We start from the raw sequence: 53,766 nt of genomic DNA on the forward strand, positions 1-53,766 counted from the left end.
AACACCGCGCGCGGCGGCGGCATCTCCCGCAAGATCACCACTGCGGCGGATCGCAAGAAGCTGAAGGATATCGCCAATTCGCTGGAGGTGCCGCAGGGCGCGGGCCTCATCATCCGCACGGCGGGGGCGAAACGCACCAAGACCGAGATCAAGCGCGACTATGAATACCTGCAACGGCAATGGGAACAGGTCCGCGACCTGACGCTGAAATCCATCGCGCCCGCGGCGATCTACCAGGAAGGCGACCTGATCCACCGCTCGATCCGCGACCTCTACAACCGCGACATCGACGAGGTTCTGGTCGAAGGCGAGGCGGGCTACCGCCATGCCAAGAACTTCATGAAGATGATCATGCCGTCCCACGCCAAGAACGTGAAGCAGTATACCGACCAGATGCCGCTCTTCGCGCGCCACCAGGTTGAGGGCTACCTGGCCGACATGTTCAACCCCACGGTGCAGCTGAAATCGGGCGGTTACATCGTCATCGGCGTCACTGAGGCGCTGATCGCCATCGACGTGAACTCCGGTCGTTCCACCAAGGAAGGCTCGATCGAGGATACCGCGACGAAGACCAATCTGGAGGCGTCGGATGAGATCGCCCGCCAGTTGCGCCTGCGCGACCTCGCCGGTCTGATCGTGATCGACTACATCGACATGGACGAGCGGCGCAACAATGCCGCCGTCGAGAAACGCCTGAAGGACAAGCTGAAATCGGACCGCGCCCGGATCCAGGTCGGTCGCATCTCGGGCTTCGGCCTGCTGGAGATGAGCCGCCAGCGCCTGCGCCCCGGCATGCTGGAGGCAACGACGCAGCCCTGCCACGCCTGCCACGGCACCGGCATCGTGCGCTCGGATGACAGCCTGGCGCTGTCGATCCTGCGCCAGCTGGAAGAGGAAGGCACGCGCCGCCGCTCGCGCGAGGTTCTGTTGACGGTGCCGATCGGTATCCTGAACTTCATCATGAACACCAAGCGCGAATACCTCGCCGCGATCGAGGCGCGCTATGGCCTGTCGATCCGGGTCGAGGGTGATCCGATGCTGGTCTCGCCCGATTACAAGATCGAGAAGTTCAAGACCGCCACCCGGCGTGTGCAGGCCGAGGCCCCCGTGATCTCGATGGACAGCGCGCTGATGGAGGAGGTCGCAGACGAGGCCTCCGACGAGGACAGCGCTCCGGTCGTGGACTCGCCTGCCGAGATTGCCGCCAATGCCGGCGACGAGGCCCCCAAGAAAAAGCGCCGCCGCAGACGGGGCGGACGCGGGCGCCGGAAATCCGACACCGGCAATGGCGAGAACGGCAATACCGAGAATGGCTATGGGGATAACGGCACCGCGGAGGCGGCGACATCCGATGACGCGGCGAAGCCCGACGCCGAAGTGATAGAGGCCCCTGCGGCCGAGGCAGAGGCGCCCGCCGATGCACCGGTGGCGGAAACGCCTGCCGAGGAAGAGGCCCCGAAGCCCAAGCGCAAGCGCGCCAGCCGGGCCAAGAAGAAACCGGTCGAGGAAGCCCCCGCCGAGGAGGCGCAGCCCGAGGAGGCCCCCGCCGAGACCGCGGTCGAAGAGGCTCCGCAGCCTGTGCCCGAGGAGGCCGCCCCGGTCGAGGAGGCGCAAGGCGCCGAGGAGACCCCGGAGCAGCCCGAACCGGAGCCCGAGCGCACGCCCGAGCCCGCCATGGCCGAAGAGACCCCGGCGGACGATCCCGACCGCCCGAAGAAGCGCGGCTGGTGGTCGCTCGGCTGACATCGCCACAAGACACGAAAAAAGGCGCCCCCGGCCAGATGGTCGGGGGCGTTTTTATTTGGGCGGCTCGTCGCCCTGCCGGACCAGAACCAGGGCGTCCTCGGCATTGGGCAAAGCGCGGATCAGGCGCATTGACGCCGAGCGGTTGGGCTGGTTCAACTCGCCCGGAACCAAGGAGAAAACGATGCGCGTTTCAACCAGATCGCAGGTCGATCCCTTCATCGTGATGGACGTGATGGAGGCCGCCCGTGCCGCCGAAGAGGCAGGCCGCCACATCATCCACATGGAGGTCGGCCAGCCCGGCACCGGCGCGCCCGGGGCCGCCCGCGACCGGTTGGCCGCCGAGATGGAGGCAGGACCGCTTGGCTACACGGTGGCGCTTGGCCGCCCCGACCTGCGTGCAGGCATCGCGGCGCTCTATGCCGAATGGTACGGGATCGAGCTCGACCCGGCCCGCGTGGTGGTGACGGCAGGGGCCTCCGGCGCGTTCATCCTGGCCTTCTCGGCGCTCTTCGATGCAGGCGACAAGGTGGGGTTGGGCGAGCCCTGCTATCCCAGCTACCGCCAGATCCTGCGCGCCATGTCGCTCGCGCCGGTGGGGTTCCAGACCTATGAAACCTCCCGGTTCCAACCCACGCCCGACGATTTGACCGACGACATGGCCGGGCTGATCGTGGCCTCACCGGCCAATCCTTCCGGCACCATGCTGGACAAGGCGGCGATGGGCGCGTTGGTAGATGCGTCAACGTCGCGCGGTATCTCGTTGATATCGGACGAGATTTACCACGGGCTGCAATATCGCGACCGGGCCGTGTCGGCGCTGGAATGTTCCGATGACCTCTATGTGGTCAACTCCTTCTCCAAGTATTTCTCGATGACCGGCTGGCGGCTCGGCTGGCTGGTCGTGCCCGAGGACCACATCCGCACGGTGGAGCGGCTGGCGCAGAACCTCTTCATCTGCCCGCCCCATGCCGCGCAGGTCGCGGCGCTTGGCGCGCTCAGCCCCGAGGGCCGCACCGAGCTGGACCGCCACCGCGAGATCTACGCGGCCAACCGGGCGCTGATGCTGGCGGGGCTTGCCAAGGCGGGTTTCGATCACGTCGCGCCCGCCGACGGGGCGTTCTACGTCTATGCCGATGCCTCCGCGCACACAGATGACAGCCTCGCCTTCGCTGCCGAGATCCTGGACAAGGCCGGCGTCGCGGTCACGCCGGGGCTGGATTTCGATCCCGTCCGGGGCGCGCATTGGCTGCGCTTTTCCTATGCCCGCGCCAGTGCCGAGATCGAGGAGGGGCTGGCGCGGCTGCAAGACTTCATGTCGGCGCGCGCCGCCAGCTGAAGAGCCGCGCCAGCGAGGTCGTCGCGGTGCGCTGCGGCTTGGTGAAGATCGCGGGCGAGGCGCGGCCCCGGGCGGCATCCAGCAGGGCGCGGGTGTGATCTGCGCCGAAATCGCACAGCCAGTAGGACAGGGCGGTCGGCAGGTCGAAATGATCATGGATCTCCTGCATCCGGTAGCTTGTGCCGGTCCCGTCAGGCTCGAACCATTCCTCGACCCGGCCCGTGCTGGTGCGCCCCTCGATCTCCATCTGGTATTCGACGAGCTTGTAAACGGCCTCGTCCCGCACGATCCTGGCCTTGTAACGATGGGTGTTTTCGCTGAGCCGGAACCCGTCGGGATCGGGTTCGACCGCCGTGAAGGAGACCGGAAACCACCCCGTCCAGTCGACCGGGCCGCAGCGGCGCACGCCGTTGTCGAGGTTGGGAGAGACGGAGAGGGCCCGACGCAGCGCCTCGGGCGGGAGCGTCGACCGGAAGCTGTCTTGCTGTCTGCGCTGGCCCATCTTGACCTTCGACCCCAGTTTGCAGAACACAAGCACGAGAACACAGAACAGCGCGTACCAGATGGCCATTGCACTGAGGAGGGCCGCAAGGGGTGACATCGGCTGCGTGACCTTGCTTGCCTCCGCGAGGTCGTCGAGGAAAAGCGGGCTCGGCACGATCAGGATCGCCAGCGCCAGTGAGCCGAGAAGCGCGTCGATCCAGCCAGCCGGAAAGATCACCGCATTCAGCACCAGAACCGCCCCCCAGACCCAGAGCAGCGCCAGCAGGGCCTGCGGATCGGCGAAGGGGTTTCTTGCGGGATCGACCAGTTGCGCGCCCGCGGCGCCAAGTCCGACAAGCGCCAGCGAGGTCAGGATCAACCGGCGGCGGATATGGATCCGGTAGGGAATATCGCGAAACAGGAAACGCAGCATAGGGCAACTCGGGGTGATGGAAATCTCCGGGTGCAGCCTGCGGGCCAAATCGGGCGCGCATCGGGCGGGGGGCGGGCATGCCCGTGAAAATTGCCGACGATGCGGGGCTGCAAAGCCTTGGGATTGGCGGGACGCTCTGCTATGACAGCGGCAATGAAATTCTCGGCGGAAGACCGATGATGCGGGCAGTTGCGACGCTATTCCTGACACTTCTTCTCGGCCTGCCCGCCCTGGCGCAGGATTTTCGTGCCGTGGCGCGGGTCGAGGCCGCACAAAGCCACCTGATCGACCAGGGCGATGGCGCGGAACTGGTGCTGGCGCTGACGCAAGCTGTCCCCTACCGCGTCTTCACGCTGGAGGGGCCGGACCGCGTGGTGCTGGATTTCCGCGAGGTCGCCTGGGGCGATCTGGCCGATGGGCTCGATGCGTCCGAGGCCGTCACCGGCGTGGCCACGGGCGGCGCCGGGGCAGGGTGGTCGCGGATGGTCCTGACCCTGGCCGCGCCCATGGCCGTCACCCGCGCGGGCATGGTCACCAACGCGCAGGACGGCACTGCCATCGTCCGGCTGCAACTCGATCCGACCGACCGCGCGGGCTTTGTCGCCGCCGCCGGACCGCCCGCGGGGCTCAACCTGCCCGAGGCGGTTCTGTCTGCCCCCGCGCCGTCGACGGCGGGCGATCTGATCATGGTCGCGCTCGACCCCGGCCATGGCGGTGTCGACCCCGGCGCGCAGCGCGATGGCGGGGACGAGGCCGAACTGATGCTGATCTTCGCGCTGGAACTGCGCGAGGTGCTGCTGCGATCGGGCCGGTTCGACGTGGTGCTGACGCGCGAAGGCGACTGGTTCGTGTCGCTGCCCGAGCGCGTCACCATCGCGCGCCGCGCCGGGGCCGACATCTTCCTGTCGCTGCATGCCGACGCGCTGGCCGAAGGGCGCGCCAGCGGGGCCACCGTCTATACCCTCTCCGACACCGCCAGCGACGAGGCCTCCGCCGCGCTGGCCGAGGCGCATGACCGCGCCGACCTGCTGGCGGGCGTCGACCTGGCGGGCAATGACGACGAGGTCGCGGGCGTCCTCATCGACCTGGCCCGGACGGAGACCGCGCCGAGATCGGCCGCGCTTGCCGACCAGATCGTGGCGGGTCTCGGCACAGCCGGGGCGCCCCTACACAGCCATCCGCGGCTGGAGGCCGGGTTCTCTGTCCTGAAGGCCGCCGACATTCCGTCGGTGCTGCTGGAGCTTGGCTTCCTCTCGGATTCGGATGACCTGGACAACCTGCGCGACGCCGCATGGCGGGCGCGGATCCAGGCGGGGTTGCGCGACGCGATGCTGGCCTGGGCCGAGGCGGATGCGGTGCAATCGACCCTGCTGCGGCAATAAGGGGCCATTACTTATGGGGTAAAATAATACCGCAATCGCAACGCATTGAAAACCAACGAATTTTGCAAAACAACCCCACTTGACCCGCCGCCGAAATCCAGTAAAAGACGCCCAGACGACAGGGGGCCCCGCCCTCTGTTTGCTTTTTCTGACATCCGGCGCGCTCCGCCCCGGAAACCCGAGGAAACGACAATGAAAACCTTTTCTGCCACGCCGGCGGATATCGACAAGGACTGGATCGTGATTGACGCCGAGGGCGTCGTTCTGGGCCGTCTGGCCTCGGTCATCGCCATGCGGCTGCGCGGCAAGCACAAGCCGTCCTTCACCCCGCATATGGACATGGGCGACAATGTCATCGTCATCAACGCCGACAAGGTGCAGGTGACCGGCAACAAGCGCAACAAGCCCAATTACTGGCACACCGGCTATCCGGGCGGCATCAAGTCCCGCACCACCGGCCAGATCCTGGAAGGCGCGCATCCCGAACGCGTGCTGATGCAGGCCGTCAAGCGCATGCTGCCCGGCGGGCCGCTCAGCCGTCAGCAGATGACCAACCTGCGCATCTATGCAGGCGCCGAGCATCCGCATGAGGCGCAATCGCCCACCGTTCTGGATGTCGCATCCATGAACCCGAAAAACACCCGGAGCGCATGATATGGCCGAAACCGTTACCTCTCTCGATGAGCTGAAGGCCGTGGCCGGCGGCGACGATGCCGCACCCGCGACCCTCGACATGGCCGAGCCGCGCGAACCCGTGCGCGACGCCCTGGGCCGGTCTTATGCCACCGGCAAGCGGAAGGATGCGGTCGCCCGCGTCTGGATCAAGCCGGGTTCCGGCAAGGTCACCGTCAATGGCAAGGAAATGAACGCCTATTTCGCGCGCCCCGTGCTGCAGATGATCCTGCGCCAGCCTTTCACCGTGGCAGGCCGCGAGGATGAGTTCGACGTGATGGCCACCGTCAAGGGCGGCGGTCTGTCCGGCCAGGCCGGGGCCGTCAAGCATGGCATCTCGGTCGCGCTGCAGCGCTACGAGCCGTCCCTGCGCGGCGCGCTGAAAGCGGCAGGCTTCCTGACCCGCGACAGCCGCGTCGTGGAACGCAAGAAGTTCGGCCGCGCCAAGGCCCGCAAGAGCTTCCAGTTCTCCAAGCGCTGAAGTTCGGCGACAGGAATTTGCAGGAGGGCCGTCCCATCAGGGCGGCCCTTTTCGCATCCTGTGCGCAGTCACCCGCGGTTAAGGTTAACGCCCCCCCGCCTCATCTTCTTCGTCCAAATACCTGAAACCGGACAGCAGAACCGGGTGCCGCCCTCACCGGTCCGGCGCGATCAGCCCCAAGCCGCGCAGATAAATCCCGATCCCCGCCTCCAGCAGGTCCTCGGGCGGGAAGGGCGCATTGCCACCCGGCTTGCCGCGCGCGAATAGCTCCACCACGCCGTGGCTCATCGCCCAGATATGGGCCGAGAACATCCGCGCGGGCGGGCGTTTTTCCGGCGGGATATGCTCCGACAGCGCATCCGCCGCGCGTTCCAGGATGGCGCGTGAACGCTCTGACGCGGCGGCCAGTTCCGGGTTGGCATTGGGCGAGATGCCGCTTTCGAACATCGCCATGTAATGGCCGGGGTATTTGCGGGCAAAGGCCAGGTAGGCGCGGCCCGTGGCCTCGAAGGCCGCCAGCGCCGTGGGTCCGCCGGTCTCAAGCGCGTATTCCATCAGGTCGGCGAAGATCTCGTGCCCCTGTCGCGCGCCTTCCGCGATCAGGTCTTCGCGGCCCTCGAAATGGCGATAGACGGCGGCAGGCGTCACGCCCGCCGTCTTGGCGGCCTCGGAGAGGGTAAAGCCGGTCGGGCCCTTCTGTTCGATCAGAACGAGGGCGGCATCGACCAGCGCCTGGCGCAGGTTGCCGTGATGATAGCCGCGCTTACCCATCGGCCCAGATCTCGGGGCCGCCGGAAATCGCGGGATCGGGGCGGGCGACCAGGTCGTGATCCTTGCCCGTATAGTCCAGCCCCGACAGGATCTGCCGGATCACCGCCAGCCGCGCCCGGCGCTTGTCGTCGGACCGGATCACGACCCAGGGCGCGACGCCGGTATGGCTGCGGGTCAGCGTCTCACGGATTGCGGCGCTGTAGGCGTCCCATTTCTTCAACCCCTCGACGTCGATCCAGCTGAGCTTCCACTGTTTCAGAAGATCGCCCTCGCGGTCCAGGAAGCGGCGCAATTGCTCGGCCCGTCCGACATTGAGCCAGATCTTGACCAGGTGGATGCCGTCATCGACCAGCATATCCTCGAATTCGGGCAGTTGACGGAAAAAGCTTTCGCGCTGCGCTTCGGTGCAGAAGCCGAAGACATGCTCGACCACGCCGCGATTGTACCACGACCGGTCGAAGAGCCGCATCTCACTGCCCGCGGGCAGGTGCTGGACGTAACGCTGGAAATACCATTCCCGCGTCTCGCGGTCAGTGGGTTTCGACAGGGCCACCACGCCCGCCGCGCGGGGGTTGAGGTGCTCGCGCACCCGCTTGATGCAGCCGCCCTTGCCGGCGGCATCGCGGCCCTCGAAGACAACCGCGACCCGCGCGCCGCTTTCGCGGACCCAGGCCAGGCATTTCACCAGCTCGATCTGAAGCGCCTCCAGATCGTCCTCATAGGCTTTCTTGTCCATCCGGTCGTCATAGGGGTAGGACGGGTCAAGAACGCTGTCCTTTTTCGCGGTCTCGATGGCCTCACGCACAGGATCCGGCGCGTCGTTCTTGAAGAAATCGGAAATCGCGCCGTCGAAGGGCAGGGCCATGGCGTTCCTCGTCGGATTATTGCTGCTCTTGGCCTCAATATGGGCCGGGGCGGCGGTCAGCGCAATCCGGCGCGGGCGGCGGCGCGGTCGATGGCGTCGATCACGGTGTCGAAATGGGTGTGATGCGGCATGTGCGAGGGGGTCTCCAGCGTGGTCAGATTGGCCCCCGGTACCGCCTCGCTCAGCGGGATGGCGTGGATCCGGTAGGCCACGGTCGTATCCTCGCGGCCATGCACGATCTCGACCGGCACCGAGATGTCGCCGTATCGCGGGGCCTGCACCGTGACCCAGTCCAGCAAGCCGCGCCGTTGCAGCGCATTGGCCCGCAGCGGCCCGCGGCGCACGATCATGCGGGGGCCGAGGTGGTCGGCATAGCCCTCGGGCATCGGCAGGGGCGCGTAGACATCGGCTATCGCGCCCTCGATCTGCGCCTCGGTGATCCAGGCGGTGATGAGCGGGATCACAAACGTCCGCCCCGGCCAACTGGCGAGCACCGTGTAGTAGAGCCCAAGGCCGGTATCCCACGGATAGGCGACGCCCGAGACCGTGACCAGCGCCGAGAGGCTGTCGGGATTTTCCACCGCCCAGGCCAGCGCCACAGCCCCGCCCAGGCTCTGCCCCAGGACGATGGGCCGCTCGGCCCCCAATTGGCGCGCGGCCGCCACCAGCACCGCCGCCTGTTCCGACAGGCTGGCTCCCTCCGGCGAAATCGGGTCGGAATAGCCCAGGCCCGGCCTGTCGAAGGCGATGACGCGGTAGCGTTCGGACAGCGGGCCGACCATGTCATAGGTGAAATCGCGCAGATTGCCCGAGGAGCCGTGGATCAGCACAAGATCCGGCCCCTCGCCCTGCACCAGCGCATGGACCCGTTGGCCATCCACCTCGATGAACTGCCCCGAAGGGGGATAGGCGCGTTCCGCCGCCGCCTCGTTCCGGGCCGCGCGCCACAGGGTCAGCGCGGCAAACCCCGCCAGAAGAAGGACAAGAACAGCCAGGATCCGCATCAGCCGCGCAGGTCCGTGCGGTCCTGCCCGATGCGGGCAATGTCATAGGGCGTGGTCTCGTAGATCTCGGAGATCCAGTTGCCATAGAGCAGGTGCGCGTGGCTGCGCCAGCGGTTCTGCGGCTGTTTCGCGGGGTCGTCGCCGGGGTAGTAATTGACCGGCACCGTCACCGGCGTACCCTCGGCGACATCGCGGTCATATTCCTGTTTCAGGGTGAAGCTGTCATATTCGAAATGGTTGAAGACATAGAGCGCGCGATGGCCGGGATCCTCGACCAGTGCGGGGCCGACCTCGTCTGAATCGAGCAGGATCTTGAGACCCTCGGCGGCCTTGATCTCGGCCTTGCGCATCTCGGTCCAACGGCTGACGGGGATGGTGCAATCGTCGGAAAATCCCCTGAGATAAGGGCTTTCCGGGGCGAGGTTCATGTGCCGGTAGCAGCCGAACGCCTTCGCCTCCAGCAGGTGTTTCCTGACGCCGTGGAAATGGTTGATCATCGCCATGCCACCCCAGCAGACGCCGAAGGTGGAATGCACATGGGTCTGGGTCCAGTCGAAGACGCGAGTGAGTTCGTCCCAATAGGTCACGTCATTGAACGCCATATGCTCGATCGGCGCGCCGGTGATGATGAGGCCGTCCAGCTTCTCGCCCGAGGCCGCGACCTCCTCGAAGGGGCGGTAGAATGCCTCCATATGCTCGGCGGCGGTGTTGCGGGTGCGGTGTTCGCTCATGCGGATGAGGCTCAGCTCGATCTGCAAGGGCGTGGCCCCGATCAGCCGCGCGAACTGGTTCTCGGTCTGGATCTTCTTGGGCATGAGGTTGAGCAGCCCGATCCGCAGGGGCCGGATATCCTGCCGTGCGGCCGCATCCTCATCCATGACCTGCACCCCCTCGCGGCCGAGGACCGAATAGGCGGGCAGGTTGGAGGGCAGTTTGATGGGCATGTCAGGATCCGGGGGTCAGTTGGGGCGGGTGGCAAGGGCATTGGCGACAAGGGCGATGACGTCGCCGCAATCGCGGACTTTCGCGACATCATCCGCCTGCACCGTCACGCCCCAGTTCCGCGCCATCGCCGCGTAGAGCGGCGCACGGTGGCGGAGCGCCCGGCCATAGGCGTAGCGGACAAAGGCATCAGGATCAACGTCGCCGCCCAATGTATTGGTTTCGTTCTTGAATTCATCCCAGATGCGGCGCATGAACCGGGGCTGGTAATACATCGGCTTGGGCGATTTGTCGAAGCGGCGGATCAGCTCCTCGGTGTGATCCCCGCTGCCCTCGATCCAGACCATCAGGGTGTTCGCGCCAAGCGTGCGCAGCACCTCGTCGGCGGGGTTCTCGGGGTCGACCACTTCGCAGATCGAGCCGCCGGTATCGCAGACGAAATGCTGATAGCCATAGAGGTCATGCGCGCGGGCGATGAATTGCGGCGTGTCCAGCAGCGCGTTGATCTCGGCCCGACGGTGCAGGTCCTGGCGGCGCATGTATTCGCTGAAGGGCAGCCCGCCCTTGGCCGGATCGCCCGGCTTGCCCAGGTAGCTCGACAGCGGCGCGAGATTGTTGAAGGTGATGTTGGAGCCGATATAGATCGAATCCGAGCGCAGCAGCGTCGCCAGGAACGGCACCGTCATCGCCTGCCGCTTGAGGTTGTCGGTGATGTGCTCGCCCATATAGGCGGTGCCGATGCGGTAATCGACCGAGTAGTGGAACCAGTCGCCATGCGCGCGCAGGAGATTCGCCAGATGGGTCTTGCCCAGGCCCGACATGCCGAAGAACAGCACCCGCTTGTCGGGCGCGGCGGTCCAGTCGCGGGCGGTCTCGTAGATCAGGCCCATATCAGGCGGTATCCCTCGGTTTAACGGGGCCTTTCGTAGCGCGGGGCGCGGGGGGCGTCCATGCCCGAAATGAAAAAGGCCCCGCGCATGTCTCGCACGGGGCCCGATCCGGATTTCGGTGGGGGGGCGTCAGAAGTTGAAGCCGACCCGCAGGCCGAGGGCCACGGCATCGTTGTCGGAGAAGTCCGAGGTCGCGCCGGCGCCCAGTTGCGTGTTCGCGTCGCCGATCATGATGTAGCGCACACCGCCGGCGATGGACATGTTGCCCTGGGTGTATTCCGCGCCCAGGCTGACCGAGGTGTAGCCATCGGTCGGGCCGAGGTTGCCCGAGAAGCCATCCTGTTCGGCCTCGTAGCCGAGCGAGCCGGAGACCGACCAGTTCTCGTTGATGCGGTAGCCGACGCCGAGGGCGAAGGTCCAGACGTCATCGTCGTAATCGACCAGATTGCCCGACGGGGTCGGGTAGGCATTCGGCGTGATCGCGAAGCCGTCCCAGGCTGTCCAGCGGATCGAGCCGAAGAGCAGCGTGTTCTCGGCGATGCCCGACTGTGCCTCCAGCAGGATCGATTCCGGCAGCGTCACCTCGAACGAGGTCGGACCGGTCGGGACCAGTGCGGGGGGAACACCGGGGCCAGCGACACCCTCGACACCGGCCAGACCCAGATCAACCTCGCTGAAATAGGTCAGCGCGACGCGCAGGGCGATATCCGGACGCTCATAGGCGGCGCCGAACATATAGCCCATGTCATAGTCGTTTTCCGCGTTCAGCACGTAGGAGAAGGCCGGCGTGGTGACGAAGACGTCGCCTTCGACATGCACGGCGCGGATGCCGCCATAGACCGAGATGTTGTTGGCCATCTCATAGCGCAGCAAGGCGGTGATCTGGTTCGAGCTGAGCTCGGCGTAGGAGCCCGCGAACGGGTAGGGCGTGCCCGCCGGATAGGCGACATCGGCCCCGACGGGGTTGTCCAGCACCAGCGCGAACGAAAGCTGGTCGGTGATGTCCTGGCGGTAGCCGAGCGTCAGCGTGTTGAAGGTCGGGCTGATGTCGCCCGAGGCAATTGCCGGAACGCCGGTGACGTTGCCGGACACATCCGGCGAGACGCTGCCATAGCTCAATTCGACATAGGTGCCTTCCTCGAACAGGATTCCGGTGGTGAACCCGGTCCGCTCGATCCCGCCTGCCTGTGTCATTGCCGTGCTTGCCAGAAGGGCCGCACCGGCCATCGTCAGTCTTTTCATTACTAGTCCCTCCAAAGGGCTGGATGTTGCCCGATATCCCTGATTTCACTTACGCAAAACTGCGGTGGAAAGGTCAATTCTTCCCTAGCGTCAGGCCGTGCGGGGGCGGTTTTTCGGCCCGTTTGCAGCCGGAAATGTGACCGAATTGCTACAACTTCTGCGCGCGAGGTTAAGCGGCGGGACGGGGCCGGGTCTCGTGCTGGATGTTCACGTAATTGGCCCCGAAGATCAGGACCGCCCCGATCAGGACCGCCAGGCTGATCGGCTCGGCATAGAGCATCATTCCGACAATGGCGATGACCGGCAGGCGGGCGAAGTCGATCGGCATGACGATGGTTGCGGGCGCCAGCGTCAGCGCCGTGGTGATGCAGAAATGCGCCGTCAGCCCGCCGATGCCCACGACCACGATCCAGGGCAGGTTGGCAAGCGAGGGCCACGCGATATCGCCGTCGATGCCGGCGCAGATCAGCCCGAAGACCAGCTGCATCGTGGTGAGGTAGAAGAGGATGCAGATGACACTGGCGCTGCGGGTCAGTTGCTTGGTCAGGATGCCGGTCATGGCAAAGGCCATGGCGGCCCCGGCGGCGGCGAAGGTGCCGATCGAGATCGGCGCGCCGCCCGGCTGCGCGACCAGCAGGATGCCGCTGAAGCCCACTGCCACGACGGCCAGCTTGCGCAGGCTCAGGCGTTCATCCAGGAAGATCGGGGCCAGCAGGATGACCCAGAGAGGCGAGGTGAACTCCAACGCGAAGACCTGCGCCAGCGGGATCATCGAGATGGCGTAGAACCACAGGTTCTGCCCGGTAAAATGAGCGATGTTGCGGATCAGGTGGCGACCGAACCGGTCGGTTGTGATCTGGCCCGCGCGGCCCGTCGCCAACGCCACGCCCGCCACGATCACGACACCGATCAGCGACCGGTAGGTCATCAGCTCGAACGTATCGAGATCGGTCGACAGCTCGCGCCCCGCCACCGCCATGGCCGAGAACGAGACGATCGACCCGATCATCCACAGGGCGGCGCGGCCGGGTTGGCTCTGATCTGGGGCGGACATGGGCGGGGTCTCGGGGCAATGGGACGCGGGCGGAGGATCAGGCATCAGCAGTGGCACCGTGCCGCAACATTGGCAAGGGGCGCTGCCCCAGGCGCCTTGCGGCGCCTCCCCCGAGGTCTTTGGAGCAAAATGAAAGGGGCGGTGGCGCGTTAACCTTAACGCCGCTTGTGCTGTTGCCGGGTCGGGCGGGCAGTCACTCCCACTCGATCGTGCCCGGCGGTTTCGAGGTGATGTCATAGGTCACCCGGTTGATGCCCTTGACCTCGTTGATGATCCGGGTCGCGGTCTCGCCCAGGAAATCGTGGGAAAACGGGTAGTAATCGGCGGTCATGCCATCGACCGAGGTGACCGCGCGCAGGGCGCAGGCGAAATCATAGGTGCGCCCGTCGCCCATCACGCCCACGGTGCGCACCGGCAGGATGGCGCAGAAGGCCTGCCAGATTTCATCGTAAAGCCCGTGCTTGCGGATCTGGTCGATATAGACGGCATCGGCCTTGCGCAGGATCTCCAGCTTCTCGCGCGTGATCTCGCCGGGGCAGCGGATGGCGAGGCCGGGGCCGGGGAAGGGGTGGCGGCCGATGAAGCTGTCGGGCAGGCCAAGCTCGCGACCGAGCGCGCGGACCTCGTCCTTGAAAAGCTCGCGCAGGGGTTCGACCAGCTTCAGGCCCATCTTTTCGGGCAGGCCACCGACATTGTGGTGCGATTTGATCGTCACCGAGGGCCCGCCCGAGAAGCTGACCGATTCGATCACGTCGGGGTAGAGCGTGCCCTGCGCCAGGAACTCGGCCCCCTCGATCTGGCTTGCGTATTTCTGGAACACGTCGATGAAGAGCCGCCCGATGATCTTGCGCTTGGTTTCGGGGTCGCTCTGCCCGTCCAGCTCGCCCAGGAACAGCTCCTGCTCCTCGGCGTGGATGACTGCCAGGTTCATGTGGTCGCGGAACATGGTCACGACCTCCTGCGCCTCGTTCAGGCGGAGGAGCCCGTGATCGACGAAAACGCAGGTCAGCTGATCGCCGATCGCCTCATGCAGAAGCGCCGCGGCGACGGAGCTGTCGACACCGCCCGAGAGGGCGCAGATGACCTTCTTGTCGCCGACCTGGTCCTTGATGCGGGCGATGGCCTCCTCGCGGTAGGCGTCCATCGTCCAGTCGCCCTTGAAACCCGCCAGTTGCACGAAATTCTGGTAGAGCGTCTTGCCGTTCGGGGTGTGATGCACCTCGGGGTGGAACTGCACCGCGTAGAAATGGCGCGCGCGGTCGGCGGTGATCGCGAAAGGGGCGCCGGGCGAGGTGCCCAGAACCTCGAATTTCGGTGCAAGATCAGAGACATGGTCGCCGTGGCTCATCCAGACCTGTTCGCGGCCCGACCCATCCAGGAACCAGCCCGCCAGGATGTCGTCGCGCTTGTCGGACGGTTTCACCCAGGCGCGGCCAAACTCGGCCGTGGCATGTTCGCCGGCCTCCACGCGGCCGCCCAGATCCTGCATCATCACCTGCTGGCCATAGCAGATGCCCAGGATCGGCACGCCCAGGTCATAGACGGCGCGCGGCGGGCGCGGGCTGCCCTCGCGCATCACCGAATCCGGCCCGCCCGAGAAGATCACCGCTTTCGGGGCGAAATCGCGCAAGAAATCGTCGGTCACGTTCTGGAACGGGTGGATTTCGCAATAGACGTTCAGTTCGCGCAGGCGGCGCGCGATCAGCTGCGTCACCTGGCTGCCGAAATCTATGATCAACAGGCGGTCATGGGATGTCTGGCTCATGCCCTGCGCCATAGGCCAGAGGCGGGGATTGCGCAAGAGACAAGGCGCGCGGGGGCGATGGGACGAAGATAACATGTCATTATTCTGTGGCAATCAGAATTGGCATGGTGTTATGATCTGGGGTCCAACAGTCAGGAGAGACCGATCTTGCCCATCACCCTGGATGCCGCCGCGCTGAATCTGCTGCTGGCGATGATTTGCGGCGCGCTTATCGGATCCGAGCGTCAGATCCGCCGCCGCACCGCCGGATTGCGCACCAACGCGCTGGTGGCGCTTGGCGCGGCGGGGTTCGTCGTCTTTTCCGGGCTCTATCCCGACGAGGTCAGCCCGACGCGGGTCGCGGCGCAGGTGGTCTCGGGCATCGGGTTTTTGGGCGCGGGGATCATCTTTCGCCATGGCTTTACCGTGCATGGGCTGAACACGGCGGCGACGCTGTGGTGTTCGGCGGCGGTCGGCACCACGGCGGGGGGCGGCGCGCCGATCTTTGCCGCGCTGCTGACCGGCTTTGTCGTCTTCGTCAATCTGGGCCTGCGCCCGCTGGTCAAATGGATCAAGAAACGCACCGGGGCGGGGGCCCCTCCGGCGCTGGAATACCAGGTCATGGTGGGCGTCGAGACCGCCAAGGCCCCGCGCCTGCGCGCGCTGGCCCTGCAATGCCTGTCGCAACCGGGGATGCAGGTGGCCGGGATCGAGCGGTCGAAGGGCCTCGATGGCGACGAGACCCTGTTCGAGATCACCGTGATGATGGAGGACATGGACGAAGAGACGATCAACAAGGCGCTGTCGCCCCTGATGACCGAACCCGATGTGCGCTCGGTCGGGTGGGAGTATACCGGCGCGACCTGACGGCGGGCGCGCCGGAAAGCGGTCAGAACCGGAACACGACGCCCAGTTCGATCTCGGTCAGGTCGCCGTCGATGTCGTTATAGAGCACATCGGTCTGGTAGTCGTCCTCGTCGAACTGGTAATGCAGGATCGCCGCGCGCAGATTGATCCGGTCGGTAAAGGCATGTTCGACGCCAAGGCCGACGACATAGCCGCCGACATCGCGGCTCTGTTCACCGCCGGCCCCCGCGCCATTGGTCGTGCCGAAGGTGATATCGGCCTGCGCGAACCCGAGCGTGCCGTAGACCATCGTCTGCGGCTGCACCAGATAACCGACCCGCCCGCGCAAGGTGGCGATGCTGTCGATCGAGCCGTAGCACTGGAAGGCCGGATTGACGCATTCCTCGGACCCCGACACATCGGCGCCCGACCAGGTCAGTTCGCCGCCATAGACCATGTTTCCATTCTGGAAGTTGTAGCCCAGGGCAAGACCGTAGAGCGCGCCGTCCCAGTCGGCCTCGCCATCGCCGGGGAAGTTGTTGTCATTGCCATAGGTGCCCTGGCCATAGCCAAGCAGAACCGCGCCATAGGCGCCGGTCCAGTCCATCATCGGCGCGGGGGCCGCGATGACCACGGGATCGGCAGGGGCAGGGGCGGCGGCGGTGCCGCCGGCGAGGGCGGGGCTGGTCACTGCCACCAAGGCCGTCGCCGACATCAGGAGGGAAAACTTGGACATTATGAGTGTCTCCTCGTAATAAACCAGCTTCGCAATAATCTTATCATTGCTGGCCAGATTGCGCAATTTACGGAAGCGTCAACCGCGACCACGCCCGACCCGCCGATGTCGCTTTCCCCCCACAATCGCCGCATATCGCCCGCAGGGCCGCCCGGTGGGGCTGTATGAGAGGCGCAACAGCCGATTTGCCCGGAGGAGCAGGCCATGAATGAAGTGCCACGCGCAGGACGTCGCGGTCGCGGGGGCGGCGGGGCGGCCCGCCGCGCCGAACGCACCGCGGTCCAGATCGAAACCGCCAAATATATCGAGCGCAACATCCCCGACCTGGACGTGCTGAACGACGAGGCGCTGGAGATCATCGAGGCCAATGCCGAGATCGTGCTGGAGGAGATCGGCGTCAACTTCGTCGAATACCCCCGCGCGCTGGAACGCTGGCGCGAGGCCGGGGCGCATGTCGATGGCGAACGCGTGCGCCTGCCCAAGGGCCTGGCGCGCAAGCTGTGCTCGACGGCGCCCGCGCAATTCACCCAACATGCCCGCAACCCGGAGCGCTCGGTCGTCATCGGGGGCCGCAACCTGGTGCTGGCCCCGGTCTACGGGCCGCCCTTCGTGCATGACGTCAATGGCGGCCGCCGCTACGCGACGATGGAGGATTTCCAGAAATTCGTGAAGCTCGGCTACATGTCGAAATGGCTGCACCATTCCGGCGGCACGGTCTGCGAACCGACCGACCTGCCGGTCAACAAGCGCCATCTCGACATGCTCTACGCGCATATGTCGCTCAGCGACAAACCCTATATGGGCTCGGTGACGGAGGAGAGCCGCGCGCTCGATTCGATCGAGATGTCCAAGATCCTCTTCGGGGCGGATTTCGTCGATCAGAACGCGGTGATGACCTCGCTGATCAACATCAACTCGCCGCTCACCTTCGACCCCATCATGTTGGGCGCGCTGGAAAACTACGCAGCCGCCGGGCAGGCCTGCATCATCTCGCCCTTCATCGTGGGCGGCGCGATGGCGCCGGTCTCGGTCGCGGGCACGCTGACGCAGATCCTGGCCGAGGTGATGGCGGGGATCGCCTATAGCCAATTGATCCGCCCCGGCGCGCCGGTGATTTTCGGGGCCTTCGTGACCTCGATCGACATGAATTCGGGCGCGCCCACCTTCGGCACGCCCGAGGCCACGCAGATCACGCTCGGCACCGGGCAATTGGCGCGGCGGTTGGGGTTGCCCTACCGCTCGGCGGGGTCGTTCACCGGCTCCAAGCTGCCCGATGCGCAGGCCGCCTATGAAACCGCCAATTCGCTCAATGCGGGGCTTCTGGGCGGGGTCAATTTCATGCTTCACGCCTGTGGCTGGCTTGAGGGCGGGCTGGTCGCCAGTTTCGAGAAATTCGTGATGGATGCCGACCAGCTCGGCGCGCTGCACAAACTGGCCGAGGGGATCCCCATCGACGAGAACGCGCAGGCGATGGACGCGCTGCGCGAGGTCGGACCGGGCGGGCATTACCTGGGCTGCGCGCATACCCAGGCCAATTTCAAGACCGGGTTCTGGCGCTCCAACCTGCTGGATTACAAGCCCTACGAGACCTGGTCCGAGGAAGGCGCGCGCGACACCCAGGCATTGGCCGCCGCGCGGGTCGAGAAGCTTGTGTCGGACTACCAGCAGCCAATGCTGGATCCCGCGATCGACGAGGCGCTGAAGGCCTATATGGCCAAGCGCAAGGAAGAGATGCCCGACAGCTTCATGTAAGGCGGCTCAGGCGGGCCGCGGTCCCTGTGCCGCGGCCAAGAGCGACATCAGCAATTCGACATGGCGACGCGGTGAATAGGCGGCCTCGCCGGTTAGGCGCATCGCCTCCTGTTCGGCCTCTTCGCTGAGCAGGCGGGCAATGCTGCCCTGCACCCCCGCCGCCCGGTCCCGGCCCGCGCGGATGAGGGCCGATGCCCCGTATCTGGCCGCCTGCAACAGCAATCCGGGGCGGTGCATCTGGCGCAATTCCTGGGTCAATGTGGTCATCTGGTCGGTCCCCCTGGGTGACATGGTTCATGGCGATGAGACTGCCCCCGGTGACCGGCCTGTTGCGGAATCTTTTTTGCAGCGCGCGCTGGCGGCAATTTGTTTACGCTTTGGCAACAGTTCACAGGATTTCCACAGATTTTAACCAAACAGTAATCAATATTTTTAAAGGCTTGCGCAGGTTATCCACAGTTTGTTGGGGACGATGATGACTTGCGAAACGACCGTCACGGAAAAGAGGCGCTACCCGGCCTGGCTGCCGGAAGGGGCACGAAACTACCTTGATCACACCGGCAACGGCGCCTCCGTGCGTCAGATTGCGCGGGCCACGCATCGTCACCCCTCGACCATCGCGCGCCGCATCCGGGCCTATGAGGCCCGCCGCGACGACCCGCTGGTCGATGAGGCGCTCGCCGCGCTTCAGGCAGATTGCGTTTCCAAACCCGCAACAATCGACAACGGCAAGGAGCCAGAACACATGACCGCACCCCTCAGGCCCCCCCTGGTTTCCGATGACACCACCGTCAATCGCGAAGCCCGCCGCATCCTGCGCCGCCTGTGCGAGACCGAGGCGACGCTGGTGCTGGCCCGGGACATGGACAAGGCCATCGTCCTGCGCACCGGGGTGGATGGCAGCCAGACCCGCACCGCCGTGCTGGATCGCAAGGTCGCGCAGGCCTTTGCGCTGAAGGACTGGATCGCCACCGCCAGGGCCGGCCGGGTCAGCGTCTATACCATCACCGAGGCGGGGAAATCGGCGCTGAAACGGCTGATCGAGGCCGACCGCAAGCGCCGCCGCCAGCCGCAGATGGAAATGGCCGAGGCCGCGACACCCTTCCTGGCGCAGCACCAGCTCTGGGGTGAAAAGCCCGTGCGCGCCGATGACGGCACGATCCGGAAAATGCGGGTCAACCTGGCCGAATCCCCGCTGGCCACGCTGGCGCGGCGCAAGGGCAAGGATGGCAGGCCCTTCATGACCATGGACCTCGTGCAGGCGGGCGAGAAGCTGCGCGAGGATTTCGAGCGCGCCCAGATGGGACCGCGCGTCGCCCAGAACTGGGAGAAATTCCTGACCGGCGGCGATCGCGGCTCGGGGTTCTCGGATGGTGGGATGGCCGAAGGCCCGCGCGCCGCGCGCGACCGGGTGACCCGCGCTGTCGACGATATGGGGCCGGGGCTGGCCGATGTCGTGCTGCGGGTATGCTGTTTCCTGGAGGGGCTGGAATCGGCGGAGAAGCGGCTTGGCTGGTCGGCCCGGTCGGGCAAGATCGTCCTCAAGATCGGGCTTCAGCGGCTGCTCAAGCATTACGAGACGGTTTACGGCTTCGTGCCGGCCTCGCTAGATTGATCTCGATTCGGAAACAATATTGGTGATATCGGCCCCGACCTCTCCCCGGGGCAGATGGAAAACCGGGCCCGGCAGGAGATGCCGGACCCGGTTTTTTCCATTCAGGCGGCTTTCTCGGCGCTTTCCTCGCGCAGCCAGGTCAGCACCGTTTCCGGCGAGGACACACCATAGGGGTCTTCGGCGTGGTTGTCGCTCAGGCCCGGTTCCTCGAACCATGCCTCGACCACGCCGTCATTGACCACCGCCGCATAGCGCCAGGAACGCAGCCCGAAGCCCAGATTGTCCTTGCGCACCAGCATGCCCACCCGGCGGCTGAACTCGCCCGAGCCATCGGGGATGACCTGGACGTTTTGCAGCCCCTGCGCCTCGGCCCATTTGTTCATCACGAAGGCGTCGTTGACGGACATGCAGTAGACCGCGTCGATCCCCTCGGCCTGGAAATCGGCAAAGCCGTTCTCATACCCGGGCAGCTGGTAGGTCGAGCAGGTGGGCGTGAAGGCGCCGGGCAGGGAAAACAGCACGACGCGCTTGCCCGCGAAATAGTCCTCGGTGGTCTTGTCCTGCCAGCGGAACGGGTTGGGGCCGCCGACGGCCTCGTCGCGGATGCGGGTCTTGAAGGTGACGTGGGGAAGTGTCGCGCCGGTTTGCATGTGGAGCCTCCGAAGAATACAGTTACTGGACAAGGTCGGCGATCCGACCATTTCTGTGGTCATTTAGAACCCTTCTAAACGGCTTTCAATGCGACAATGCTGCATGGCAGCATCCCACCTGGAAGGGGTGACTTTCAGGATGTTCCACGGTTAAACTGCCTCCCGAGGAGGACCGCCCATGCGTGACCTGAAGATCCCCGAGCAGCGCCACCCCGAGAAGGCGCGCCGCCCCGACAATCCGCAGCCGAAGAAACCGGCCTGGATCCGGGTGAAGGCCCCCGTGGGCGAGGGCTACAAGGCCACCCACAAGATCATGCGCGACCACAAGCTGACCACCGTCTGCGAGGAAGCGGGCTGCCCCAACGTGGGCGAATGCTGGTCGCAGGGTCACGCCACGATGATGATCATGGGCGAGGTCTGCACCCGCGCCTGCACCTTCTGCAACATCGCCACCGGCAAGCCGCCCGAGGATCTGGACGTGTTCGAACCGGGCCGCGTCGCCGATGCGGTCAGGAAACTGGGGCTGAACCATGTCGTGATCACATCGGTCGACCGCGACGATGTGGAAGATGGCGGGGCCGAGCATTTCGCGCAGACCATCCGCGCCATCCGCCGCCAGTCGCCCGGCACCACGATCGAGATCCTGACCCCCGATTTCATCCGCTGTGACCCTGCCGTGCTGGAGATCGTCGTCGCCGCCAAGCCGGATGTCTTCAACCACAACCTCGAAACGGTCCCCGGCCTGTATCCTGAGGTGCGCCCCGGCGCGCGCTATTTCCATTCGCTGCGGCTGTTGCAGCGCGTGAAGGAAATCGACCCGACCATGTTCACCAAATCGGGCATCATGGTGGGCCTGGGCGAGGACAAGCAATCGGTCATCCAGGTGATGGAGGACATGCGCGCCGCCGATATCGATTTCCTGACCATCGGGCAGTATCTGCAACCGACGCCCAAGCACCACGCGGTCGATCGCTTCGTCACGCCCGAGGAGTTCAAGGGCTATGAGAAGGCCGCCTATAACAAGGGCTTCCTGATGGTTTCGGCCACGCCGCTGACACGCTCCTCCTACCATGCGGGCGACGATTTCGCCAAGCTGCGCGAGGCACGGCTGCGCAAATTGCAACCGGCCTGACGGCTGCCCATTTTGTCGAAACCGAAAACCGCGCTAGGATTGGCGCGGTTTTTTCGATTCAGCGATTCAGACAAAGAGGCTTGCCATGAAACATTTTAGCTGCCTGACCTTCGCCCTGGCCCTGCTGGTGACCCCGGTCAGCGCGCAGAGCATCGACGACGCGGTCGAGGCCTACAATTCGGGCCAATACGGGACCGCCCTGGAATACGCCCGCGCGCTGTCCAACCAGGGCGTGGCGCGGGCGCAGAACATGCTTGGCGTGCTCTACAAGAACGGCGAGGGGGTGGAGCAGGACGTGCCGCGCGCCGTTGCCTATTTCGAGGCGGCCATCGCCCTGGGCGAGGCCCGCGCCATGGCCAATCTGGGCACCATGCTGACCGAGGAGTTTCAGGGTTATCCCGCCGATCCGGCCCGCGCCCGCGCGCTGCTTGAACAGGCAATGGCGCTTGGCAATGTCGGCGCGATCAACAGCCTCGGCGTCTGGTACGAGGCCGGGGCGGGCGGCGCTCCGGACTACACCCGCGCGCTGGATCTCTACCGGCAGGCCATGGCGCTTGGCAACATGGATGCGGCGCGCAATATCGGCGCGCTCTATGGCCGGGGCGATGGCGTGACGCAGGATCACGAACGCGCCCGCGCCTATTACCGCATCGCCGCCGATGGCGGCAATGCGGGCGCGATGGACGAGTTGGGCTACCTTCTGCAACGGGGGTGGGGCGGCCCCGCCGACCTGCCCGCCGCGATGCGGTTCTATGAACGCGCGGGCGATCTGGGCGACCCCGAGGCGCTCTATTCCCTGGCCGACATCCATTTCGGCGGGGATGAGGGCGTGCCCGCCGACGTGCCCCGCGCGATCCGCTATTACGAGCGGGCGATGGACGCGGGCAACGGCGATGCCGCCTATGCGCTTGGCTGGATCTACGAAGGCGGGCGCGGTGTGCCCGCCGATCAGGAGCGCGCGCTGGATTATTACTGGAGCGGCTTCGACATGGGATCGGCCGATGCCGCCTATGTGCTCGGCACCATGTCGCGCGATGGCGACCTCTTGCCCGAGGATCACGTCTTTGCCCGACACATGCTTGAGATCGCGCTGGAGCGCGACCATGACTGGGCGGCGAACGAGTTGGGCAATATGTGGGCCGACGGGCGCGGTGGCCCCGCCGATCCGGAGCGCGCCGAGGCGCTCTTGCGGCAGGGCTTCGCGATGGGGGATTCCGAGGCCGCGATCAGCCTGGCCAACCTGCTGCATATCCCCGGCTCGACCCGGCACCGCCCCGTAGAGGCGATGGCGTTCTGCATCCGGGGCATCGCCATGGCGGGCAGCGATGTCCCCGCGCATTACACGGAAACCTGCGATGCGATCGAGGCGCAGCTGTCGTCCGAGGATCGCGCCGCCGCGCTGGAACGCTCACGGCAGCTCTGATCGGCGATTTGGGGAGCGAGGGGCGCTGCCCCTCGCGCTCCCCGGGATATTTTCAGAACAAAGAAGGAAAATTTTAGTCAAATTGTCCGGGGTTTGCCGCATAGTGCATGTTTCGGACATGGCGTCATCAAGAGGTTGGAGTGCGCCTGCGGGAATGAACGCGGCGTTTTCTAAGGCAGGGCGCGCAGATAGGCGGCGATGGCGGCGCGATCCGACGCGGGCAGTTGGCTCATATTGGCGATCACCTCGACCATCTCGCCGCCCGCGCTGTCGAAATTCGGCGTGAAGCCGTCATTGAGGTAATTGGCGATATCCGAGGCCGACCAGGTCAGCTCGGCGGGCGTGATGTCGGGGATGCGCCCGTCGCCCGAGGGGTGGGGCGCGCCGGTCAGCCAGGCGTCGCGTTGCAGCCCGCCAAGCGGATTGCGCGGCGTGTGGCATTCGCCGCAATGGCCAAGCGCCTCGACCAGGTAGCGGCCGCGCTCAAGCTCCGGCGCAAGCTCACCGGTGACGACCCAATCGTCTTGCGAAAAGAGCATCTTCCAGCCGCCGAGGCTGCGCCGGACCGAGAACGGAAAGCCCACGTCATGCGCGCGCGACGGCGTGGCATCAGTGGGCAGGGTGGCCATGAAGGCCCAGAGATCCTGAATGTCTTCCACCTCCGCCCGGCCATAGGTGCCATAGGGAAAGGCCGGGTAGTAATGCTGGCCTTGGGGCGACACGCCGCGCATCACCGCGTTCAGGAAGTCGCGTTCCGACCAGTCGCCGATGCCCTGTTCGGGGTCGGGGCTGATATTGGGGGCGAAGAAGGTGCCGAAATCGGAAGGAAAGCTGCGCCCGCCCGCAAGGACCAGCCGATCCTCGCCCTCGGCCTCGGGCGCGGAATGGCACGACGCGCAGCCGGCGGCAAAGAACACCTGCTCGCCGTTTTCCGCATCCCCGTCGCGCGCGGGCACATCGGCGGCGGAAAGCGGATCGGGCGCGGTGACAATCCAGCCGATGACACCGCCCAGGAGGATCAGCCCCAGGATGAAGCGAAGCAGATTGCGCATGGCAGGCCCCCTTGGCGGTAATGGCAAAACCGGCGCGGAAGGCTGGCCCCCCGCGCCGTCACTGTCACGGTCTCACGATATCCGGCTCAGTTGTTGGACTGGCGGAAATCCTCATGGCAGCTGCCGCAGGACGACCCAAGCGGCCCCATCGCGGCTTGGAGCGCTTCGAGCCCGCCGCCCGCGGCCTCCTGCATCCCGCTGACGGCTTCACCGTAAGCCTGCCACTCCGCGCCGAACGCGCCCATGTCTTCCCAGATCGCGGGCAGGGCACGGGTCGCATCGCCAAGCGCTGCGTTGTCCGAGCCTTCGGGCCAAAGGGCGCGGCCATCCATCATCGCAAGTGCGGCCAGGTTGTCGGCGGCGGTCTGCGCGGCATCGGCATCGTATTCGGTATTGCCCCGCGCCATGCCGCCCAAGACACCGATATTGAAGGACTGGATGTTCATCTGTCCCTGTCGGGCGGCGATATGGGCGGAGAACGGGTTGCTATGGGCTGCGGAATAGACCGCGGTCGCGACAGGCAGGGCGAGCGTCGCCCCGGCAGCGAGTATCACAATCAGCTTCTTCATCTGGAAATCTCCCTGTTTGTGGGCCTGCACCTTTGGCTGGCGTGAGGTCCAGCATTCGGGTTGTCCTTGCGTAAATCAAGCCTTCCAGCGCGCCTCACGCGATGGTGATCTGCACAGGTCTTGTGCGAAATCGCAGGTTGCGCCCTGCGCGGGCGCGCAGCCGGGGCCTCACTCCTCGACGAACCGCACCTTGCCGATATAGGGCAGCGAGCGGTTCATCTGGGCATAGTCGATGCCATAGCCCACAACGAATTCATCGGGGATCTCGAAGCCGGTCCAGCTTGCCTTGACATCGACCTCGCGCCGGGTGGGTTTATCCAAGAGCGCGATGGTCTTGAGCCGGGCGGGCTGGCGGCTTTCAAGCAGGTGCAGCACATGGTTCAGGGTGTGGCCGGTATCGACGATATCTTCCACCACCAGCACGTCGCGGCCATGGATCTCGCCGCGCAGATCCTTCAGGATGCGCACCTCGCGGCTCGACGTCATGGAGTCGCCGTAGGAGGAGGCCTCGAGGAAATCCACCTCGACCGGCAGGTGCAGCTCGCGCACGAGGTCGGCGATGAAGACGAAAGAGCCGCGCAGAAGGCCTACGACGATCAGTTTCTCGGTGCCCTTGAAGGCGGTCTCGATCTCGCGCGACAACTCCTCGATCCGCGCGGCGATGCGCTTGGCCGAGATCATCTTGTCCACGACGTAAGGTTTCTGCGTCATCCCGTGATCCCGTGCTGGTCGCTTGAAGTCCCCGCACGGTTTATGACATGGGGATGACGCAAGAGGAAAGCCCGAAACCCGATGCCGAGCCATGCCGAAACCAGGGTGATGCCCTATTCCGCCGCGCAGATGTACGATCTGGTCGGCGATGTCGCGCGTTACCCCGAATTCATCCCCTGGACGCTGGCCGCACGGGTGCGATCCGTGACGCCGACCGAGGAGGGCCAGGTGATGCTGGCCGATCTCGTGATCGGCTTCCGGATGTTCCGCGAACGCTTCGGCAGCCGGGTGACATTCCTTCCCGCCCGCTGCCGGATCGAGACCGAATATATCGACGGGCCGTTCAAGCACATGCGCTCGAACTGGGAATTCGAGGATGTCGAGCGCGGCTGCGAGGTGCGCTTCGACGTCGATTTCGAATTCAAGAGCCGCTTGCTGCAGGGCGCGGCGGGTCTGTTCTTTCACGATGCCATGACCCGGATCGTGCGGGCGTTCGAGGCGCGCGCGCGTGAACTTTACGGCGATGCCTGACCCCGGGTCACCGGCAGGCCCTTGACCGAGGCGACGCATCCTGCGCTTGATCCCCCCTCTCACGGGGGAACGGGCAGGGCGGCAGATGAAGACGGACGCGATCAGGACACGGCGCTTCACGGCGATCATCCTTGGCTATCCCTTCGCGCTGATGGCGATTGCGACGCTGGTCAATCTGGGCTTTACCGGCATCCGGCCCCTCGCGGTCGGTCTGCCAACGGCGCCCGTGCTTGCGGCGCTGATCCTGTCCGCCCTTCTGCTTCTGGCCAATCACACCTGGCTGATGACCTCGACCGAGCTTGCGCGGCTGCGCTACGGGATGCAGGCCACGCCCGAGGAATGGGCCGAGAGCGGCAGAACCCCCGGCGATATAGCGCCCGAGGGGCATGCCGAGCTGCAACGGCGTCACAACGCGCATCGCAACGCGACCGAGAACAGCGTGATCTTCGCGGTTCTGGCAGGCGCGATGGTGCTGTCCTCGCCCGCGCCGCTGGCCGCGCAGATCTGGATGATCGGCTTTGCCATCGGGCGCCTGGGCCATAGCTACGGCTTTCTCAGCGGTCAGGCGGGTCTGCGCGGGGGCTTCATGAGCGTGAGCCTCACCGCGCTTTATGGCATGGCCGGATACCTCTTGCTCGCGCTTGTCCTCTGAGGGCCAAATTTTCGCCCCGTTCGACTGGCATGGAGAGCGCACCAATAGTTCCTTGATACGAGTTTGCGCCATGTCCGTGCCCTTCTTCATTCTCACCCTCGCCAGTGCTGTCACCGTCATCGGGCTTTTCGCGCCGGGATGGTCCGACCTGCTCATGATCGGGCCGCCCGCGGCCATTGCGGCGATTGTGCTTCTGCTGCGTGTCTGGTGGCGCGGGCCGAAGCCGGGACGGTAAACCATCCTCGATGGCTCCAACGACATGGATAGGAAGCACGGCACGCCGCGGCGGGAGGCCGCCTTATCCCGCGCTACGCGACCAGTAGGCGGCGGGCTATATGCCCGGTGTCGTGTTCGACGCCGATGCGGGTTTCCTGCTGTCAGGGCGCTGCCGCCATGACGGCGATCTTGACGGGGCGCTGAAACTGCCCTCCGACCGGGTGATGCTGTCGCCCAATGGCCTGCCGACCCCCTGTATCCTGCGCGCCGCGCGCGACATGGGGGCGCGGATCGTCACCCAAGACCGCTTCCGCGACGGGGCCGGGGACGTCCCCGAGATCACGCGGCAGGGCCATTTGATCAAGGGTGGCGTGCGGCAGGGACGGGTGTGGCGCGAAGCTGGGGCAGGGGCGGCGAGGGGCTGACGGTCCGCCGAAACCGGACACAGAGACAATTAGCATTTGCACCGCCACAGGCTGCCGTCCTAGCCTTGACCGTGGGAGGAGACTGCCCATGCAACCCCGCGCGCCCATTGCCGATCTGCCGACCCATGAGGTCACCAACATGCCGCCCCATATGGGCGACCAGGATCTTTGGGGTGGCGACCGCGCCTTGCGGACCTTCGTGACCGCGCAGGGCGGCGACATTCACCACGACGCGCTGGCCGGGGCGGGCAAGGCTGCGGGGCGCGATGCGGTGTTCGAAAAGGCGAACCAGGCCAACCGCCACCCGCCTGAGCTGCGCGCCTTCGACCGCTACGGAATGCGCCTCAATGCGGTGGAGTTTCACCCCGCCTATCACGACCTCATGGCGCTGTCGGTGGCCCACGGCTTGCCCAATTTCGCCTGGGAACATGAAGGGCGGGCGGGTCATCTGGGGCAGGCGGCGCTGACCTACATGTTTAGCCAGCCCGAGGGCGGCGTGATGTGCCCCATGGCGATGACCTATTCCGCCGTGCCGTCGCTGCGCATGACGCCTGCGCTCGCCGAGACCTGGATGCCGCGCATCCTGTCGCGCGACTATGACCGGCGCGATATTCCGGCGGAGGAAAAGACCGGCGCGCTCATCGGCATGTTCATGACCGAGAAACAGGGCGGCTCGGATGTGCGGGCGAATGAAACGCAGGCCCGGCCCGTCGAGGGCGGCTACCTGCTGACGGGGCACAAGTTCTTCTGCTCCGCGCCGATGTGCGACGCCTTCCTGGTGCTGGCGCGGACGCAAGCCGGCCTCTCCTGCTTTCTGGTGCCGCGCTGGCGGCCCGACGGGACGCGCAACGCGCTCTACCTGCAACGGCTGAAGGACAAGCTCGGCAATCGGTCGAACGCCTCCGGTGAGATGGAGTTTCAGGACACCTGGGGCGTGATGGTGGGCGAGGACGGGCGCGGCATCCGCACCATCATCGACATGGTGACCGGCAACCGCATCTATTGCGCCATGTCGTCGGCGGGCATCATGCGGCAGGCTCTGGTGCAGGCGCTGCACCATTGCGCGCACCGCTCGGCCTTTCAGAAACGGCTGATCCGGCAGCCGCTGATGCAGAATGTGCTGGCCGATATGGCGCTGGAGGTCGAGGGGGCGCTGGCGCTTGGGCTGCGCGTGGCGCGTGCGATGGACGCACCCGGCGACCCAAGCGAGGTGGCGCTGGCGCGCATCGGAACGGCGGTGGCGAAATACTGGAACTGCAAGCGCTGTCCCAGCCTCGTCGTGGAGGCGCTCGAATGTCATGGCGGGCCGGGATATATCGAGGAGAGCATCATGCCGCGCCTCTACCGCGAGGCGCCGGTCAACTCGATCTGGGAAGGGTCGGGCAACATCATGGGGCTCGATGTGCTGCGCGCGATGGGGCGCGAGGCCGAGGCGGTCCCGGCGGTTCTGGGGGAGTTCGAGGCGGCCCGGGGGGGGCACCCGGCGTTTGACCGCGCGGTGGATGATCTGACGGCGGAGTTGAACCATCACGATGGAATCGAAGCGCGGATGCGGTCCGTGACGGAACGCATCGCGTTGACCTTGCAAGGGGCGCTCCTGTTGCAACACGCGCCCACGCCGGTGGCCGAGGCCTTCTGTGCCGCACGGCTCGGGGACAAGTATCGCGGCGCGTTCGGGACGTTGCCCAGGGGATGCGACTTGGCTTCCATCATAGATCGTGCTTTGCCGGACTGACCGCGAAACCTCGGAGACATGCCTTGAATCATCTCGCCCCCCAGGACTGGAGCTTTCCGGTCCCCATCGCCTATGGCCCCGGACGCCTGCGCGAAATGGCCGACCATTGCCGCCGTGCGGGCATGATCCGGCCCCTGATCGTGACCGATCGCGGCTCGGCCTCGCTGCCGTTCCTGGACGATCTGCGCGGCTACCTGGCGGCGGGCGGGCTGGAGTCGGCGCTCTTTTCCGGGATCTCCCCCAACCCGCGCGACACCGAGATCGCGGCGGGGCGTGCGCAATACCGCGAGGGCGGCCATGACGGCATCATCGCCATTGGCGGCGGCAGCGGCATGGATGGCGGCAAGGCGATTGCGCTGACGGCGGCGAACGAGGTCGATCTCTGGGCGTTCGAGTTCGAGCAGGGCAGCCCGGATGTGGCGGGATTTCCGCCGCTCATCACCATTCCGACCACCGCCGGAACCGGGGCCGAGACCGAGAGCACGGCGATGATCACCGACACGGGAAAGGCCATGAAATGGTGCGTCTGGCACCCCGATCTGAAACCGTCCCTTGCGCTGCTCGACCCCGAGATCACGCTTGGCCTGCCACCGCACCTGACCGCCTGGACCGGGGCGGATGCGCTTGTCCATGCGATCGAGGCTTACTCGGTTCCCGGTTTCCACCCGCTCTGCGACGGCTTGGCGCTTGAGGCGCTGCGCCTCATCGCGCGCTGGTTGCCCGTGGCGGTGGAGCAGCCGCAAAATCTGGAGGCGCGCGGCGCGATGCTGGCGGGCTCCTGCCTGGCGGGGGTGGCGTTCATGAAGGGGCTCGGGCTGGTCCATGCGATCTCGCACATGGTGGGGGCCGAGCATGACACGCAGCACGGGCTGACCAATGCGGTGCTGCTGCCCGCCGTGCTGCGCTTCAACGCGCCCGCGCTGGAGGGCCGGATCGTGCCCATGGCGCAGGCGGCGGGGCTGGACGATACCTCCTTCGACGCGTTTCACGGGTGGGTTTGCGCCGTTCTGGACCGGATCGGTATTCCGAAGACCCTGGCCGAGATCGGCGTGCCTGAGGGGGGCGCATCCCGCCTCGCCCAGAAAGCGTTGCAGGACAGTGCCGCGGCCACCAATCCGCGCGCCGCGAGCGCGTCCGAGGTGGAAACGATCCTCCGCGCGGCGTGGAGAACGGGCCGCTGATCCCGCGCCATTCGGTCGTTTCATGGGAACCGGCAAGGTCCGGTGCGCGTTATCCAGCCACAAACGGGGCGGAATGACGCCCGACACCCATCTGACACGAGGGCCGGGCAGTCTGCCCGGTCCGAACCCGAAGGAGACCCGACATGGAAATCGCAGGACTAGGCGGATTGATCGTTCTCGGCCTCGACATCTGGGCCATCATCTCGATTCTCGGGTCTTCGGTCAGCACCGGGAAGAAGGTCCTGTGGTCGCTTCTGATCCTGGTGCTGCCCATCCTGGGCTTCATCATCTGGCTGATCGCCGGACCGCGCGCGGAAACCGGCCGGGCCTGAGCCATGGTCCCGGTTCCCAACCGCTCCCCCAAGGTCTGGTGGTCGATCGGCAAACGTGTCCTCGACGCCATCGGGGAAAAGCGGTTGAGCCTGATTGCCGCCGGGATCGCCTTTTTCGGCATCCTGGCGCTTTTTCCTGCCATCGCCGCGATTATCGCGCTGTGGGGGATCGTCGGCGATCCGCAGGCGATCCTGCCGGTGATGGAGCGCTACAGCGTCTTGCTGCCCGCGGATGTGTTCGACATCATCAGCGGCCAGATCACGGCGCTGGCCGCCGCCGATGAAAGCACCCTGGGCTGGACCACGCTGCTCTCGATCTTCCTCGCACTCTGGTCCGCGCGCGCGGGCGTTGCGGCGCTGATGCAGGGGATGAACGCGGTCTATGAGGAACGCAACCGGGGCGGGCTGGCGCATTACCTGACCGCCTTCGGCCTGACCGTAGCGCTGATCCTCGTGGCGCTTGTCGCGATCAGCGCCGTGTTGCTGGTGCCCGCGATCATGGCGCTGGTGCCGCTTGGGGCGCTGGCCACCGTCGCGGTCGAGGTCGGGCGCTGGCTGGTGGCGGTGGGGATCCTTTTCCTGGGCGCCGGGCTGATCTACCGCTACGGTCCCAACCGCCGTGCCGCACGCCTGCCCTGGATCACGCCGGGGGCTGTTCTGGCGGTGTTCCTGTGGGCCGGGGCCTCGGTCGCCTTCTCGATCTACCTGACGAATTTCGGCAATTACAACGAGGTCTATGGCTCCATCGGGGCGGTGATCGCGCTGCTCATGTGGCTGTTCATCTCGGGCTTCCTGCTGCTTCTGGGGGCCGCGCTGAACGCCGAGCTGGAGCGCCACACCGAACCCGACAGCACCATCGGCCGCGACCGTCCCTTGGGCGAGCGCGGGGCGCAGGCGGCCGATACCTATGTCGAGATCTGATCCGCGCTACATCAGCGGGCGCTGAGGCGGTGCCTCGCTGTCCATCCTGGCGATCTTCGCCAGTTTCTCGCAATCATTGATGAAAAGCGCGCCGTCGTGCCAGCTGGCCAATTGCCGCTCGCGCAGCTTGGCCAACGTCTTGTTGGTATGCACCAGCGAGAGGCCGAGCGCGTCGGCCAGATCCTGCTGGCGGTAATGCAGCGGCATGGTGTGGTTCTTGACCAGCCCCAGGGCCTCGCCGCGCTGCATGATCTTGACCAGCGCCCAGGCCACCCGCTCGGTGGCGTCGCGCTGTCCGACCGTGGCCAGGGTCTCGCCCATGGAATGTTCCTCAACCGCGGCCAGCCAGGTCAGGTCGAAGGCGCGTTCGGGATGGGTCTTGAAGAAGTGCCAGAACTCGGCCCGGTTGAAGACGCAGAGCGTCATCGGCGTCGTGGCCTCGACCGAATGCTGCATCTCGCCCATCACGGCGGCCTGCAAGCCGATGAAATCGCCGGGAAAGACGAAGTTCAGCACCTGGCGGCGCCCGTTCTCCAGCGTCTTGTAGCGCAGCCCCATGCCGCGCAGCGCGGTGAAGAGCTGCGGGCTGTTGGACCCTTCGATCAGCATCGGGGTGCCCGGCTCGATCACCAGCTCGCCCACCTTGAAGCGCTGCATGAATTTCGTGTCGTCATCGGAATGCGGCACGAACAGGTTGCTGCGTCTGAGGGGGCAATGGGCGCATTTCGTCGCCATGACGGCGGGTCCTCCGGACATTTGCTATGTCGTGGTTTAATGCGCGGGGACGCGGAAAGTTCCAGACTCGGTTTTTGTCCGAAGTTTGGAATCACTCCGCATGGCTGCCCGAATCATCATCGTCGAATCCGATCTGTTCGTCTGCGAGGACCTGTCCCAGATCCTGCGTGAGACGCTGGAGCGTGTCACGGTGATCGCGGTCCCGGACGTGCAGCAGGCGCTGACCGAAATGCAGTCGGGCCTGCGCGTGGACATGGTCTTCCTGAACGGCAGCGCGGCGCAGTCCGAGGATGCCGCGCTTTTGGACCTTGTGGACAATCACGGTGCCCATCTTGTCCGGATCGGCGCGCCCGCGGACCGCTCGGGCCGGACCGCACGGCATGAGACCGACATCGCCGCGCCCTTCACCAATGATGCGATCCAGGCGATCTTCAGGAACCCCAGACCGGACGCGGAATGATCCCGGCGCTTGCGGCCCTTTTCGGCGGGAACCAATTGCGCATCGGGGGCGTTTTTCAGGCATGACCGACCACCGGGAAGGTGGACCTGAAAGGAAACGCTGAAAGGATATCTCATGCTCTATTGGGCTCTTATTTTCTTTGTCGTCGCCATCATTGCCGGTGTGTTCGGCTTTGGCGGCATCGCCTCTGCTTCCGCCGGGATCGCGCAGATCCTGTTCTTTGTCTTCATCGTGCTGTTCATCGTCGCGTTGGTCGCACGGGCCTTGCGCGGACGCGCGCCCTGACGGCAGGGACGGCACGGTTTGAACGACGACAGGCGGCCCGTGCGGGCCGCCTGTTCTGGTTCGGGGCGCGGGTGCGAGCCCGTCGACGGGCCGCAAAATGCGCTCGGTCGACCGAGCGCACACCCCCGGTGTCAGACCTTGAGCGTCGCAGTGGTCGAAAAGAACATCGCCTGGCTGACGGCCGATCTGACCTGGTCCTCGGTATAGGGCTTGGAGATCAGGAAGGCCGGTTCGGGCCGGTCGCCGGTCAGCAGGCGTTCGGGGTAGGCGGTGATGAAGATCACCGGCAATTCGCCGAACTGGGTCAGCAGGTCGTTGACCGCGTCGATGCCCGAGGAATTGTCGGCCAGCCGGATATCGGCCAGGATCAGGTCGGGCTTGTCGGCGGCACCTTTTTCCACCGCCTCGGCGCGGGTGCGCGCGATGCCGGTGATCCGGTGACCCAGATCGGCGACCAGGTTCTCGATATCCATGGCGATCACCGGCTCGTCCTCGATGATCAGGACCCGGCCCGCGATGCTGTCGGCCATTTCGCGATGCGCGATCGAGACCAGCTCCTCGGCCTCGTCCTGGTCGATTCCCATGATCGCGGCAACGTCGGTAAAGGGAAATTCCTCGATCGTGTGCAGCAGCAGCGCCTCGCGGGTATTGTCGGTCAGCTTGGCCATGTGCCGCTGTGCAGCCCCCTCCAGCCCGTCGCGCGGGCCGACCGCGTCCGACTTGCTGCTTTGCCAGATCGAATGCAGCACCTTGAAGAGGGCGGGCTTCACCGCCATGCCGCTATCCAGGATGTCTCGGTCGCTCAGGATCGCCTCCAGCGTGGCGGCGGCATAGGTGTCGCCGCTGGTCTGATCGCCGGTCAGCGCCCGCGCGTAGCGCCGCAGATAGGGCAGCGTGGCCCCGATCTGCGTCGTGAAATCCTGATCTGTCGTTTCTGCCGTCATGTATTTTTCCCCAAAATCGCGACTTTCTTCGGAACCGAACCCTTGATGGCACGTTTGGTTCCGAACAAAATGTATCCGGACCTCATAATATGGTAGTAGTCGAGCTGATGACAAACAAGGAACCAAACGCGCGCACGCGGCAGCAGATCGACGAGAACCTGCGCCGCGTGTTTCAGGAGAAGGTCCAGGAGGAGCTGCCTGACCGGTTCAAGGACCTGCTGTCGCAACTGAAGGAACAGGACGGCAAGAAAGGGTCGGGTGGCCGGAAATGAGCAAAGCGGATCCGAGGGATGAGCTGGTGGAACATCTGCCGGCCCTGCGGGCCTTTGCCCTCAGCCTGACGCGCAATGGCGCGACCGCCGATGACATGGTGCAGGACACCGTGGTCAAGGCCTGGACGAATATCGAGAAATACAAGGCCGGAACCAACATGCGGGCCTGGCTGTTCACGATCCTGCGCAACACCTATTATTCCAGCCGCCGCAAGATCAAGCGCGAGGTGGCCGATGTCGATGGCGCCTTCTCCGAGAACATGTCCGAGAAACCGGCCCATGACGGGCATTTGCAGCTTGCCGATTTCCGCCGCGCGTTCGAACAATTGCCCGATGAACAGCGCGAGACGCTGATCCTGGTGGGCGCCTCGGGCTTTTCCTACGAGGAGGCCGCCGAGATGTGCCATGTCGCCGTCGGCACCATCAAGAGCCGGGCGAACAGGGGCCGCAAGCGTCTGGCCGAGTTGATGCATCTGGGTGAGGATGAAGCGATGGAACTGACCGATTCGGCGACCATGGCGGTGGTCTCGGCCAACAAGGCGACCGCCTTCTGATGCAGGACGGGGACGAGCTTGCGCCGCGGGGCCCGATCTCGCGGGGCCTGCGGTTTCGCGTGGCCGCCGTCCTGGCGCTGGCGCTTCTGCCCATCGGCGTGGTGGGCATCTTGCAGACGCGCGACCTGTCGCAGGAGGTTCGGATCCGGACCGAGCTGACGCTGCAGGCGCTGACCGACCGGGCCTCGTTCGGCGAACGCCAGGTGATCGAACGGGCCTTCGGCGCGGCCGAGGCGCTCAGCTCCGTCCTGCTGGAGATCCGGGACGAGCCGGAAAGCTGCCGCCGCTACCTCAGCGATTACCTGGAGGCGACGGGGCGCTACAGCTTCATCGGCTTTCTGCCGCCCGGTGGGGTGATCTCGTGCTCGTCGGCTCCGGCCACGCTGGACCTGTCCCAGGACGAACGCCTGGATGGATGGATGGCCACGATCGAGCCGCGCGCCATGGCCATCGCCAACCCCCAGGTCAGCACCGAAAGCGTCCTGAATATCCAGCACCCGATCTATGAGGCCGGCGATTTCGTGGGCTATGTCTCGATTTCCGTGCCCGAGCGGCTGGTCATGGATCAGCCCGATGCCGACGCCGCGCGCCGCCCCTCCAGCCTGATCACCTTCAACGCGCAGGGCAGCATCCTGACCGAATCCAGCCAGCGCAGCGATGCCCTGGCCTCGATGCCCGACCAGGTGCCGCTTGCGCTGCTGTTCGGGGGCGGGGCCGATACCTTCGCCGCGCGGGACCAGTTCGGGCAGAACCGGACCTTTGTCTTGATGCCTGTCATCCCGGATCTGATCTACAGCCTCGCCGCCTGGCCATCGGAGCAGCCGCATGCCAGCCTGTTCGGGATCAATTACAGCCCGGCGCTTTTTCCGCTGCTGATGTTCCTGGCCAGTGTCGCGGTGGCCTATTTCGCGGTGGACCGGCTGGCGGTGCGCCATGTCGCGGCATTGCGCGGCCGGATGAACGCCTTTGCCCGCAACCGGAGCTTCGACCCGATCCCGCGCACGCGCGGACAATCCAGCGAGTTCGAGGATCTGAACCGGGCCTTCACCGACATGGCCTATTCCCTTCTGGATGACGAGGCCCGGATGGAGGACGCGCTGCGCGAGAAGAACGTGCTGCTGAAGGAGGTGCATCACCGGGTCAAGAACAACCTGCAACTGATCTCCTCGATCATGAACATGAAGATCCGCCGCGCCAGCCAGCCTGAAACCATCGCCGTGCTGAAGCGGTTGCAGGAACGTATCATGGGCCTCTCGACCGTGCATCGCAACCTCTACCAGACCGAGAACCTGAGCCGGTCCAATGCCGGTCGGCTGTTGTCGGACCTGTTCGGCCAACTGATCTCGTCGGGGGCCGAGGCGGGCAGCAATATCGACTATCGCGGCGATTTCGACGATGTGATCCTGTTTCCCGACCAGGCCGTGCCGCTGGCGCTGCTGGCCTCGGAACTGGCCACCAACGCGCTGAAATATGCCGGCAGCGACGGCGGCGGGCGGCCCACGATCCGCGCCACGCTGTCCCTGATCGAACCGGGGATCGCGCGGCTGACCTGCCGCAACAGCGTCGGGGGGACGACCGAAACGGATGACAGCACGGGGTTGGGCGCGCAACTGATCCGCGCCTTCGCCGCGCAGGTGGGCGGCGAGGTCCAGATCACGCAGACGGACGATCTCTATGATGTCGTGGTGACCTTCAAGCTCGAGGAGTTCATGTCCGACCCGGCGGATCACTGACATGGCCGGGGCGGATCGCAAGACGAGGGACGCCGCGGAGATCTACCTGACCGCGGCCGAGGCCTACCCGGCGCTGGAGGCGCTGTTTCTTGAGGCGCGGTCCGAAATCTCGGCCGGGTTCCGGGTGTTCGACATCCGCACCAGGCTGCGTGGGCGGGGCCGTGAGGTGGGCCGGACCTGGGCCGACCTGATCGGCCACACGCTGGCGCGCGGCGTGTCCTTCCGCCTGATCCTGGCCGATTTCGACCCCGTCGTGCGGCCCTCGATGCACCGCGAGACCTGGCGCGCGACGGCCAGCCTGATGGCGGCGGGCGAGGCTTCGGGGCGGCCCGATCTGCTGTCGGTCATCCCGGCCATGCACCCGGCGCGGGTGGGTCTCGGGATGCGCTTGGCCTTCTGGCCCAAGATCGCGGCCAAGCTGCGCGACGAGGCCAGGCGGCTGAACGGGTTGGAGGCCCGCGAGGCCGAGGATCAATTGGCCCATATGCCGGGGCTGAAACCGCATCTGGCGGGCGAGCATCCGCATCTGCGCCCCCGGACCTGGCCGGTCGCGCCGCTGATCCCGGCCTCGCACCATCAGAAACTGGCCGTGTTCGACCGGGAGAGGCTGTTCATCGGCGGGATCGACCTGAATGAGCGCCGCTATGACACGCCCGATCACGACCGTCCGGGCCGCGACACCTGGCATGACACGCAACTGCTGATCGAGGGGCCAGCAGCGCGCGAGGCGCAGGCGCATCTCGACACGCTGCTGTCTGTCGCCAATGCGCGGCAGGAGCCACCCGAAATGCGCCACCTGCTGCGCACGATCTCGACCCGGCACAGGTATACCGGGCGCTTCCGCGTGTCGCCGAAGACGATCGAGAAGGGGCTGGAGGACGCCCATATCGCCCGCGCCCGCAAGGCCCGCCGCCTGATCTACCTGGAAACGCAGTTCTTCCGCAGCCTGCCCGTGGCCCGCGCCCTGGCCCGCGCGGCGCGGGACACCCCCGACCTGCGCCTGCTGCTTGTCCTGCCCGGCGCGCCCGAGGATGTGGCCTATGACAACGCCAAGGAGGGCGATGCCCGCTATGGCGAGTATCTTCAGGCCAAATGCGTCCACATCGTCTCGAAGGCGTTTGGCGACCGCGCCTTCGTCATGGCACCGGGCCAGCCGAAACATGCCGGGCACAAGGGCCGCGCCAGCCTGGAGGAGGCGCCGCTGGTCTACCTGCATGCGAAAGTGGCGATCTTCGACCATGACGCCGCGATCGTCTCCTCGGCCAACCTGAACGGGCGCAGCCTGCGATGGGATACCGAGGCAGGCGTGACCCTGACCGAGGCCGAGACGGTGCAGCATCTGCGGCACCGCTGCTTTGCGCATTGGCTGCCCGAGGATGCGGAGGACGCCTATTTCACCGATGAGACCGCCATTGCCGCATGGGCCGCGCTGGCCGACCGCAACGCGGAACGCGACCCCGAGGACCGGGAGGGGTTCGTCATGCGCTACCCGGTCGCGCCCGCGCGCCGCTTCGGGCGCAACCTGCCGGGCCTGCCCGAGGAGTTGGTTTGAAGCTCATCGGACATGCGGCATCAAAAGGTTGGAGGGCGCCTGCGCGAATGAGAATGAACGCGGCGCGCTCTAAGACCTGGCCTCGACCGCCCGCTGATACCGCGCGCTGCGCTTGTAGAGCGCAAGGCCCCAGACCAGCAGCGGAATGGCGATGATACCGCCCACAGGCCCCCACAGCCACAGCCAGAAGACCAGCGACAGGAACACCAGAAGCGGGCTGACCGCCATCTGACGACCGATCAGGCTTGGGGTGACGAACTGGCTCTCGATCAGGTTCAGCCCGACATAGATCGCCACCGGCGCAAAGCTGATCGGGCCCTCGAAGGCCACGACCCCGCCCAGAAGCATCGACAGCGCGAAGGCCGCCGGTCCGAGATAAAGGATGAAATTGCCCAGGAAGGACATGAAGCCCCACAGCACCGCATAGGGCATCCCGAGCAGCCACAGCGCGCCTGCAAGCAGGGCGCCGAAGCTGGCGTTGATCAGGGTGATGGTCAGGAAATAGCGCGACACCTCGTGTTCGGCCTCCAGCATCTCCTCGGTGCCCGCCGCGAAGTTCGAGGTGCTGATCCAGTCATAGACCTCGCGCCGCGACAGCAGGAAGAAGTAGAGCGTGCCGACGAAGATCATCAGCCGCGCGGCATAGCCCGGTGCGTAGAGGATCGCCTCGGAGATCCGGGGCATCCGCATGCCCTCGCCTTCCGTGTCATCGCCGCGACCCGCCACTGCGGCGGCGGGGTCGCCCTCCTCGGGGCCGTTCAGCGCGTCAGTCACCTGGTCGCCGACATCGTCCAGGCCGCGCAGTGCCGCCTGCACCGAGGTGATGATCTCGCGCAGCTCGTTCCAGATCACCGGCGCGCGGCGGATGACGCCCGACAGGACCGGCTCAAGCGCGATGATCAGCAGGGCCACGGCGCAAAGTCCGGCCAGCAACGTCAGCAGGGCGGATAGCGCGGGCGGGGCGCCGAGGCGGTCGATGCGTCCGGCAAAGGGCGACAGAACGACGCCGAGCACCAGCGCCAGCAGGATCGGCGCGAAAAGGGGCGCGGCAAGCTTCAGGACCGTGAAGGCGGCGATGATTGTCAGGATCCAGATCGCGATCCGGACAGGGGGCGTTGCGGGCATGGAGGCTCCTTCCCAGCCACAACTCCGCCGCTTGAAAGAATGTTCCGCAGGGCTGGAACTGTCCCCGCGAGGCGGGCGTTTGTCCGCTGTGAAACGACGATACATCCAAAAGAGAGGAGAACAGTCATGAACTGGGATCAAGTGCAAGGACAATGGAAGCAGATGAAGGGCAAGGCCCAGGAGCAATGGGGCGAGTTGACCGACGATGAGCTGGACAAGGCCGCCGGCGACCGGCAGCAGCTGGAGGGCCTGATCCAGCAGAAATACGGCAAGAGCAAGGAGGCCGCCCGCGACGAGGTGGATAGCTGGCTCAGCAAACAGCCCTGATGCTCAGGACGTTTCAGAAAATGCGCGCCCCGGTCCTTATGGTCCGGGGCGTTTTCCTGTCCGTCACTCGGCGTAATCGGGCAGGGCGTCCAGCGCCTCATCGGACAGGTGCAGATAGATCCGCAGATTGCCGGTTTGTTCCTCTCGCAGGAATGTCAGGTCATCGAGGGCGACGGCAACAGGACGCTCGCCGATGCCGAGGAACCCGCCGACCTCGATCACCAGCGCGGCGATCCCGTTCGACGGATCCGCGAGGATGGTGCGCACGTCGCCGACCCATATATCCTGAAGATCGTAGACGCGTTCGCCGATCAGGGCGTCGGGCTGAACCCCCGTCAGGTCCAACGACACATAGCCCTCGCGCTGGATCACCGGTGCGGGGGGTCTTTCCTCGCCGCCGATCTCGATCGGTCCGCCGGAAGAACCATCCGTTTCATAAATTGCGAACGCGGCGCTCAGGACCATCGTGGCAGCGAGGGTCTGCATGGGGCCTCCGTTTTCTTCAACGGCCCGCGACAGGATTGCCCCATCGCGGGCGGTCGTTCATTTTGCGTGTGCGTCGGCGGCGCGGCTTCTGATGCGTTCGCCCGCGTCGCGCAGTTTCTCCTCGGCCAGGTCCACGGCCTCCTCGCCCGAAGGGATGTCCTCGACGGCCTCGTCGGCCATCACGCGCATCTCGTCCAGGGCGGCCCGGCCCGCGGCCTTGGCGCGGGCGACCTCATCATACCAGATTCGCTCGGCTTCTTCGACCAGAGCATCGCGCCGTGCCCCGAAAGCCCGGTTTTCAGCCTCGGTGCGGGGCAGGGCGGCGGCCAATGCGGCCCCGGCGGCGGCCAGTCCGACCGCGACGATCAGGGGGTTTTCCTCGTAGAAGCTGTGCCCACGCCGCAGCGCGCGGTGGCTGGCGGCCTCGATCTTCTCCTGCGCCGCAATCGCCTTTTCGCGGGCCTGGATGACCCGGTCGCGGGCGATGTCGCTGAGCTCCGAGGTGCCTTCGTAGATCGTGTCGCGCATCTCGGCGGCGCTGTCCGAGAGGAAGCGGCGGGTTTTCTCGACGCGGCCCGGTTCGGCGGGGCGCGAGGCAGGGCGCGGATCGCCGTCGCCCGTGACCTTGTTGCCAAGCATCAGCCAGGCCAGACCCGCCCCCATCAGCCCCAGGGCCACCGGGTTTTCGCGCACGCCCTTGACGACCGCATGGGCCAGATCCTCGCTTTGGTCGCGCAAGGTGTCGCCGATCGAGGCGACCAGGTTTTCCGGCGACAATTGCCGGGTCAGGTCGCTCAGGCTCTCGGCCAGCGCGCTGCGTTCGGCGGCGATTTCGGCTTCGAGATCGGATGGAGTCGGATCGTCATCAATCATGGAAACTCTCCTTGAGGGTGCGCGCATCGCGTTTGAGCGCGGAAATGGTTTCGGTGGGCATGAGCGAGATGGATTTCAGCATCCGCACGCCGACGGCGCAGAGAATGGCGGCAGCCAGGACGAAACCGCCCGCCACCACAAGCGCGGCCCAACCGGCGGTCAGCCCCTGGTCGACCAGAAGTGCCACCAGCGCACCCGCCAGCACGTTGAGCCCGGTCAGAACCGCGATCACCGCGACGGTCAGAACGGCAACTGCCACGGCGGCGCGGTTCAGCTTCTCGGCGATCTCGGCCCGGATCAGCGCCATTTCCTTGCGGATCAGGCTGTGCAGATGCTCGAGGACGGTCGAGATCGCCGACGCGTTTTGGCCGTTCCCGCTCATGCACGCCCCCGGTGGGAGGCATCGGGAATGTGATGCGGGGTCACATCCGAGCGGGTGCTGCGCCGTTGCGGGGAGGAGGATTTCAGGAACCGGCCAAGCGCGAAGCCCGCAATGGCCGCGGCGCCGGCCACGGCCATCGGGTGACGGCGGGCAAGGTCGCCGAGATCCTCGCCGAGCGTGGCGAAATCGGCATCACGCAAGGATTGCGCGGCATGGGAGACGCTGCCCGCGACCCGCGCGGTGGTGTTGGCCTGGGGCGAGTCGTCGGTCATGTTCGACGCGGCCTCGTCCAGTCGGTCGGCGGTGCTGTCGATCGCGTCGGCGACGCTGTCCTTGGCGGCATCCGCCCCGTCGGCGGCGCGGGCCCGGGCCTCGGTGGCGGCATCGCGGGCGGCCTCCCGTGTTTCGGCCACCGCGTCCTTGGCGCGCGTTTTCGCGGCGCGGGCGGTGGATTTGGCCTTTTCGGCGCCTTTTTCAATGGGCGAGGTCGATGTGGTCATGTCTGTCCTCCTTCGGATGGCGATGAGGCGGGAGGCGTTCCCTGACGCGCCCGCGATTGGTCTTGGAGGTCAACGGGCGAGAGGCGGGATTGTTCCCGGCAGGTGCCTGCGAAGAAAGGGGGGCGGCTCAGTTCGCGCGCGTCGGGTCGGTCATCGCATCGCCGATGCCGCGCTCGCCCGGTGTTCCGGCCACGGTCGAGGATCCTGTCGGGCGCTCGATCAACCGATGCACGACGATGCTGTGGCCTTCGCGTTGCAGGGCGACGATCTGTTCGAGGTTGTCCAGGTCGGCCTGCGTGCGCCTGTGCGTGTCGCGGATATAGTCCAGCCAGGTCGCCATGTGGTAGCGCTCGATCCAGCGGTCCGGCTCGGCCAGGTCGCGCAGGAGCGACCAGCGCCGCGCGCCGTCCCGGCGGCAGATGCGGCGGCGTTCGTTCATCGCCAGGATGAAGGCGGGAACGTTGGCTTCGGCAATGCGGTGTTCGCGGGTGATCACGATGGGCCCGGAGCGGTTGGTGATCCTCAGCGCGGTCTCGGGCTCGGTGAAGCGGCCGAGCGGGTCCAGATCCTCATGGCCGCTGCCGGGCAGGGGCAGGGCCAGCCCGACGATCCCGCCAAGGGCCTGCACGGCAGCGGCGATCATCAGCGCGGCGGTCGCGCTGGAGGTTTCCGCGATGGTGCCGATGATCCAGGCCCCCACGGTCATGCCGCCGAAGGTCGCCATCTGGTAGAGCGACAGCGCGCGCCCCACCACCCATCGCGGCGTCAGAAGCTGCACGGTGACATTGAAGGTCGAGAGCGCCCAGACCCATCCCGCCCCCGCCACCATCAGCGCAGGCACGGTAAGCCACATGGTGCGGCTGAGCCCGGTGCCCACGGCGCCCACGACCAGCGCGGCCGAGGCGATGCGGATGAGGGTCTCGGTGCTCATCCGCGCGCGCAGGCGCACGGTGGACAGCGCCCCCGCAACGGCCCCCACGCCGAACCCGCCAAGCATGATGCCATAGGTCAGCGGGCCGCCGTCGATCAGGTCGCGCGCGACAACGGGCATCAGCGCGGGCAGGGCGGTCGCGGCCAGCCCGAACAGGGTGCCGCGCGCCAGCACGACGCGGATCCGGGGCGACATCGCGACATAGCGCAGCCCCGCCTGCATGGCGAGGTCGATGCGCTCGCGCGGCAGGCTGCGGGGCTTGACCTCGGGGCTCCAGCGCAACAGGACCGCGATCAGCGCGATATAGCTCAGCGCGTTGGTCAGGAACGCCGCCGCAGCGCCCCCCACGGCCACGATCGCGCCGCCGATGGCAGGCCCCACCGAGCGCGCCAAATTGAACCCCATCGAGTTGAGCGCCACCGCCCCCGGCAGCGCCTCACGCGGGACCATGTCACCCACCGACGCCTGCCAGGCCGGGTTGTTGAAGGCGTTGCCGCAGCCGATGGCGAAGGTGAAGGCCAGAAGACCCCAGGGCGACAGCCAGCCCTGCCAGGCAAAGACCGCCAGCATCGCCGAGACGATCAGCATGTAGACCTGCGCGAAGATCATCACGCGGCGGCGGTCCAGGTTGTCGGCAATCGCGCCCGCCATGAGCGAAAACAGCATGATCGGCAGCGCGGTCGAGGCCTGCACAAGCGCCACGTCCTGCGCCGAGCCCGACAGCGACGTCATCAGCCAGGACGCCCCCACCGCCTGCACCAGCCCGCCGAAATTCGACGACATCGACGCCAGCCAGATGGCGCGGAAGATCGGCACCGAAAAGGGCGAGGGCGGCGGGGCGTGCAAGACGGGTCTCCTATGGGCGGGACGTCACGGGGGGCCAGCCGGACCGAGGGTCACCGAAAGGGGGATGTGTCGGGCGTTTGCTCCAAGGTAGACCAGATCGTAACGGGCTGACATGACAAAAAAGGGGGTGCGGAACCCTGCTCGCTGCGTGCGGGTCAGGCGTGGAATTTGAGTGTTTAGACCGAGAAGATGATCAGGTCTTGCGGATGAAATAGGCCGTGGCGGGGCCGTGCGGGGCCTCGCCCAGAAAGGCATGGCCCTGCTCGGCGCAGAAATGCGGCACGTCCACGGCGGCGGCGGGATCATCGGCCAGCAGGCAGGCGACCTGGCCGGGGGCAAGCGCCTGCATCCGCTTGCGCAGACGCAGAACGGGCAGGGGGCACAGAAGGCCCAGGGCGTCGATGGTCAGGTCCGCATCCATGGGGCGGGGATGTAGGGGGCAGGCGGCGCTTTGTCCACGCGAATGTGAGCGTGTGGGTCTGGCCTTCGGGGCCCGGCCCGCCAGGTCTTTGATCGCACGGTCGGATGATGCGATCTCACGCGCAGCGGTGCCGCTTGGCGCCTTGGCCGCCGGGCCGGGGTTTTCCTTCCTGCGGGCGATGGACGTGATCGGAGGATTCGCCATAGGCTCGCCCAGATTCTCCGCTAGAGTGGCGGCATGGATGGGCAGAGCTATGAGATGAGTGCCAGGACCGAGACCCGCGTGCGCCAGCGCCGGGTGCTGTATATTCCGGGCTTCGATCCGGTCCCGGCGCGCAAATACCGCGAGAGGTATCGGCGCGGCGCGGCGGAACAGGCGCGGATATCGGGCTATGAGATCACCTTGTCGAAACAGCGGACGGAAGGCCCGTTCGGCTGGCATGTCGAGGCCGAGACTGGCGGCGCGAAAACCCAGGCGGATATCGAGGTGCTGGTCTGGTCCGATATCGTCAAGGACAGCATGTCGCACGGCATTGCCGCGACCTATCTGCAACTTCTCCGCACCGCCTGGGTCTATATCGGCACCGGCGCTCTGTTCCGCCTCTTTCGCCTGCGCAAGGGGCCGGTGATCGCGGCGCTCTACCCGGTGATCTTCCTGCTCGGGCAGTTGCTGATCGCGCTGGCCGTGGGCGCGGGCGTCGCGGCGCTGACCTCATGGCTTGGCGCGGCGCTGATCGGTGTGCCGCTGACCGTGGCGGGGCTGGTGCCGGGGGCCTTGGCGGTCTGGGGGGTGCTGGCCCTCTTCAAGCGCCATGACGGCAAGGTGCTGGCCTATTACCTGATGCATGACTACGCCTTTACCGCCAGGCATCGCGGCGCCAACCCGCCCGCGCTGGAGGCACGGCTGGAGGCGTTCAAGGCCCGCGTGCTGGACGCCATGGCCTCGGGTGCCGACGAGGTGCTGATCGTCGGCCACAGCTCCGGCGCGCAGATGGGCGTCAACGTGCTGGCCGATCTGATGCGGGCCGGGCGGCTGCCGGTGGCGGGGCCGGCCCTGTCTTTCCTGACGCTCGGGCAGGTGGTGCCGATGGTGTCGTTTCTGCCGAAAGCGACCCGGCTGCGCGCCGACCTGGCCTATCTGTGCCAGCAGGAGGGGCTGACCTGGGTGGATGTGACCGCACCGGGCGATGGCTGCACCTTCGCGCTCTGTGATCCGGTGGCCGTGTCGGGGGTGGCGCCTGACCAAGGCAAGCGCTGGCCGCTGGTGATCTCGGCGGCCTTCACCCAGACGCTGACGCCTGCGCGCTGGAAGGCGCTGCGCTGGCGGCTGTTCGAGTTGCATTTCCAGTATCTCAACGCGTTTGATCGGCCCGGGGACTACGACTATTTCCAGATCACCGCAGGGCCCAAGACACTTGCGGCGCGGTTCGCGGGGCGGCAGCCGTCGAAATCCCGCATCACCCGCGCGATCAACCGCTACACCGCCACGCAATGACCCCGCCCAAGCCCGACGCCCGCCCCGACCGCGTGTCCCTCCTGCGCTATCTGCGGCTCTTCCGGCAGGATATTCTCTCGGCGCAACCCGCGCGGCTCTACCGGGCCTGGATGGCCGAGTTCCGCACGCCGTTCTTCCGCAGCTACATGGTGAACGATCCGCCGCTGGTCGATCTGGTGCTCAAGGAACGCCCCGACGATTTCCCCAAATCCGACCGCATCGGCGAAGGTTTGCGGCCACTGCTTGGCGACTCGGTCTTCCTGACCAATGGCGAGACCTGGAAACGCCAGCGCCGCATCATCGATCCCGCCTTTGAAGGCGGCCGCCTGCGCGACACCTTCCCGGCGATGTGGGCGGCGGGGCAGGCGGCCTGTGACCGGATCGGACCGGGCGAGGTCGAGGTCGAGGCCGAGATGAGCCATGCCGCGGCGGATGTGATATTCCGCACGCTCTTCTCGATCCCCATCGAGCATGAGATCGCGGCGCAGGTGTTTGCCCAGTTCCGCGACTACCAGCGCACGCAGCCCTTGCTGAACATCGCGGCCTTCCTGCCTCTGCCCCGGTTCCTGCCGCGCGGGCACAGGCGGCGCACAAAGGCCACGGCGCGGTCGATCCGCGACCTCATCACGCGGCTGACCGAGGTGCGGATGGCCGAGATCGCGGCGGGCACCGCGCCCGATGATCTGGCGACCAAGATCATGACCACGCCGGACCCGGCAACGGGCGAGACGTTCACCACCGCCGAGATGGTCGACCAGGTGGCGATCTTTTTCCTTGCGGGGCACGAGACCAGTGCCTCGGCGCTGGCCTGGACGCTCTATCTGGTGGCGACGCACCCCGACTGGCAGGCGCGGCTGGCCGAGGAGGCGGGCGCGCTGGACAGCTGCGATTTCAAGGTGATGTCAAAGCTGAAACTCAGCCGCGACGTGTTCCGCGAGGCGCTGCGGCTCTATCCGCCGGTGCCGATGATGGTGCGCGAGACGACCTGCCCCGAAACCTTCCGGGGCCGTGACGTGAAATCCGGCGCGCAGGTGGTGCTGTCGCCCTGGCACCTGCATCGGCACACGAGGATATGGGACAATCCCGACGGGTTCGACCCCGCCCGCTGGCAGACCGAGGGCGGGCGCGACTGCATGCGCCGCGCCTATATGCCGTTCTCGGCTGGCCCGCGTGTCTGCACCGGCGCGGGGTTTGCCATGGTCGAGGGGCCGCTTTTGCTGTCGATGCTGCTGAAACGCTTCCGCTTCGAGGCCGTGGCGGGCAAGACCCCGGTTCCCGTCGCGCATCTGACGGTGCGCGCGCGGGACGGGATTCACCTGCGCGTCAGCCCGCGTTAGCTGGCCTCAAGCGCCCGGATGATCGGCAGGAAATCGTCGCATTTCAGCGAGGCCCCCCCGACCAGCGCGCCGTTCACATCCTCCACCGCGAAGATCTCGGCCGCGTTCGAGCCCTTGACCGAGCCGCCATAGAGCAGGCTGATCTCCTCGCCGGTATCGGATTCGAACCGCGCATCCAGATGGGTGCGGATGAACTCATGCGTCTCGTCGATCTCGTCGATGGTGGGGACCAGACCGGTGCCAATGGCCCAGACGGGCTCATACGCGATGACGGTGTTCTCCGCCGTGACCCCATCGGGCAGCGATCCGGCCAGTTGTGCGGCGATGACCTTCAGCGTGTCGCCCGCCTCGCGCTCGGCCTTGGTCTCGCCGACGCAGATGATGGTGGTCAGCCCCGCCGCAATCGCGGCCTCGGCCTTGGCGCGGACGGTATCGTTGCTTTCTGCGTGATCGGTGCGGCGTTCGGAATGGCCCAGGATGACATAGGCCGCCCCGGCATCGGCCAGCATTCCGGCGGCGATGTCACCGGTATGGGCACCATTGCCATTGGCGTGGCAATCCTGCCCGCCGGTGGCGATGGGGCTGTCCTGCAACAGGTCGGAGAGCCGCGACAGCAGCGTCGCGGGCGGGCAGATCAGCACGCCGGCGGATGGGTCGGGGCAAGCCTCGCGCAAGCGCCGTGCCTCCGTCAGATCGGGGCTGCATCCGTTCATCTTCCAGTTTCCGGCGGCGAGTTTTCTGGGCATCCGGGCGGGCTCCTCGTCCGTTTTTGGGTATGGCCTTGAGGCATATCGCGAATGCCGCCCCTCGGGAAGGGGCGGGCGGCATTGCATGGCCCGCTCCAACGTCTCATATAGCGGGCAGGTTCCGCCCCGATCAGGATCAACGCCGATGACCGCCATTCCCCGCCTCAACGCCGCAGCCCTTGTCGATGCGGACCACTCCGACCACGCGCACGAATTGCACGCACTGGCCCGCGCCGCGACGGAAGTGGGGTTCTTCACGCTCTGCGATACGCCCATCTCGGGGACCGAGCTGGCCGATCTTATCGCCGCTTACCGCGCGTTTTTCTCGCAGCCCGAGCCGCAGAAAGCGCAGATCGACATGGCCCGCACCGGGGCCAATCGCGGGTGGGGGGCGTCGCTGTCCGAACAGGTCGATCCCGCCGCCAACCCCGATTACAAGGAGGTGTTCGATTGCGGCTATGAGTTGCCGCCGGGCGACAGCCTGTCCGATCTGGCGGTCTATGCGCCCAACCTCTGGCCCACGTCCCCGGCGGGGTTTCGCCCCACGGTTCAGGCCTATTACCAGAAATCCACCGCGTTTTCGCTGCGGCTTCTGGCGGCCATCGCCAAGGCTATCGGAGAGCCCGCCGATTTCTTCGATGACAAGTTCACCCGGCCCATGGCGCTATTGCGCGGCAATTACTACCCGGCGCGGCCGACCTGGGCCGGCGACAAGGATTTCGGCATCGCCGCGCATACCGATTACGGCTGCCTGACGCTTCTGGCCACGGACGGCGCGCCGGGGCTGGAGGTGCAGTTGCGCGACGGCACATGGGCCGCTGTGCAGGCCCCCATCGGCGATTACGTGGTGAATTTCGGCGAGATGCTGGAGATGTGGACAGGCGGCCGCGTCAAGGCGACGCCGCACCGGGTGCGTGGCACGAAAGACGAGCGGATCTCGATCCCGCTCTTCTTCAATCCGAATTTCGAGGCGAATGTCGCCCCGATCGGCTCAGGCGACGTGATCCTGGCAGGCGACCACCTGACCCGGCGGTTCGAGGAGACCTATCTGCATATGAAGACGGGTTAGAGCATGTCGCTCAAAAGTGGGAACCGGTTTTGAGCCCCTCGGACATGCGGGATCAAAGGGCTAGAGGGCGCCTGCGTGAATGTGAATGAATGCAACGTGCTCTAGAGATGCTCCAGCGCCCGGCGCGCCCAATCGCTGGCAAGCTCCGGGTCGTCCTGCGCGGCATCGGGCAGGGACCAATAGGGCATCGAGCCTGACGGGCCATTGTCGCGCGTGTAGGTCCAGTGGGTGCAGCCCTCGGCCTCCAGCACCTCGATGAACGCGCCCTTGCCCTTCAGCATCAGCCGTCCATCCGACAGCATCACCGCGAAGATCGTGTCGCGGTGATAGAACCCGGCACCCCCGAACATCTTGCGCACCGAAATGGCCCCAAGCCCTGCGAAGAGGTCGCGCGCATGGGCGATCTCTTCCTCCGAGAGGCTCATTCCCGCCCGCGTTCGGCGGCCAACTCCTCGACATCCTTGAACTTGATGGATTCGCCGCAGCCGCAGGCATCCGAGACATTGGGGTTGCGGAACTTGAAGCCCGATTCCAGCAGGCCGACCTCGTGGTCGATCTCGGTGCCGAACAGGAACATCTGCGCCATCGGCGCGATCATCACGCGGGCCCCGTCCTGTTCGACCACTTCGTCATTGGGGTCGATCCCGGTGGCTTCGTCCATGGTGTATTCCATGCCCGCACAGCCGCCCTTCTTGACGCCGATGCGCAAGCCGGTGGTGCCGTTCCTCTCCATCAGCCGCGCGATCTGTTTCGCGGCGCGCGGGGTCATGGTGACGGCCTGTTTTCCGGGGATACCGAACATGGGGGGTGGTCCTTGGTTTCGCGTGGTTAGCCCCAATGTAAGGCCCGCGGCGCGGTTTCTCAACCATCCGCGAGGCGCGCGATCAGCCATTGCGCGCCATAGGCCACAAGGAGGGCCCATCCGATCGAGGCCAGCGTGCCGATGATGACATATTCCGCCATCTTGCGGCTTTCATTGGCGGTGCCGACGCGCAGGAAGGACTTGGCCGCGATCAACAGGCCGACCCCGGTGGTCTGCCCCGCCAGCACGAAAATGAAAGTCAGCCCGCGTTCCAGAAGGCCGATGAGGGCGCCGCCATCGGGCAGCCCGTCCTCCTCGTGGATCGCATCGGCATAGGGCGCCATCAGCTTGCCGACCAGGAATTGCCCCATCCGTGTGGCCAGGATCAGCCCCGCCAGAAGCGCCATGGCCTGTCCCGCGTCCGGGTGGATGGCGGGCCAGAGCCCGCGTGCAACCGCGAGAGGGAAGAGCAGCGCCGTGACCAGGATCGCGACCCCATGCGCGGCCTGATCGGCCAGGAAGGGGCCAAGGCTCTGGCCGCCGAGCCGGGCCTTGGCGAAGTCGATCTGCAAATGCAGAAGGGCGACCAGCAGCGCGGGCCAGAACGCGCCGCCAAGCGCTGCAAGGCTGAGGGCGAAGACGATGGCCGTATGCGCCAGAAGCGGCGGCATGTCATGCTTGTTCTCTACCATCCACCTGGATTGAAACACGAAATCGGCCAGGGCATGGGCGAGGAGGAGGGCGGCGATGGTGTCTAGCATGGAACGAGATCCCTCTGGTCTTCCCAGTATTTGACGGCTTGTCTCAGCGCTTGACCTCCGGCACCAGTCACGCGGGAATGGGCGGCTTGCGTCGATATGCCGAGAGTCTGGCCAATGTCTTTGAGGGTCGGATCCTCAGGAGTGAGGTAGAGAGCGACAGCCTCTGCCTGTTCGGGGGTCCAGTGACCGATCTGTTCTTCGACCAGAGCAACGACCGCGCGGTGAAGCACAGTGGCAGTTATGCCCGCGATGGCAAAACGATCTGCCTTCGTCATGGCATCGAGCGTCTGACCTGAATTGATGAAAGCCGGGCCGGAAGAGGCCGATAGATTGGACCGGTCGAGAGCCGTCACGCCATCAAGCCCGATGGATATCCGCGTCTGTGGCAGATCCCTGTCGGATCCGAGTTCTGCAAAAACGAGAAGCGATGCCCGCAGGGTGTAGAGCGGATTGTGAACAATGAATTGCCAGCCGTCGCCACGCATTCGGGTGAAGTAACCGGGTCCATTGCCGAACCACGATTCAACGCGCGAGAGGGTGCTCCGGATGGAGTCCAAGGCCAGATCGGTCGCGGCCTGTCCTGCCTTGGACGAGTCGACCAAGTCGCCGGTCAGGACGGCAGCGTTATGAAGTTGGTCGTCCATATATCAAGCCGTATAGCTTGATATTCAAGAAATCAACCCAAAAGGCTTGAAATCCAAAAATCAACCTAAATAGCTTTAAATTACCAAAATCAACCCAAAAGGCTTGACCGCCTCACATGAACCCGAGCTCAAGCCGCGCCTCGTCGGACATCATCTCCATGCCCCAGGGCGGATCCCAGGTGATCTCGACATTCACCGTCTTGACCCCGTCGACAGGCTCCACCGCATCGGCCAGCCATCCGGGCATCTCGCCCGCCACGGGGCAGCCCGGCGCGGTCAGGGTCATCAGGATTTCGACCTCGTTTTCATCGCTGATCTCGACCGTGTAGACCAGGCCGAGATCGTAGATATTCACCGGGATCTCGGGGTCATAGACGGTGCGGCAGGCCTCGATGATGCGATCATAAAGCGGATGCTCCGTCGAGGAGGGTTTGATCAGGGGGGCGCCTTCAAGCTGCTCTTGGCTCTGGGTCATGCGTATCGGTCCATTGATTACTTGACCAAAGATATAGGGAATATGGCGCAGGCCGTCCAGTGGGGCAGGGGGGCGCGGGCGAAATCCCCTTGTGGTGGCGTGACCCGCGCCGCTAGGGTCGGCCCCAGGAAACCACGCGAGCGCCCCCGGTATGACACGTCAGCTTCTGCCCATCTCTGCCCTTCTCCTGGGCACGGCGCTTTTGCTTTTTGCGGGCGGCATCAATGGCTTGATCCTGCCGGTGCGCGGCTCGGCCGAGGGGTTTTCCGCCTTTTCGCTTGGCCTTCTGGGCACCGGATGGGCGCTTGGCTATATCTCCGGCTGCGTCGCCACGCCGCGTCTGGTGGCGCTTGCGGGCCATATCCGCGCCTTCGGGGTGATGGCGGCCTTCGCGGCGGTGGCGATGCTGCTGTCGCTCATCTTCATCACGCCCACGGCCTGGATTCCCCTGCGCGCGCTGTCGGGGTTCTGCTTTGCAGGCGCCGCGATGATCGTCGAAAGCTGGCTGAACGAGCGCACCGAACCGGCCTCGCGCGGGAAGGTCTACGGCATCTACACGATGGTCACGCTCGGGGCCTCGACCGCCGGGCAGATGTCGCTGACGCTTGGCGACACGACCGGGTTTCTCTTCTTCGTGCTGGCCGCGATCTTCTACTGCCTGTCGCTGGTGCCGACGGCGCTCAGTTCCTCGGCCACGCCGCGCCCGCTGGTCTCGGTGCGGCTGGATTTGCGCAGCCTGTGGCGCAATTCGCCCGTCGCGGTGATGGGCGTGGCACTCATTGGCGTCTCCAACAGCGCCTTCGGCACGCTGGCCGCGGTCTATGCCGACCGGATCGGGCTGGTGCTGACCACGGTGGCACTGTTCACCAGCCTGCCGATCCTGGCGGGGGCCGCGGCGCAGATCCCGGTGGGGTATCTCTCGGACCGGATCGACCGGCGCAAGGTGCTGGTGGGTATCGCGGTGGTCGCGGCGCTGGCCGACCTGGCCTTCATCCTCCTGACGCCGGAAAACCGCATGCTCAACCTGATCCTCGCCGCGATCCTCGGCGGGGCGATCTTCTCGATGTATCCGGTGATCGCGGCGCATGCGAATGACCACGCGCCCGAGGGCTCCTATATCCAGACCTCGGGCGGGCTGCTGGTGGTCTACGGGCTTGGCGCGATCATCGGGCCGCTTGTTGCGGGGGTCGGCATGGCACGGCTTGGCGGAACGGGTTTGTTTGCCACGACGCTGGCCGCGCATGTCGTCCTGATCGGCTTTGCCGTCTGGCGCATCTCGGTGCGCGACGCGGTGGCCGAGGAGGAGAAATCGGCCTTCCAGGTGCGTCCCACGATGGGCATTTCGACACCCGAGACCGCCTCGCTCGGCGCCAGCGAGGAGGAGGCCGTGGCCGAAGCGGATGCAGCAGGCGACCCCCATCCGGACACGGTCTCCGAGGAGCGGCGTTAGCCCTTCCGCTTGCGCGCCGGCGTCGGGCGCACCTTCTTCTCGATCGCGTCATAGAGGTGCCCTGCGATGTTCTTGCCGGTGGCCTCCTCGATGCCCTGGAAACCGGGCGAGGAATTGACCTCCAGCACCTTGGGCCCCTCCGATCCGCGCAGAAGGTCCACCCCCGCGATACCGAGCCCGAACACCTTGGCCGAGCGCAGCGCCGCCTCGCGTTCCTCCTTGGTGATGCGCACCGTCACCGCCGAGCCGCCGCGATGCAGGTTCGACCGGAAATCGTCGCCCGCCGCGGTGCGCTTCATCGCCGCCACCACCTTGCCGCCGATCACCAGGCAGCGCACATCCTCGCCCGCCGCCTCCTTGACGAAATCCTGCACCAGGAAATTGGCCCGCAGGCCCCGAAACGCGTCGATCACCGATTGCGCGGCCTTCTTGGTCTCGGCCAGCACCACGCCCTTGCCTTGCGTCGATTCCAGCAGCTTCACGATCAGGGGCGCGGTGCCGACCAGGCCGACCAGGTTGTCGGTATCCTTGGGGCTGGCGGCGAAGGCGGTGCGCGGCATCCCGATCTTGTGGCGCGCCAGAAGCTGATGCGCGTGCAGCTTGTCGCGGCTGGCGGTGATGCCTGCGCTGCCGTTCACGCAATAGGTGCCGAGCGTCTCGAACTGGCGCAGCACGGCAGTGCCATAGGCGGTGACGCTGGCGCCGATGCGCGGGATCACGGCGTCATAGCGCGGCAGGCGCTTGCCGTCATAGTGGATCTCGGGGGCCAGCGCGTTGATCGCCATGTAGCAGCGGGTGGTGTCGATCACCTCGATGGTGTGGCCGCGTTCCTCGCCCTCGCTGACCAGGCGGCGGGTGGAGTAGTTGTTCTCGCGGCTCAACACCGCGATGCGCAGCGCCCGGTTGGGGGCGGCGGCCTTGACCGCGGCGCTGTGATAAACGTCGTAATCCAGTTCCGGCTGGCAGAAGCTCTCGGCGGGCGTGATCACCCAATCGGGCTGGATCGCCTGGCGGCCCAAAAGCATCCGGTAGGCCATG

Annotated in this window: 60 protein-coding genes (2 of these 60 running past the window's edge); 29 read left to right on the forward strand and 31 right to left on the reverse strand. The window is 66.0% G+C overall.

Going from position 1 to position 53,766, the window contains the following annotated elements; genetic code table 11:
* Together AC13C7_RS02680 and AC13C7_RS02685 are read left to right on the forward strand one after the other, a co-directional pair.
* Positions 1 to 1,743, forward strand: partial view of an Rne/Rng family ribonuclease gene (locus AC13C7_RS02680; RefSeq protein ID WP_482866523.1) — the 3' portion only. The gene continues 783 nt to the left of window position 1, outside the view; only the last 1,743 of its 2,526 coding nucleotides appear in the window; the start codon falls outside the window, past its left edge; its stop codon occupies positions 1,741 to 1,743.
* A gap of 184 nt (positions 1,744 to 1,927) precedes the next feature.
* On the forward strand, positions 1,928 to 3,082 hold the full coding sequence (locus AC13C7_RS02685; RefSeq protein WP_482866524.1) for a pyridoxal phosphate-dependent aminotransferase: 1,155 nt from the start codon (positions 1,928 to 1,930) through the stop codon (positions 3,080 to 3,082).
* On the opposite strand, the gene AC13C7_RS02690 is transcribed toward AC13C7_RS02685, so the two are convergent.
* Positions 3,057 to 3,998 (reverse strand): hypothetical protein, encoded by a 942-nt coding sequence (locus AC13C7_RS02690; protein ID WP_482866525.1) that lies wholly within the window; start codon positions 3,996 to 3,998, stop codon positions 3,057 to 3,059. The genes AC13C7_RS02685 and AC13C7_RS02690 overlap by 26 nt on opposite strands.
* Before the next feature lie 77 nt (positions 3,999 to 4,075).
* On the opposite strand from AC13C7_RS02690, the gene AC13C7_RS02695 reads away from it, so the two are divergent.
* The 3 genes from AC13C7_RS02695 (at position 4,076) to rpsI (ending at position 6,533) form a co-directional block, all read left to right on the forward strand.
* Positions 4,076 to 5,380, forward strand: a complete 1,305-nt coding sequence (locus AC13C7_RS02695; RefSeq protein ID WP_482866526.1) for an N-acetylmuramoyl-L-alanine amidase — start codon at positions 4,076 to 4,078, stop codon at positions 5,378 to 5,380.
* A gap of 192 nt (positions 5,381 to 5,572) precedes the next feature.
* Positions 5,573 to 6,034, forward strand: a complete 462-nt coding sequence (gene rplM / locus AC13C7_RS02700) for a 50S ribosomal protein L13 (protein WP_172317721.1) — start codon at positions 5,573 to 5,575, stop codon at positions 6,032 to 6,034.
* A 1-nt stretch (position 6,035) separates the two neighbouring features.
* Positions 6,036 to 6,533 carry a 30S ribosomal protein S9 gene (gene rpsI / locus AC13C7_RS02705; RefSeq protein WP_172317723.1) on the forward strand — a complete coding sequence of 166 codons (498 nt, stop codon included), beginning with the start codon at positions 6,036 to 6,038 and terminating at the stop codon, positions 6,531 to 6,533.
* A gap of 153 nt (positions 6,534 to 6,686) precedes the next feature.
* On the opposite strand, the gene AC13C7_RS02710 is transcribed toward rpsI, so the two are convergent.
* The 8 genes from AC13C7_RS02710 to guaA all read right to left on the reverse strand — a co-directional run bounded on the left by AC13C7_RS02710 (position 6,687) and on the right by guaA (position 15,066).
* Positions 6,687 to 7,304, reverse strand: coding sequence for a TetR/AcrR family transcriptional regulator (locus tag AC13C7_RS02710; protein WP_446170216.1), 618 nt, complete (start codon positions 7,302 to 7,304; stop codon positions 6,687 to 6,689).
* Entirely contained in the window at positions 7,297 to 8,169 is an 873-nt protein-coding gene (gene ppk2, locus AC13C7_RS02715; protein ID WP_446118358.1) for a polyphosphate kinase 2, read from the reverse strand. The genes AC13C7_RS02710 and ppk2 overlap by 8 nt, the downstream gene beginning before the upstream one ends.
* 56 nt (positions 8,170 to 8,225) lie before the next feature.
* Positions 8,226 to 9,173 (reverse strand): alpha/beta fold hydrolase, encoded by a 948-nt coding sequence (locus AC13C7_RS02720; RefSeq protein ID WP_482866527.1) that lies wholly within the window; start codon positions 9,171 to 9,173, stop codon positions 8,226 to 8,228.
* Entirely contained in the window at positions 9,173 to 10,117 is a 945-nt protein-coding gene (locus tag AC13C7_RS02725) for a homoserine O-succinyltransferase (RefSeq protein WP_482866528.1), read from the reverse strand. The genes AC13C7_RS02720 and AC13C7_RS02725 overlap by 1 nt, the downstream gene beginning before the upstream one ends.
* A gap of 15 nt (positions 10,118 to 10,132) precedes the next feature.
* Complete coding sequence (locus AC13C7_RS02730) at positions 10,133 to 10,999, reverse strand: ATPase (protein WP_482866563.1); 867 nt, start codon at positions 10,997 to 10,999, stop codon at positions 10,133 to 10,135.
* Positions 11,000 to 11,134: 135 nt separating this feature from the next.
* Positions 11,135 to 12,247, reverse strand: a complete 1,113-nt coding sequence (locus AC13C7_RS02735) for an OmpP1/FadL family transporter (protein WP_482866529.1) — start codon at positions 12,245 to 12,247, stop codon at positions 11,135 to 11,137.
* A 169-nt stretch (positions 12,248 to 12,416) separates the two neighbouring features.
* On the reverse strand, positions 12,417 to 13,301 hold the full coding sequence (locus tag AC13C7_RS02740) for a DMT family transporter (RefSeq protein WP_172317735.1): 885 nt from the start codon (positions 13,299 to 13,301) through the stop codon (positions 12,417 to 12,419).
* 193 nt (positions 13,302 to 13,494) lie between these two features.
* Complete coding sequence (guaA, locus tag AC13C7_RS02745) at positions 13,495 to 15,066, reverse strand: glutamine-hydrolyzing GMP synthase (protein WP_482866530.1); 1,572 nt, start codon at positions 15,064 to 15,066, stop codon at positions 13,495 to 13,497.
* 147 nt (positions 15,067 to 15,213) lie between these two features.
* Here guaA and AC13C7_RS02750 point away from each other — a divergent pair, with 147 nt between their 5' ends.
* Positions 15,214 to 15,912: an MgtC/SapB family protein gene (locus AC13C7_RS02750; protein WP_235952591.1), complete on the forward strand. Its 699-nt coding sequence runs from the start codon at positions 15,214 to 15,216 to the stop codon at positions 15,910 to 15,912.
* A 22-nt stretch (positions 15,913 to 15,934) separates the two neighbouring features.
* On the opposite strand, the gene AC13C7_RS02755 is transcribed toward AC13C7_RS02750, so the two are convergent.
* On the reverse strand, positions 15,935 to 16,627 hold the full coding sequence (locus AC13C7_RS02755; protein ID WP_474888377.1) for an outer membrane protein: 693 nt from the start codon (positions 16,625 to 16,627) through the stop codon (positions 15,935 to 15,937).
* 204 nt (positions 16,628 to 16,831) lie between these two features.
* Here AC13C7_RS02755 and AC13C7_RS02760 point away from each other — a divergent pair, with 204 nt between their 5' ends.
* Positions 16,832 to 18,379 carry a trimethylamine methyltransferase family protein gene (locus AC13C7_RS02760; RefSeq protein ID WP_172317739.1) on the forward strand — a complete coding sequence of 516 codons (1,548 nt, stop codon included), beginning with the start codon at positions 16,832 to 16,834 and terminating at the stop codon, positions 18,377 to 18,379.
* A gap of 6 nt (positions 18,380 to 18,385) precedes the next feature.
* Here AC13C7_RS02760 and AC13C7_RS02765 read toward each other — a convergent pair whose 3' ends face one another.
* Positions 18,386 to 18,646, reverse strand: a complete 261-nt coding sequence (locus AC13C7_RS02765; RefSeq protein ID WP_446121393.1) for a DUF6477 family protein — start codon at positions 18,644 to 18,646, stop codon at positions 18,386 to 18,388.
* Between the two features lie 208 nt (positions 18,647 to 18,854).
* Between AC13C7_RS02765 and AC13C7_RS02770 the strand changes: the two genes are divergently transcribed.
* Positions 18,855 to 19,994 (forward strand): DUF6456 domain-containing protein, encoded by a 1,140-nt coding sequence (locus tag AC13C7_RS02770; RefSeq protein WP_482866531.1) that lies wholly within the window; start codon positions 18,855 to 18,857, stop codon positions 19,992 to 19,994.
* 101 nt (positions 19,995 to 20,095) lie between these two features.
* Here the strand turns inward: AC13C7_RS02770 and AC13C7_RS02775 are convergent, their stop codons facing one another.
* A complete protein-coding gene (locus tag AC13C7_RS02775; RefSeq protein WP_446121397.1) occupies positions 20,096 to 20,644 on the reverse strand; it encodes a peroxiredoxin in 549 nt (182 codons plus the stop codon).
* 178 nt (positions 20,645 to 20,822) lie between these two features.
* Here AC13C7_RS02775 and lipA point away from each other — a divergent pair, with 178 nt between their 5' ends.
* Both lipA and AC13C7_RS02785 read left to right on the forward strand, forming a co-directional pair.
* A complete protein-coding gene (gene lipA / locus AC13C7_RS02780; RefSeq protein ID WP_172317745.1) occupies positions 20,823 to 21,776 on the forward strand; it encodes a lipoyl synthase in 954 nt (317 codons plus the stop codon).
* 85 nt (positions 21,777 to 21,861) lie between these two features.
* A complete protein-coding gene (locus AC13C7_RS02785; protein WP_172317747.1) occupies positions 21,862 to 23,199 on the forward strand; it encodes an SEL1-like repeat protein in 1,338 nt (445 codons plus the stop codon).
* Positions 23,200 to 23,369: 170 nt separating this feature from the next.
* Here AC13C7_RS02785 and AC13C7_RS02790 read toward each other — a convergent pair whose 3' ends face one another.
* The 3 genes from AC13C7_RS02790 to hpt all read right to left on the reverse strand — a co-directional run bounded on the left by AC13C7_RS02790 (position 23,370) and on the right by hpt (position 25,531).
* Positions 23,370 to 24,251, reverse strand: coding sequence for a c-type cytochrome (locus tag AC13C7_RS02790; RefSeq protein WP_482866532.1), 882 nt, complete (start codon positions 24,249 to 24,251; stop codon positions 23,370 to 23,372).
* An 86-nt stretch (positions 24,252 to 24,337) separates the two neighbouring features.
* Positions 24,338 to 24,820, reverse strand: a complete 483-nt coding sequence (locus tag AC13C7_RS02795; RefSeq protein ID WP_172317751.1) for a c-type cytochrome — start codon at positions 24,818 to 24,820, stop codon at positions 24,338 to 24,340.
* A 168-nt stretch (positions 24,821 to 24,988) separates the two neighbouring features.
* On the reverse strand, positions 24,989 to 25,531 hold the full coding sequence (hpt, locus tag AC13C7_RS02800) for a hypoxanthine phosphoribosyltransferase (RefSeq protein WP_172317752.1): 543 nt from the start codon (positions 25,529 to 25,531) through the stop codon (positions 24,989 to 24,991).
* A gap of 81 nt (positions 25,532 to 25,612) precedes the next feature.
* Between hpt and AC13C7_RS02805 the strand changes: the two genes are divergently transcribed.
* The 8 genes from AC13C7_RS02805 (at position 25,613) to AC13C7_RS02840 (ending at position 31,524) form a co-directional block, all read left to right on the forward strand.
* Complete coding sequence (locus AC13C7_RS02805; RefSeq protein ID WP_482866533.1) at positions 25,613 to 26,062, forward strand: type II toxin-antitoxin system RatA family toxin; 450 nt, start codon at positions 25,613 to 25,615, stop codon at positions 26,060 to 26,062.
* Between the two features lie 85 nt (positions 26,063 to 26,147).
* Complete coding sequence (locus AC13C7_RS02810; protein WP_482866534.1) at positions 26,148 to 26,714, forward strand: MAPEG family protein; 567 nt, start codon at positions 26,148 to 26,150, stop codon at positions 26,712 to 26,714.
* 70 nt (positions 26,715 to 26,784) lie between these two features.
* Positions 26,785 to 26,949, forward strand: coding sequence for a hypothetical protein (locus AC13C7_RS02815; RefSeq protein WP_446169559.1), 165 nt, complete (start codon positions 26,785 to 26,787; stop codon positions 26,947 to 26,949).
* A 100-nt stretch (positions 26,950 to 27,049) separates the two neighbouring features.
* Complete coding sequence (locus AC13C7_RS02820) at positions 27,050 to 27,355, forward strand: hypothetical protein (protein ID WP_482866535.1); 306 nt, start codon at positions 27,050 to 27,052, stop codon at positions 27,353 to 27,355.
* Between the two features lie 88 nt (positions 27,356 to 27,443).
* Positions 27,444 to 29,090 (forward strand): acyl-CoA dehydrogenase family protein, encoded by a 1,647-nt coding sequence (locus AC13C7_RS02825; RefSeq protein WP_482866536.1) that lies wholly within the window; start codon positions 27,444 to 27,446, stop codon positions 29,088 to 29,090.
* Positions 29,091 to 29,113: 23 nt separating this feature from the next.
* Positions 29,114 to 30,271 (forward strand): iron-containing alcohol dehydrogenase, encoded by a 1,158-nt coding sequence (locus tag AC13C7_RS02830; protein WP_482866537.1) that lies wholly within the window; start codon positions 29,114 to 29,116, stop codon positions 30,269 to 30,271.
* 143 nt (positions 30,272 to 30,414) lie between these two features.
* Positions 30,415 to 30,603, forward strand: a complete 189-nt coding sequence (locus AC13C7_RS02835) for a PLD nuclease N-terminal domain-containing protein (RefSeq protein WP_172317764.1) — start codon at positions 30,415 to 30,417, stop codon at positions 30,601 to 30,603.
* Positions 30,604 to 30,606: 3 nt separating this feature from the next.
* The gene (locus tag AC13C7_RS02840; protein ID WP_172317766.1) at positions 30,607 to 31,524 is read left to right on the forward strand and encodes a YihY/virulence factor BrkB family protein; all 918 of its coding nucleotides are present in this window, start codon (positions 30,607 to 30,609) and stop codon (positions 31,522 to 31,524) included.
* A 6-nt stretch (positions 31,525 to 31,530) separates the two neighbouring features.
* On the opposite strand, the gene AC13C7_RS02845 is transcribed toward AC13C7_RS02840, so the two are convergent.
* The gene (locus AC13C7_RS02845) at positions 31,531 to 32,259 is read right to left on the reverse strand and encodes a Crp/Fnr family transcriptional regulator (protein ID WP_482866564.1); all 729 of its coding nucleotides are present in this window, start codon (positions 32,257 to 32,259) and stop codon (positions 31,531 to 31,533) included.
* 100 nt (positions 32,260 to 32,359) lie between these two features.
* Between AC13C7_RS02845 and AC13C7_RS02850 the strand changes: the two genes are divergently transcribed.
* Positions 32,360 to 32,719: a hypothetical protein gene (locus tag AC13C7_RS02850; RefSeq protein WP_172317770.1), complete on the forward strand. Its 360-nt coding sequence runs from the start codon at positions 32,360 to 32,362 to the stop codon at positions 32,717 to 32,719.
* 114 nt (positions 32,720 to 32,833) lie between these two features.
* The gene (locus AC13C7_RS02855; RefSeq protein ID WP_446121417.1) at positions 32,834 to 33,004 is read left to right on the forward strand and encodes a DUF1328 domain-containing protein; all 171 of its coding nucleotides are present in this window, start codon (positions 32,834 to 32,836) and stop codon (positions 33,002 to 33,004) included.
* A 131-nt stretch (positions 33,005 to 33,135) separates the two neighbouring features.
* Here the strand turns inward: AC13C7_RS02855 and AC13C7_RS02860 are convergent, their stop codons facing one another.
* A complete protein-coding gene (locus tag AC13C7_RS02860) occupies positions 33,136 to 33,948 on the reverse strand; it encodes a response regulator (RefSeq protein ID WP_482866538.1) in 813 nt (270 codons plus the stop codon).
* Positions 33,949 to 34,055: 107 nt separating this feature from the next.
* Here AC13C7_RS02860 and AC13C7_RS02865 point away from each other — a divergent pair, with 107 nt between their 5' ends.
* Genes AC13C7_RS02865 through AC13C7_RS02880 form a run of 4 tightly spaced genes read left to right on the forward strand, consistent with a single transcriptional unit; the run spans position 34,056 to position 38,059 of the window.
* Entirely contained in the window at positions 34,056 to 34,220 is a 165-nt protein-coding gene (locus AC13C7_RS02865) for a NepR family anti-sigma factor (RefSeq protein ID WP_172317776.1), read from the forward strand.
* Positions 34,217 to 34,774: an RNA polymerase sigma factor gene (locus tag AC13C7_RS02870; protein WP_474888362.1), complete on the forward strand. Its 558-nt coding sequence runs from the start codon at positions 34,217 to 34,219 to the stop codon at positions 34,772 to 34,774. Before AC13C7_RS02865 ends, AC13C7_RS02870 begins: the two co-directional genes overlap by 4 nt.
* Positions 34,774 to 36,507: a sensor histidine kinase gene (locus AC13C7_RS02875; protein WP_482866539.1), complete on the forward strand. Its 1,734-nt coding sequence runs from the start codon at positions 34,774 to 34,776 to the stop codon at positions 36,505 to 36,507. Before AC13C7_RS02870 ends, AC13C7_RS02875 begins: the two co-directional genes overlap by 1 nt.
* 1 nt (position 36,508) lies before the next feature.
* The gene (locus AC13C7_RS02880; RefSeq protein WP_482866540.1) at positions 36,509 to 38,059 is read left to right on the forward strand and encodes a phospholipase D-like domain-containing protein; all 1,551 of its coding nucleotides are present in this window, start codon (positions 36,509 to 36,511) and stop codon (positions 38,057 to 38,059) included.
* Positions 38,060 to 38,128: 69 nt separating this feature from the next.
* On the opposite strand, the gene AC13C7_RS02885 is transcribed toward AC13C7_RS02880, so the two are convergent.
* Positions 38,129 to 39,184, reverse strand: a complete 1,056-nt coding sequence (locus tag AC13C7_RS02885) for an AI-2E family transporter (RefSeq protein ID WP_482866541.1) — start codon at positions 39,182 to 39,184, stop codon at positions 38,129 to 38,131.
* A 126-nt stretch (positions 39,185 to 39,310) separates the two neighbouring features.
* On the opposite strand from AC13C7_RS02885, the gene AC13C7_RS02890 reads away from it, so the two are divergent.
* Positions 39,311 to 39,511, forward strand: a complete 201-nt coding sequence (locus tag AC13C7_RS02890; protein WP_172317786.1) for a CsbD family protein — start codon at positions 39,311 to 39,313, stop codon at positions 39,509 to 39,511.
* 63 nt (positions 39,512 to 39,574) lie between these two features.
* On the opposite strand, the gene AC13C7_RS02895 is transcribed toward AC13C7_RS02890, so the two are convergent.
* From AC13C7_RS02895 to AC13C7_RS02920, 6 genes are all read right to left on the reverse strand, one after another.
* On the reverse strand, positions 39,575 to 39,997 hold the full coding sequence (locus tag AC13C7_RS02895) for a PRC-barrel domain-containing protein (RefSeq protein ID WP_482866542.1): 423 nt from the start codon (positions 39,995 to 39,997) through the stop codon (positions 39,575 to 39,577).
* A 57-nt stretch (positions 39,998 to 40,054) separates the two neighbouring features.
* Entirely contained in the window at positions 40,055 to 40,870 is an 816-nt protein-coding gene (locus AC13C7_RS02900) for a DUF3618 domain-containing protein (RefSeq protein ID WP_446168903.1), read from the reverse strand.
* Entirely contained in the window at positions 40,863 to 41,252 is a 390-nt protein-coding gene (locus AC13C7_RS02905; protein ID WP_446249157.1) for a phage holin family protein, read from the reverse strand. The genes AC13C7_RS02900 and AC13C7_RS02905 overlap by 8 nt, the downstream gene beginning before the upstream one ends.
* Positions 41,249 to 41,752: a hypothetical protein gene (locus AC13C7_RS02910; protein WP_482866543.1), complete on the reverse strand. Its 504-nt coding sequence runs from the start codon at positions 41,750 to 41,752 to the stop codon at positions 41,249 to 41,251. The genes AC13C7_RS02905 and AC13C7_RS02910 overlap by 4 nt, the downstream gene beginning before the upstream one ends.
* 127 nt (positions 41,753 to 41,879) lie before the next feature.
* A complete protein-coding gene (locus AC13C7_RS02915) occupies positions 41,880 to 43,529 on the reverse strand; it encodes an MFS transporter (RefSeq protein WP_482866544.1) in 1,650 nt (549 codons plus the stop codon).
* A gap of 193 nt (positions 43,530 to 43,722) precedes the next feature.
* Positions 43,723 to 43,950, reverse strand: a complete 228-nt coding sequence (locus tag AC13C7_RS02920; RefSeq protein WP_172317794.1) for a sulfurtransferase TusA family protein — start codon at positions 43,948 to 43,950, stop codon at positions 43,723 to 43,725.
* Positions 43,951 to 44,208: 258 nt separating this feature from the next.
* Between AC13C7_RS02920 and AC13C7_RS02925 the strand changes: the two genes are divergently transcribed.
* Positions 44,209 to 45,444 (forward strand): hypothetical protein, encoded by a 1,236-nt coding sequence (locus AC13C7_RS02925; protein ID WP_482866545.1) that lies wholly within the window; start codon positions 44,209 to 44,211, stop codon positions 45,442 to 45,444.
* A complete protein-coding gene (locus tag AC13C7_RS02930; protein WP_482866546.1) occupies positions 45,441 to 46,781 on the forward strand; it encodes a cytochrome P450 in 1,341 nt (446 codons plus the stop codon). The genes AC13C7_RS02925 and AC13C7_RS02930 overlap by 4 nt, the downstream gene beginning before the upstream one ends.
* On the opposite strand, the gene tpiA is transcribed toward AC13C7_RS02930, so the two are convergent.
* Positions 46,778 to 47,527, reverse strand: coding sequence for a triose-phosphate isomerase (gene tpiA, locus AC13C7_RS02935; RefSeq protein WP_482866547.1), 750 nt, complete (start codon positions 47,525 to 47,527; stop codon positions 46,778 to 46,780). The two genes, AC13C7_RS02930 and tpiA, sit on opposite strands and share 4 nt — an antisense overlap.
* Positions 47,528 to 47,672: 145 nt before the next feature.
* Here tpiA and AC13C7_RS02940 point away from each other — a divergent pair, with 145 nt between their 5' ends.
* Positions 47,673 to 48,596, forward strand: coding sequence for an isopenicillin N synthase family dioxygenase (locus tag AC13C7_RS02940; protein ID WP_482866548.1), 924 nt, complete (start codon positions 47,673 to 47,675; stop codon positions 48,594 to 48,596).
* Between the two features lie 101 nt (positions 48,597 to 48,697).
* Here the strand turns inward: AC13C7_RS02940 and AC13C7_RS02945 are convergent, their stop codons facing one another.
* The 5 genes from AC13C7_RS02945 to AC13C7_RS02965 form a co-directional block, all read right to left on the reverse strand.
* Positions 48,698 to 49,021 (reverse strand): TfoX/Sxy family protein, encoded by a 324-nt coding sequence (locus AC13C7_RS02945; RefSeq protein WP_172317802.1) that lies wholly within the window; start codon positions 49,019 to 49,021, stop codon positions 48,698 to 48,700.
* Positions 49,018 to 49,398 carry a HesB/IscA family protein gene (locus tag AC13C7_RS02950; RefSeq protein WP_446121444.1) on the reverse strand — a complete coding sequence of 127 codons (381 nt, stop codon included), beginning with the start codon at positions 49,396 to 49,398 and terminating at the stop codon, positions 49,018 to 49,020. Before AC13C7_RS02950 ends, AC13C7_RS02945 begins: the two co-directional genes overlap by 4 nt.
* A gap of 59 nt (positions 49,399 to 49,457) precedes the next feature.
* Positions 49,458 to 50,159 (reverse strand): DUF3307 domain-containing protein, encoded by a 702-nt coding sequence (locus tag AC13C7_RS02955; protein ID WP_474889858.1) that lies wholly within the window; start codon positions 50,157 to 50,159, stop codon positions 49,458 to 49,460.
* Positions 50,153 to 50,803 (reverse strand): hypothetical protein, encoded by a 651-nt coding sequence (locus AC13C7_RS02960; RefSeq protein ID WP_482866549.1) that lies wholly within the window; start codon positions 50,801 to 50,803, stop codon positions 50,153 to 50,155. The genes AC13C7_RS02955 and AC13C7_RS02960 overlap by 7 nt, the downstream gene beginning before the upstream one ends.
* A gap of 112 nt (positions 50,804 to 50,915) precedes the next feature.
* On the reverse strand, positions 50,916 to 51,278 hold the full coding sequence (locus tag AC13C7_RS02965; RefSeq protein WP_172317810.1) for an SUF system Fe-S cluster assembly protein: 363 nt from the start codon (positions 51,276 to 51,278) through the stop codon (positions 50,916 to 50,918).
* Between the two features lie 151 nt (positions 51,279 to 51,429).
* Here AC13C7_RS02965 and AC13C7_RS02970 point away from each other — a divergent pair, with 151 nt between their 5' ends.
* The gene (locus tag AC13C7_RS02970) at positions 51,430 to 52,728 is read left to right on the forward strand and encodes an MFS transporter (protein WP_482866550.1); all 1,299 of its coding nucleotides are present in this window, start codon (positions 51,430 to 51,432) and stop codon (positions 52,726 to 52,728) included.
* Here the strand turns inward: AC13C7_RS02970 and rimK are convergent.
* Positions 52,725 to 53,766 carry the 3' portion of a 30S ribosomal protein S6--L-glutamate ligase gene (rimK, locus tag AC13C7_RS02975; RefSeq protein WP_482866551.1) on the reverse strand. Its footprint extends 350 nt past the window's final position, so only the last 1,042 of its 1,392 coding nucleotides appear in the window; its start codon lies off the right edge, out of view; its stop codon occupies positions 52,725 to 52,727. The two genes, AC13C7_RS02970 and rimK, sit on opposite strands and share 4 nt — an antisense overlap.

It is taken from the genome of Alterinioella sp. B-7 (assembly GCF_056857775.1).

Coding starts and splice junctions, on each gene's coding strand:
- AC13C7_RS02885 (WP_482866541.1), bottom strand. CDS start 39,184: ATGCCCGCAACGCCCCCTGTCCGGATCGCGATCTGGATCCTGACAATC.
- AC13C7_RS02965 (WP_172317810.1), bottom strand. CDS start 51,278: ATGACCCAGAGCCAAGAGCAGCTTGAAGGCGCCCCCCTGATCAAACCC.
- AC13C7_RS02945 (WP_172317802.1), bottom strand. CDS start 49,021: ATGAGCCTCTCGGAGGAAGAGATCGCCCATGCGCGCGACCTCTTCGCA.
- AC13C7_RS02720 (WP_482866527.1), bottom strand. CDS start 9,173: ATGCGGATCCTGGCTGTTCTTGTCCTTCTTCTGGCGGGGTTTGCCGCG.
- AC13C7_RS02785 (WP_172317747.1), top strand. CDS start 21,862: ATGAAACATTTTAGCTGCCTGACCTTCGCCCTGGCCCTGCTGGTGACC.
- AC13C7_RS02905 (WP_446249157.1), bottom strand. CDS start 41,252: ATGAGCGGGAACGGCCAAAACGCGTCGGCGATCTCGACCGTCCTCGAG.
- AC13C7_RS02875 (WP_482866539.1), top strand. CDS start 34,774: ATGCAGGACGGGGACGAGCTTGCGCCGCGGGGCCCGATCTCGCGGGGC.
- AC13C7_RS02940 (WP_482866548.1), top strand. CDS start 47,673: ATGACCGCCATTCCCCGCCTCAACGCCGCAGCCCTTGTCGATGCGGAC.
- AC13C7_RS02850 (WP_172317770.1), top strand. CDS start 32,360: ATGGCTGCCCGAATCATCATCGTCGAATCCGATCTGTTCGTCTGCGAG.
- hpt (WP_172317752.1), bottom strand. CDS start 25,531: ATGACGCAGAAACCTTACGTCGTGGACAAGATGATCTCGGCCAAGCGC.
- AC13C7_RS02690 (WP_482866525.1), bottom strand. CDS start 3,998: ATGCTGCGTTTCCTGTTTCGCGATATTCCCTACCGGATCCATATCCGC.
- AC13C7_RS02930 (WP_482866546.1), top strand. CDS start 45,441: ATGACCCCGCCCAAGCCCGACGCCCGCCCCGACCGCGTGTCCCTCCTG.
- AC13C7_RS02955 (WP_474889858.1), bottom strand. CDS start 50,159: ATGCTAGACACCATCGCCGCCCTCCTCCTCGCCCATGCCCTGGCCGAT.
- AC13C7_RS02770 (WP_482866531.1), top strand. CDS start 18,855: ATGACTTGCGAAACGACCGTCACGGAAAAGAGGCGCTACCCGGCCTGG.
- AC13C7_RS02755 (WP_474888377.1), bottom strand. CDS start 16,627: ATGTCCAAGTTTTCCCTCCTGATGTCGGCGACGGCCTTGGTGGCAGTG.
- AC13C7_RS02845 (WP_482866564.1), bottom strand. CDS start 32,259: ATGGCGACGAAATGCGCCCATTGCCCCCTCAGACGCAGCAACCTGTTC.
- AC13C7_RS02925 (WP_482866545.1), top strand. CDS start 44,209: ATGAGTGCCAGGACCGAGACCCGCGTGCGCCAGCGCCGGGTGCTGTAT.
- rplM (WP_172317721.1), top strand. CDS start 5,573: ATGAAAACCTTTTCTGCCACGCCGGCGGATATCGACAAGGACTGGATC.
- lipA (WP_172317745.1), top strand. CDS start 20,823: ATGCGTGACCTGAAGATCCCCGAGCAGCGCCACCCCGAGAAGGCGCGC.
- AC13C7_RS02870 (WP_474888362.1), top strand. CDS start 34,217: ATGAGCAAAGCGGATCCGAGGGATGAGCTGGTGGAACATCTGCCGGCC.
- AC13C7_RS02950 (WP_446121444.1), bottom strand. CDS start 49,398: ATGTTCGGTATCCCCGGAAAACAGGCCGTCACCATGACCCCGCGCGCC.
- AC13C7_RS02695 (WP_482866526.1), top strand. CDS start 4,076: ATGCCCGTGAAAATTGCCGACGATGCGGGGCTGCAAAGCCTTGGGATT.
- AC13C7_RS02880 (WP_482866540.1), top strand. CDS start 36,509: ATGGCCGGGGCGGATCGCAAGACGAGGGACGCCGCGGAGATCTACCTG.
- AC13C7_RS02825 (WP_482866536.1), top strand. CDS start 27,444: ATGCAACCCCGCGCGCCCATTGCCGATCTGCCGACCCATGAGGTCACC.
- AC13C7_RS02835 (WP_172317764.1), top strand. CDS start 30,415: ATGGAAATCGCAGGACTAGGCGGATTGATCGTTCTCGGCCTCGACATC.
- tpiA (WP_482866547.1), bottom strand. CDS start 47,527: ATGCCCAGAAAACTCGCCGCCGGAAACTGGAAGATGAACGGATGCAGC.
- rpsI (WP_172317723.1), top strand. CDS start 6,036: ATGGCCGAAACCGTTACCTCTCTCGATGAGCTGAAGGCCGTGGCCGGC.
- AC13C7_RS02900 (WP_446168903.1), bottom strand. CDS start 40,870: ATGATTGATGACGATCCGACTCCATCCGATCTCGAAGCCGAAATCGCC.
- AC13C7_RS02795 (WP_172317751.1), bottom strand. CDS start 24,820: ATGAAGAAGCTGATTGTGATACTCGCTGCCGGGGCGACGCTCGCCCTG.
- AC13C7_RS02815 (WP_446169559.1), top strand. CDS start 26,785: ATGTCCGTGCCCTTCTTCATTCTCACCCTCGCCAGTGCTGTCACCGTC.
- AC13C7_RS02685 (WP_482866524.1), top strand. CDS start 1,928: ATGCGCGTTTCAACCAGATCGCAGGTCGATCCCTTCATCGTGATGGAC.
- AC13C7_RS02865 (WP_172317776.1), top strand. CDS start 34,056: ATGACAAACAAGGAACCAAACGCGCGCACGCGGCAGCAGATCGACGAG.
- AC13C7_RS02760 (WP_172317739.1), top strand. CDS start 16,832: ATGAATGAAGTGCCACGCGCAGGACGTCGCGGTCGCGGGGGCGGCGGG.
- guaA (WP_482866530.1), bottom strand. CDS start 15,066: ATGAGCCAGACATCCCATGACCGCCTGTTGATCATAGATTTCGGCAGC.
- AC13C7_RS02855 (WP_446121417.1), top strand. CDS start 32,834: ATGCTCTATTGGGCTCTTATTTTCTTTGTCGTCGCCATCATTGCCGGT.
- ppk2 (WP_446118358.1), bottom strand. CDS start 8,169: ATGGCCCTGCCCTTCGACGGCGCGATTTCCGATTTCTTCAAGAACGAC.
- AC13C7_RS02735 (WP_482866529.1), bottom strand. CDS start 12,247: ATGAAAAGACTGACGATGGCCGGTGCGGCCCTTCTGGCAAGCACGGCA.
- AC13C7_RS02970 (WP_482866550.1), top strand. CDS start 51,430: ATGACACGTCAGCTTCTGCCCATCTCTGCCCTTCTCCTGGGCACGGCG.
- AC13C7_RS02710 (WP_446170216.1), bottom strand. CDS start 7,304: ATGGGTAAGCGCGGCTATCATCACGGCAACCTGCGCCAGGCGCTGGTC.
- AC13C7_RS02820 (WP_482866535.1), top strand. CDS start 27,050: ATGCCCGGTGTCGTGTTCGACGCCGATGCGGGTTTCCTGCTGTCAGGG.
- AC13C7_RS02810 (WP_482866534.1), top strand. CDS start 26,148: ATGAAGACGGACGCGATCAGGACACGGCGCTTCACGGCGATCATCCTT.
- AC13C7_RS02895 (WP_482866542.1), bottom strand. CDS start 39,997: ATGCAGACCCTCGCTGCCACGATGGTCCTGAGCGCCGCGTTCGCAATT.
- AC13C7_RS02960 (WP_482866549.1), bottom strand. CDS start 50,803: ATGGACGACCAACTTCATAACGCTGCCGTCCTGACCGGCGACTTGGTC.
- AC13C7_RS02740 (WP_172317735.1), bottom strand. CDS start 13,301: ATGTCCGCCCCAGATCAGAGCCAACCCGGCCGCGCCGCCCTGTGGATG.
- AC13C7_RS02840 (WP_172317766.1), top strand. CDS start 30,607: ATGGTCCCGGTTCCCAACCGCTCCCCCAAGGTCTGGTGGTCGATCGGC.
- AC13C7_RS02805 (WP_482866533.1), top strand. CDS start 25,613: ATGCCGAGCCATGCCGAAACCAGGGTGATGCCCTATTCCGCCGCGCAG.
- AC13C7_RS02890 (WP_172317786.1), top strand. CDS start 39,311: ATGAACTGGGATCAAGTGCAAGGACAATGGAAGCAGATGAAGGGCAAG.
- AC13C7_RS02765 (WP_446121393.1), bottom strand. CDS start 18,646: ATGACCACATTGACCCAGGAATTGCGCCAGATGCACCGCCCCGGATTG.
- AC13C7_RS02910 (WP_482866543.1), bottom strand. CDS start 41,752: ATGACCACATCGACCTCGCCCATTGAAAAAGGCGCCGAAAAGGCCAAA.
- AC13C7_RS02775 (WP_446121397.1), bottom strand. CDS start 20,644: ATGCAAACCGGCGCGACACTTCCCCACGTCACCTTCAAGACCCGCATC.
- AC13C7_RS02790 (WP_482866532.1), bottom strand. CDS start 24,251: ATGCGCAATCTGCTTCGCTTCATCCTGGGGCTGATCCTCCTGGGCGGT.
- AC13C7_RS02920 (WP_172317794.1), bottom strand. CDS start 43,950: ATGGATGCGGACCTGACCATCGACGCCCTGGGCCTTCTGTGCCCCCTG.
- AC13C7_RS02725 (WP_482866528.1), bottom strand. CDS start 10,117: ATGCCCATCAAACTGCCCTCCAACCTGCCCGCCTATTCGGTCCTCGGC.
- AC13C7_RS02860 (WP_482866538.1), bottom strand. CDS start 33,948: ATGACGGCAGAAACGACAGATCAGGATTTCACGACGCAGATCGGGGCC.